Here is a 57671-nt window from a genome sequence, read left to right on the forward strand (position 1 = left end):
GATCTGACAACCATTCAAGTCAGCATGCGTACGCCGTTGCGCGAGCTGACCGCCCTGACGGCGCGCTGCCTCGGTCGGGCCGGCCGGCGGGAGCTGCTCCTCGGCCCGGACTTCTCGGTGCAGCTCCTGGACGGCGACAAGGTGACCGCCGCCGGCCCGGCCGAGGTCCGCCGCGCGCGCGTCTGCGTGGAGAGCGCGCGGCAGCAGCAGTTGCGGCCGTACGTGCCGCCGCCCACGCTGCTGTTCGTCACCGAGCCCGGCCAGGACGCCGCCCAGCCGGTGTTCGGCCTGTCCCGGGCCGGCGCGGTCCGGACGGCGGCGGTGAGCGCGGCGGTCCTGATCGTCGCGATCCTGGCGACCGTGCTGGTCGGGCGCCGTCTGGTCCGGCCGCTGCAGGCGCTCACCGAGGCGGCGCGGCGGCCGATCGACGAGCAGAGCCGGGCGCCGGTGACCACCCGCGACGAGGTCGGTCAGCTGGCCGCCGCGCTCAACGATCTCGCCGAACGCCGGGAGCGGGCCGAGCGTCAGCGTAAGGCGATGGTGGCCGACGTGGCGCACGAGCTGCGTACCCCGCTGACCAACATCCGCAGCTGGCTGGAGGCCGCGCAGGACGGGCTCGCGCCGGCCGACCCGGAGTTGTTCGACCTGCTCCTGGAGGAGGCCCTGCTGCTGCAGCACATCGTCGACGACCTGCGTGACCTGGCCGCCGCCGACGCCGGCACGCTGCGCGTGCACACCGAGAACGCCCGGATCGGCGACCTGCTCGCGCAGGTCGCCGAGTCGCACCGCAGCGCGGCGGAGGCGGCGGGCGTGGGGTTGCGCTGCGAGGTCCCGGACGGCCTGGAGGCGACGGTCGATCCGGTACGGCTGCGTCAGATGGCCGGCATCCTGGTGTCGAACGCGGTACGGCACACCCCGCCCGGCGGCACGGTCGTCGTGTCCGCGGCCGGGCGGGACGGGCTGGTGATCGCCGTACGCGACACCGGGTCGGGCATCTCCGCCACCGACCTGCCGAGGGTCTTCGACCGGTTCTGGCGCGCGGACACCTCCCGGGCGCGTGAGACCGGCGGCAGCGGGCTGGGCCTGGCGATCGCGCGCAGCCTGACCGAGGCCCACGGCGGCGAGATCACCGTCACCAGCGAGCTCGGCGCCGGGACCACGGTCACGATCAGCCTGCCTTCGCGTACTTCTTGAGGCTCGCCTTGAACGCGTCCTTCTCGCACGCCACCTGGTCGTCGTAGGCGCGGTTGGCGCTCGCGTTGCCGGCGTACCGGATCGACACCGGATCTCCGCCGACCGTGACGTCGTGGCCCTTGCCCTCGAGGCACCGCGCGGTGTCCCGCAGCCGGTCCTCGAACTCCGGATCGGTCCGGCGTTCCCGGTCCATCCAGGTCTCCGGGTAGAGGTGCTCGCACTTCTTCTTGGCCGCCTCTCCCTTCGGGCCCTCCGCAATCGACGGTTTCGCGCCGTCGGCCACGGCGACCCCGTTGTCCCGCAGGCAGTCGGCGTAGACGGCGACGTAGCGGTCGAACTCCTCCGCGCCCTCGTCCGGTCCCACCACCGGGCGTTCGCGCGGGGTCGCGGACGGCGCGGCCGACGGACCCGCGCTCTGCAGGGTCGCGACCTCCGGGTCCGGGGAAGGCCCGGAGGTCGCGCTGCAGCCGGAAAGCAGGATCACGCCGGCGACGACACTGATCGTTCTGATTCGCATGCGCCCACTGTTCGGCGGGCTTGTCAGGAAGACGTTAGACCGAAGGCCCGCGTGATCCGCTGGTCGACGGCGTTGCCCTTGGCGTCCCGCGCGGTGGTGCGGAGCGAGACGAACTGCGCGGAGGCCGGCGCTGCTAGGTGCGTACGCCAGCCGCGGTTTGCCTGTCGCAGTTGGGCAGGCTGCCACGTGGCGCCGTCGTCGTAGGAGACCTCGAGTCCCACCGTCCGGATCGCGCCCGCGTTGCCGGCGTTGGGGAGGGTGAGCGCGGAGATCGTCAGGGCGGCGTTGCGAGCCGCCTTGCCCGCGACGTCGGTGTCCACCGCATAGTCGAGCTGGATCAGCGCCGGGACCTGCACGGGAGCGCCCACGGCGACGCCGCTGGACGTGAACGACCACTCCGTGCGGGTGTCGACCGAGTAGGGCCCGGCCCAGGTGTCCCGCTTGTTCTCCGAGACCAGCCGGTACGGCAGACGTTCGTCGGGGAGCGGGCCGGCCACCAGCTGCGGGCTGTGGCGGTCGGTCTGGCTGACCAGCCGGTCGCCCTGGTAGAGCCGCAGGGTGTTGTCCGCGGCGAAGTTGTCGAACGTGCCGCCCTCGTGCGCCGCACCCGAGTCGCCCCAGCCCGGGACGAACGCGAAGAACCAGCCGCCCTCCTGCCGGAACACCGGCGTCGAGTCGTCGTCCTCGACCAGGCGAGGCCGTTGCACGGGACCGAACCAGCGCTCGGTCCGCACCGAACCGGCCGGGTACACAGCCGGGGCGTTGTGCTGGGACTGATCCCCGGGGATCTGGAGCTCGGTGAACCAGGGCACCCCGGCGGTCACCCAGTCGACCCGGTCCCCGATCGCCGGGCTCACGGCGTACTCCAGGGAGCCGTAGACGTCGGAGCGGCCCTCGATCACGTGTGCGGGGCGCCAGTTGCGGAACGACGTGTTGATCCGGGCCAGGTTCTGCGGGGTGGCCCGGTGGGTGAGGTCGGCCGGCATCCTGGCCGGGTAGTCGTGGACGAGGTCGTAGACGTACTCGGTGGCCGGGCGCGAGTTCAGGGCGAGCCGGACGCGCCGCTCCCGCTGGATCCGGCCGATCAGCCGTTCACCCTCGTCGCGGGTGAGCGTGGCCACGGTCACCGGCGGCGCATCGACCGGCGTCCACACCGAGCCCGGCCAGGGCTCGAGGCGGCCGGTGCCGTCGTTGACCACGAGCAGGAGACTCGCGCCGGAGGCGGCGGCCGCGGCTGCCTGCTCCTCGAGCGGAACCGTGTCGCTGCGGCGGACCACCAGGGCCTTGCCGCGGGCGTCCCCGCCGAGGACGGCGTCGAGCCGGCCGCGCCCGCGGGGGAGTGGCGTCCGAGCGCGTTGCACCCGCACGTCGTCGTACGCCTCGCCGCCGGACTCCACGGTCAGCGCGGGCTGGGTGAGACGCCACCGCGCCCCGAACGCGAAGGTGCCCTCCGCGACCTTCCGGGTGGTGGGCAGGACCCACACGCTGTCGTACTCCGCGCCCGGGTGCCAGGCGTCCGTCCACGAACCCTGACCGAAGTCGCGGACGACCTGGTAGCGCGACGCGGTCACGGCGGCCGGTTGCGGGGTGGTCGCGCCGGCGGGCTTGGCCTTGGCGGCGTCGAACACGACCGTGCGGTCCCGGTCGAGCTCGATCACCGGCACCGGCAGCAGGGCGAGACCGCGGGACGACGGGCCGTGCGCGCCCTCGACGTCGGTGCTGAGCCACGCCGTGTACTCACCGCCCGGCAGGCGCAGGTTCAGGGTTCCGCCGGCGTCGATCTGCTCGGTCCTGCTGGTGCCCTTGCCGAGCAGGACGAGCTGCCCACCGGTGGGTTTGCCGCTGCGGTCCTTGGCTTTCAAGGACAGGAGATGGCGTACGCCTTCGCGACCGACACCCAGTGACGTCCGGATGTCCTTGCGCCCCGCAGCGCTCGCGGTCACGAAGCCGGAGTGCAGCCGGTCGGCCGGCACCCGATCGAACTCGATGCTCGCGGTGACCGTGGCGACGCCGTTCGCGGGCACCGTGACCTGCTTCGCCGACAGCGCGACCACGTCGGTGCCCTCGATCGCGAGATCGAGCGTGACGGCCTCGTCGCCGGTGTTCGTGTAGCGGATCTCCCGGTCGACCGGGCCGTCCGGCGCGGTCGGGTAGGCCGGGTAGCCGAAGTTGACGACGCCGGTGCCGAACACGGTCGCGGCGGCCGCGGCGGCGACGTCCAGCCGGCCGCTGCCGCCCTCGTAGGGGGTCACGTCCGGGGTGGGCTTGGTGGTGCTCACCAGGGCGTCCTTGAGCTGCGGGCCGGTCAGTCCCGGGTGCTGGGCGGCCAGCAGCGCCGCCGCGCCGGCGACGTGCGGTGCGGCCATCGAGGTGCCGCTCATCGTCAGGTACGGGCCCTCGCCCTCCGGGGCGTACTGCGAGCGGGCGGCCAGGATGTTCGCGCCCGGCGCGGTGAGCTCGGGCTTGACGGCCCGGTCGCCGGCCCGCGGACCCTGGCTGGAGAAGAACGTGAGCAGGTCGTCGGGGCCGACCGCGCCGACGGTCAGCGCGGCGTCGGCGGCGCCCGGGGTGCCCACGGTGTACGCGGCCGGGCCGGAGTTGCCGGCGGAGATCACGAACAGCGCGCCGGTCTCCGCGCTGAGCCGGTTGACGGCCAGGCTCATCGGGTCGGTGCCGTCGGTCGGGTCCGCGCCGAGGCTCAGGTTGACGATGCGGGCGTGCTGGTCACGCGTCGCCCACTCCATGCCGCTGATGATCCAGGACTCCTGGCCGAAGCCGTCGTCGGCGAGGACCTTGCCGATGTGCAGCCGCGCCCCGGGCGCGACGCCCCGCTCCCTGCCGTCGGACGCCGCGCCCGTGCCGGCGATCGTGGACGCCACATGGGTGCCGTGCCCGGCTCCGTCCTCCACCGAGGCTCCGGGCACGAAGGACTCGGTCGCCGCGATCTGGCCGGCGACGTCCGGGTGGGCGGTGTCGATGCCGGTGTCCAGCACCGCGACGTCGACGCCGGCGCCGGTGTTGCCGGTCTTCCACACCTCGGGGGCGCCGATCTGCGCGGTGCTCTCGGCCAGGCTGACCTCGGCCTTGCCGTCCAGCCAGATCTTGGCGATGCCACTGCCGCTCCCGGCGATGCCACTGCCGCTCCTGGCGCTCCCGGCGGTGGCCGATGTGGTGACCGACGACCAGAACGCGCCCGTGCGGTCCGCGCTCAACGCCGCACCCTGAATGCTGTCCAGCGGCCGGACGCCGGTGGCGCCTCGCGGGGCGGCGGCGGTGCGCTGCCTGGCCGCCGCGGTGTAGGTGACGATCAGCGGCAGCCGGGCACTGTGCTTGTCGTCGTACCCGTCCTCCACCAGCGTGTCGATGTTGAACAGTTCCTTGTCGACCAGGCCGGACGCCAGATAGGGCAGCGCGTCGTGCGGGTAGACGTACGTGTCATCGCCGTCCCGATGCTGGAGGAAGCCGGTCGGCCGGCCCCGCGCGTCGCGGACCTCCGGGTTTCGCAGGCCGGCGGCGGTCGGCGTCGCGGTGACCTTGTCGCCGGTGATGAGGGTGACGGTGGCGGGTGGCCCGGTCGCCGGCGTCGCGGTGGCGGCGACCGGTGCGGCCGAGGCGGATCCCGGCGCGACAGCGACCTGGGCGACGATGATCGCGACCAGGCCGAGTCCGCGGAGGCGGAGGAGCGACAACGAGAACCTCGCATACATCGATGGGTGGGAGCGTTCCCAGGATGATCATCAATTGTTTCGAGGACAAGGTGCCGGGTCATACTACGGTTGCCGATATATAACGGCGGCTGTACTGTGTCGGGCATGCAGGAGCCCACCTACCTCATCCTCACCGCGCTCGCGGCCCGGCCGCTGCACGGTTACGGGATCGTCCAGTCCGTCACCGACCTCTCCGACGGGGAGGTGAAGCTGCGGCCCGGCACGCTCTACGGCGCGCTCGACCGGCTCGACCAGCAGGGCCTGATCGCCGTCGACCGGGAGGAGCCCGTCGACGGCCGGCTGCGCCGCTACTACCGGCTGAGTGAGACCGGCGCCGCCGCCCTCGCGGAGCAGGTGGAACGGCTGAGCCGCCGGGCCGCCGCCGGCGCCGAGCAGCTCCGTCTCCGTCCCGCCGCCGGCGCCGAGCTCCGTCTCCGTCCCGCCGCCGGAGGTGCCGCGTGAGCCGCCTCCTGCTGTCGGCGTACCCGGCGCGCCTGCGTCGCACGTACGGTCCCGAACTGATCGCGACCATGGCCGAGATGGCCGGCCCCGACGGCCGGCCGACCAGCGCCGACCGGCTGCGGCTGGTGCTCGACGGCCTGCGCGAGCGGTTCCGCCCACCCGTACGCCGGCCCTTCGCCCTGGTGGCGGCCGTGCTGGCACTGCTGATCGGCGGTGCCCTGGGCGCCGCCGCGGGCTCCTGGCTGGGCGCTCGCGCCTACCCGGCCCTGCCGGACGCGGCCTCGCTCGCGCACCGGGTGTTCCCGGCGACGGGAGACATCCGGCCCAGCAGCGGGCCCCACTATCTCTCGGCGGGAGAAGGCCTGCCCGACGGGACGGACGTCGGCCAGGTCGTGGCGGAGAGCCACCGGAAACTGGCCGCCGAGGGCTGGCAGACGACCGCCATCAGGCACGGCGGCATCGTGACCGGCTACACCTACACGGCCACCAGGGACGGCGTGCGGCTCGACGTCACCTCCGCCTCCGACCGGAATCAAGGGGCACTGTGGATCGGCATGAGCGGCCAGCCGGACCGGCCCGCCGTCTACCTGCCCCTCACGGTCGCCGGCGCGCTGCTGGGACTGCTGGCCGGCTGGCTGACCGGCGTGTCCCTGTCCCACCGCATCCGCGTGTCGCGGCGCCCGGTGACGAACGCCGTCGTCGCGGCGACCGGCCTGGTGCTGGCGGTCCCGTCCGCGGCGGGTTTCGTCGCCTCGCTGCTGAGCTACCTGACCTCCGAGCGGCCGGCACCCACCGGCGGCACGCTCATCCACGAGCAGGGCTTCGCCTTCGGGCCCACCGCCGAGACCGTGCTCGCGCTGCGCCTGAACCTGCCGGACGACTGGTCCGTCGGCGACATCCAGCAGCTGGCCCTGGGCCTGCAGCAGATGTGGGTCTGGGGTTTCGCGCTCGTCGCCGTGGCCGCCGTGCTGGCCCGCCGGAGCACCGGCGCTCCGACGCGGGACGCCCGCGCCGCCTAGATCACCATCTCGCGGACGAGGCGGGTGTCACACGCCCCATCTTGACCGGATGACCCAGAATGGGGGTTCGGCCGGAGCAGGCACCGCGAGGGAAGGCGACGCATGATCGCGAAACGGATCGCCGCGGTGGTGGCAGCTCTGCTGGCGGGCGCCGGGGTCGGCGCCTGCGGCAGCGCCACCGGCACCGAGTCCCGGCGCACCGAGCCGGCCGCGATCGCCCCGGCGTCCGGCAGCCGGCCCGCCACCCAGGAGCTCCGGGCGGTGACCCGGGCCGGCGCCGTCGTCCGGAACGTGCCGTCCGCCTTCCGGCTCCCGTCCGGCAGCCGGGTGGCCGACCTCTCGGACCCCAGGTCCGGCGCCTCGTTCACGCTGACCGCGCCGGACCCGGCGGCCGTGCTGTCGTTCTACCGCAGTGAGCTGCCGCGAGCCGCGTTCACGATCCTGTCCGACCGTGCCGAGGACGGCGCGACCAGCCTGGCCTTCCGCGACGCGGACGGGTGGGCGGGCGCCATCTTCGCCACCGCGCACCGGGTGACGGTCGCCGTCAAGCGTTCCTGACCGGCGCCGTTCCTGGCCGCCGCCAAGCCTGGGTGGCGCCGCTCCTGGGTGGCGTTGTTCCTGGGCGGCGCCGCCGGTTTCGGCGGGACAACGACAGCGTTCTATGTGGATTAGCCTGGCGGTCTGTCGTTGACGTCGGGGGGAATCACGAATGCGGCTTCGAAAGATCACACATACGGTCCTGTCGGCGGTGCTGGTGACGGCCGTCGTCCTCACGGGTGCGGAGTCGGCCGCCGCGGCCGCCGTCGTGGGCGACACGGCCACGCCGGTCGCGCTGCCGGGCCACACCGATCTGCTCGTCAACCACGTCCGCGGTGAGCTCTATCTGGCCGGCGGCGACCAGATCGTCGTCGCCAACGGCGCCGGCATCCCGGTGCGGACGATCAGCCGTCAGACCGGCGTCTCCGGCCTGGCGCTCAGCGGCAACGGCAGGCGCCTGTACGCCGCGTTGAGCGGCGCCGGCGCGATCTCGGTGATCAACACCGTCACCCGCAGGGAGATCCGGCGGTACCCGGTCGGCACGGCGTGCCCGGGCGACGTCGCGCTCGCCGTGGACAGGCTGTGGTTCTCCGCCTCGTGCTCGCCGGGCTCGGACGGCACTGTCGGCGCGGTGGACCTGGCGACCGGCGCGATCACCACGTACGTCACCGGGCTGCCCACCGCCCAGGGCGCACCGCTGCTGGCGGTCGCCGACCGCGAGGGCTGGGGTGTCCGCCTGGTGGCTGCCGCCCGCGACCTGAGCGGGTCGCAGCTGCGGGTCCTCGACATCACCAGCGGCGAGCCGGACCCGGTCTGCTGGGGTCCCGGCCCGTGCGACGCCAGGATCCGCGGGATCGTGCAGGATCTGGCGGTGACCGCGAGCGGCGCCGACCTCGTCCTGGCCACCGGCGCGCAGTTCCACCCGGTGCTGTCGGTCGTCGGCCTGGCCGAGGTTCACACCTATCCCACAGGCCCGTACCCGACGGCGGTCGCGGTGGCCGCCGACGGCCGTCTGGCGCTGGGTTCGGAGAGTCCCCGCGGCGCCGACACCGACCTCTTCGGCTTCGACGAGCGCGCCGGCGAGCCGTCGTGGACCTACGAGTTCGGCACCCGGGAGACCGCCGCCAACGACGTCGCGCCGCGCGGGCTGGGCTGGTCGGCCGACGGCAGCCGGCTCTACACCGTGGTCACGGACCGAGAAGGGGCGAGCCCGGTGCTGCACACGCTGCTCATCGAGCCCTGACCGAGCCCGCAGCCGGGCGCGTCCTCTGACGGGCGCGCCCGAAGCTGGATCCGCCGAAGCTGGATCTGGCCGCAGCCGGGCCCGCCGCGCCGGGCGCGTCCTCTTCGGGGCGCGCCCTCTGCCCGGCATGATCGTTGAACGCGGTAGGTACCGCAGGTCAACGCTCAGGAGTCAGATCAGAGATGCTCTCGCGTCGCATCCTCCAGCTCGTCGTCGCCGGCGCGGCCCTTGTCGCCGGACTCGGGCACGCCGTCCCGGCCGCCGCCTCGGTGCGGTACGACCCCGCGGCGAAGTCCGGTTTCGCGGGAGCCGCGGACGTGCGGACCGCGTTCGGGTGGAGCGACGCGACGCTCGCGGCGCGGGCCGGCGGGCTGGTCTTCAACCATGACTTCTGGACGGCGGACAAGTACTCGGTCCAGTGCGGCAAGGGACCGTTCCTGGTGGAGCACCAGCGGGACTTCGGCCGGTTCGAGCTGACCGCCGTCGTGGTCCGCGAGCCACGCCGCGGCACGCCCATCCGGTGCGGCGAGCGCCCCGGCCTGCTGGGCTTCCGGATCATCGGCCCGTACGCGGGAATCTCCGGCACCTCGGTGGCGCCGGCGGTCGGTCAGCCCTGCCCGGAGCCCCGCGGCCCCCGGATCACCAGGGCCGACCTGGTCTCCACGACCACCGGCTGGTCGTTCACCGTCAGCTCCGGCGAGGTCAGCAGGACCCTCCGAACCGGACGGTGACGCCGCCGCGCCGGCCTCGGCGCGGCGGCGGCCCGGAGCGGATAGCCGGCAGCCTTCGAGCCGTGGCTGGCGCGCGTGCCGCCGGGGCGCCGTGCCGTGGGGGCGCCGTGCCGTCTGGCCGCCGCGTCGCAGGTGCCGGCGGTCTCGCAGATCACCCCAGTGCGACCCGACCCGCTGCTGGAGCACCGATGCCCGCCCGACGTACAGGGTGCGGCCCCGCTCGTCCCGGAACCGGTAGACGCCGGGCGACGTGGGCCCGCGCGACGACCGCCCCGAGCACCGACCTCATCAGGCGATCATAAGCGGCCCGGCGATTCCGGTGAGGACGATCGGCTTTGTGACGTTTAGTCACCGACGGTTATCGAACTGTTACATGTTGAACTCTTGCCCGACACGTGGGCCACCACCGAAGTTTGTACAGGAAATAAACAAATCTCGATGCGGAGCCCGGATCGGGCGACCAATGTCCACCCAGGACGAGGAGATCACGTGCTCCGTCGACGCCTCTACCAGCCCGGACGCGGCCCGCTCACGGCCGCCCTGCTGTCGCTCACCCTCCTCGCGACCGTCCTGATCGCCGGGCCGGCCGCCGCGCGACCCGCGGCCGCCAAGGCCCCGGCCGCCGCGGAGCCGTTCTCAGTGCTCGTCTTCTCCAAGACCGCCGCCTTCCGGCACGACTCCATCCCGGCCGGGATCGCCGCCATCCGGCAGCTCGGGACCGACAACGGGTTCACCGTCGACGCCACCGAGGACGGTGCCGCCTTCACCGACGCCAACCTCGCCAAGTACCGGGCGGTCGTCTGGCTCTCCACCACCGGAGACGTCCTCGACCCCGGCCAGCAGGCGGCGTTCGAGCGCTACATCCGGGCCGGCGGCGGGTACGCCGGCATCCACGCCGCCTCCGACACCGAGTACAGCTGGCCCTGGTACGGCGAACTGGTCGGCGCCTACTTCGCCAGCCACCCGGCCAACCAGCAGGCCACGGTGAAGGTCGAGGACCACGCCCACCCGTCCACGGCCGACCTGCCGGAACGCTGGTCCCGCTTCGACGAGTGGTACAACTTCCAGACCAACCCGCGCGGCGACGTCCACGTGCTGGCCAGCCTGGACGAGACCAGTTACACCCCGGGCGCCGGCGCGATGGGCGCCGACCACCCGACCGCCTGGTGCCGGGACTACGACGGCGGACGGACCTGGTACACCGGTGGCGGCCACACGAACGAGTCGTACGCCGACCCGCAGTTCCTCGCGCACCTGCTCGGCGGCATCCGGACCGCCGCCGGGGTGCTGGACGCCGACTGTGGCGCCTCGCTGACCGAGAGCTTCGAGAAGGTCACCCTGGACGCCAACACCAGCAACCCGATGGAGCTGGACATCGCCGGGGACGGCCGGGTGTTCTATGTGGAGCGCGACGGCCGGGTGCAGATCGTCAAGCCGGACACCGGGCGTACGGTGACAGCGGTTGACCTTGATGTTTTCACCGGCAACGAGGACGGCCTGATCGGTCTGCGGCTCGACCCCGGCTTCGACGCCAACGGCTGGGTCTATCTCTACTACGCCCGCAACGACGGGGTGGCCCGCAACCTGCTGTCCCGGTTCACGGTCACCGGCGACCGGATCGACCCGGCGAGCGAGAAGGTCGTCCTGCAGGTCGACACCCAGCGCAACACCTGCTGCCACGCCGGCGGCAGCATGACCTTCGACCGCGACGGCAACCTCTATCTCGCCACCGGTGACAACACCAACCCGTTCGAGTCGGACGCGTTCACCCCGATCGACGAGCGGCCCGGCCGGCAGGACTACGACGCCCAGCGGACCTCCGGCAACACCAACGACCTGCGCGGCAAGGTGCTGCGGATCCACCCGCGGGACGACGGCACCTACACCGTCCCGGCGGGCAACCTCTTCGCGCCGGGCACCGCGCGTACCCGCCCGGAGATCTTCGCGATGGGCTTCCGCAACCCGTTCCGCATCGGCACCGACCCGGCCACCGGCGCCCTCTACGTCGGCGACTACGGGCCGGACGCCGGCGCGCCCAACCCCAACCGCGGTCCCGAGGGCACGGTGGAATGGAACATCGTCGGTGCCGCCGGCAACTACGGCTGGCCGTACTGCACCGGCGCGAACTACGCGTACAACGACTACCAGTTCCCGTCCGGGCCGAGCGGTGCGAAATTCGACTGCGCGGCGCCGGTGAACAACTCGCCCAACAACACCGGTCTGACCGCCCTGCCGCCGGTCGTCAGCGCGACCGTGGACTACGACTACGGCGGCAACCCCCGCTTCCCGGAGATCGGCGGCGGCGGCGCCCCGATGGGCGGGCCGGTGTACCGCTACGACGCCGGGCTGACCTCCGACCGCAAGTGGCCGGCGTACTTCGACGGCAAGGCCATGTTCGGCGAGTGGAACCAGTCGAAGATGTACACGATGCAGGTCACCGGCGACGGCCGGTCCCTGGTCGACATCAACCAGCTGCTGCCGGGGATGGGTTTCGTCCGCCCGATGGACTTCGAGTTCGGCCCGGACGGCGCCCTCTACATGATCGAGTGGGGTAGCGGTTTCGGCGGCGACAACGACGACTCCGGGATCTACCGGATCGACTACATCGCCGGTGACCGGGCGCCGATCGCGGCGGCCAGTGCCACCCCGACCTCCGGGCCGGTGCCGCTCACCGCGCGGTTCTCCAGCGCGGGCTCCCGCGACCCGGACGGCGGCGCCCTGACGTACGCCTGGGCCTTCGGCGACGGCGGGACCTCGGCCGAGGCCAACCCTTCCCACACCTACACCGAGGCGGGCAACTACACCGCGCAGCTCACCGTCACCAACCCCAAGGGGCGCACCGCGGTGGCGAACGTGCCGGTGACGGTCGGCAACACCGCGCCGACGGTGGCCATCGAGTTCCCGCCGGCCGGCGGCTTCTTCGAGTGGGGCGACCAGGTCAGGTACACGGTCAAGGTGACCGATCCGGAGGACGGCGAGATCGACTGCGATCGGGTACGCCTGCAGGTGCTGCTCGGCCATGACGAGCACGCGCATCCGCTGGAGCAGCACACCGGCTGCACGGGCACCGTGCAGACCGCCCTCGCCTCCGGGCACGGCGCCGAGGCGAACGTCTTCGCCCTGTTCGAGGCGACCTACACCGACGACGGCGGCGTCGGCGGCGCCGAGCCGCTCACCGGGCGCGCGATCGAGAAGTTGCAGCCCAAGCGGAAGCAGGCCGAGTACTTCACGTCCACCGGGCGGGTGGCGGGCGCCACCGGCGGCGGTGACCCGGGTGTGCAGCGCGAGACCACCAGCGACCCGGCCGGCGGCGGCCAGAACATCGGCTTCATCGAGGACGGGGACTGGTGGTCGCTCGCCCCGGCCAGCCTGACCGGCATCGAGTCGATCCGCTTCCGGGTCGCCTCGGACGTCGCCGGCGGCCGGATCGAGGTCCGTGCCGGCGCCGCCGACGGCCCCCTGGTCGGAACGGCCACCGTGCCCGGCACCGGCGGATGGCAGAACTGGGCCGACGTCACGACGCCGGTCACCGCCACCGACGCGTCGTCGCTGTTCTTCGTCGTCCGTGACCCGGCCGGCGGTGCGGGGTCGCTGCTCAACGTGAACTGGATGGACTTCCTCGGCCGGGGCGTCACCGAGAACGCGCCACCGAGGGTCAGCGCCGTCGCCACACCGGCCGCCGGCACCACGCCGCTCACCGTCGCGTTCGACGGCACGGCCACCGACGAGGAGGGCGACACCCCGCTGACGTACGCCTGGGACTTCGGCGACGGCGGCACGGCGGACACTCTGGACGCCAGTCACACGTACCGGACGCCCGGCACCGTGACCGCGACCCTGACCGTGACCGACAGCCGCGGCGCCAAGTCGTACGCCAACGTGCAGGTCAAGGTGGACGCGCCGAACACCGCCTGCTTCGGGGCGCGCTCGGACGACTTCCTCGGCAGCGCGCTGAACCGTGGCCGCTGGTCGGTGGTCCGGGAGAACCAGACCTTCTCGGTCGCCGACGGGGCGCTGCGGCTGCCCACCGCCGTGGGTGACCTCTACGGCTCCCGCAACGACGCCACCAACCTGGTCCTGCAGCCCGCTCCCGGCGGGACCTGGCAGGCCACCACGAAGGTCACCGTGCCGGCGACCGCGACCTATCAGCAGGCCGGCCTGATCGTGTACGGCGACGACGACAACTACGCCAAGCTGGACCTGCTCTTCAACGGCTCGCGGACGGCGGAGTTCATCCGGGAGACCGCCGCAACGCCGCGCAACGAGAGCGTCGACAGCACCGCGGCGCCCGCCGGTGAGGCCGTGTACCTGCGGCTGACCAGCGACGGGACGAACCTGACCGCGGAGGCTTCGGCCGACGGGCAGACCTTCACCCCGGTCGGCCGCCCGGCCGCGCTGGCCGGCATCGCGAACCCGCGCGTCGGGGTCTTCGCGCTCAACGGCGGCACCACCGCGCCGGTGGTGGACGCGGCGTTCGACTGGTTCCAGCTCACTCCGGACGCACCGGCGGAACCGGTCGTGCCGTCGGACGAGTTCACCGGCGACACGCTGGACAAGTGCCGGTGGGGCGCGATCGTCCGGGAGGACCCGGCGACCTACCGGGTCACCGGTGGCGCGTTGCGGATCGACGTGCCCAACGGCGACATCTACGGCACCGGCAACACCGGGCCGGCGAACTTCATCCTCCAGGCCGCGCCGTCCGGCGACTGGACCCTGGAGACGAAAGTCGACGGCAGCCTGCTGAACGAGCAGTACCAGCAGGCGGGGCTGCTGGTGTACGGCGACGACGACAACTACGTCAAGCTCGACCTCGTCGCCGACAACACCGCGGGCCAGCCGGTCAGCCGGCGGCTCGAGTTCCGCAGCGAGATCGGCGGGGCGGTCCAGGATCCGCAGCCGCAGGCCGGCAACCTGACGTCGGCGGTGTGGCACCTGAGGCTGGCCAGGGCCGGTACCACCTACACGGCCGCGTACTCGGCCGACGGCGCCGAGTGGACGTCGCTCGGGTCGCTGGCCAACGCCGCGGTCGGCACGACCCCGAAGGTGGGGCTGTTCACGCTCGGCGCGGCACAGACCGCCTCGAAGACCGCGGCGTTCGACTACTTCCGGGTCAGCACCGGGAACGCCGACACCACCGCGCCGGTCACCCGTGCCGAGGTGTCCGGGACGCCGTCCGAAGGCTGGTACACCGGACCCGTCACGGTCACCCTGACCTCGGACGACCCGTCGGCGAGCATCGAGTATCAGCTGGACGGCGCGACGGCCTGGACCCCGTACACGGCTCCGATCGCGGTCGGCGGGGACGGCGACCACGAGGTGCGGTTCCGCTCGACCGACGCGGCCGGGAACGTCGAGGTGGCGAAGTCGGTCACCGTCAAGATCGACGGCAGCAAGCCGACCCTGCTGGTCTCCGGTGTGGCCGACGGCCGGCTCTACGGCGACGGTCAGGACGTCCGGATCTCGTGGCAGGCCGTCGACCCGACCTCCGGCATCGCGACGACCTCGGCAACCCTGGACGGACGGGCGTACACCAACGGCGCTCTTCTGGCCCTGTACGAACTGCCGCTCGGCCTGCACGAGCTGACCGTGACCGCCACCGACAAGGCGGGCAACAGCACCTCGACGACGGTCCGGTTCTTCAACGCCACCTCGTTCCGGGACATGCAGAATCTGCTGGACCGCTTCAAGGCGACCGGGCGGCTCTCCACGAAGGCGCACAAGCAGTTGTCCGCCAAACTGGACGCGGTGCGCGCCTCGGAGGCTGCGGGCAACGACAAGCGGGCCGTCCAGCAGCTGACCGCCTTCAAGGGGCTCGCCGAGGACACCGCCCTGGTCACCGACGCCGACGTCCGGGACACGCTGGTCCGCGACGCCGACGCGATGATCGTCCGGCTCGGCACGACAGGCAAGGCGGGGGTACGGATGGGCCGGCTCGCCGGGGATCCCACCCGGATCGTCCCGTGACGATGTCGACGCGCGGCGCCGCGGCCGTCCTGGCCGGCCTGCTGCTGGCGATCCTGCCGGCGGCGGGCCCGGCCTGGGCGCACAACGGAAAGCTCCAGCTGGAGGTGGCCGGCGACGGCGCCACCGGCGTGACCGTGCAGGCCCGCCACGCCGACGGGCACCGGCTGGACACGATGGTCCGGCTGGTGCTCAGCGCCACCGCCGAGGGCGGGCGGACCGTCGGACCGGTGCAACTCGAGCCGGCGGGGGAGGGGCAGGGCTTCTACACCAGCGGCCCGGTCCTGGCACCCGGCACCTGGAAGGTGACCGTCACCGCCCCGGCGCCGTACGCCACCAAGGCGACCGTCGAGGTACGCGCGAAGGTGGCGCAGGCGGCCCCGCCACCGGTGGCCGAGGCGGCCGGACCCGCCGCGGACGCGCAGGTGTGGCGGTGGTGGCCGCTCATCCTCGGCGTCCTCGGCGTCCTCGCCGGTGTGGCGATCATCGCGTCGGTGGTGCGTCGGCGCACGCTTCGGGTCTGATCGGACACGTATCCGACGTCGGGTTTCCAACGTGGAATAACATCTACGGCGATCGATCTTTCGGCGTACACGAAGGACTGACTGATGCGGATCGCCGTTGTCGGGGCCGGGATCACCGGGCTCAGTGCCGCGTGGATGCTCGACGGTTCGGATCACGAGGTCGTCCTCTTCGAGGAGAGTGACGTCGCCGGGGGACACGCGCACACCCTGACCGTCCGGCGCGACGGTGTGGACGTCCACGTGGACACCGCCTTCTCGAACCTCACCAGTGCGACCCATCCCACCTTCAAGGCGTTCCTCGAACGCCTCGGCATCGGGTGCGAGCGTTCCGTGGCCACGTTCGCGCTCTCCTCGCGGCCCCGGCGCAGGAATCTCATGGTGGTCCCGTCGGCCCGGCCCGCGCACCTCGCTTCCGCGGCGCGCCCCACGGTCCTGCGGAACCTGGTGGCGTTCGGCCGGGCCATCGACGCCGCCGTCCCGCTCGAGGTGAACGGCGACTGGACCCTGTCGGTGCGGGACTACCTCGCCCGGCTCCCGCCCGCCTTCGTGTCGAAGGTGATGGGGCCGACCCTGGCCGCGATCGTCGGGACCTCCGCCGAGGAGGCGCTGGACTTCTCGGCGCGGGCGGCCATGAAGTTCCTGGTCTGTCCCCGCATCGAGGGCACGCGCGCGTCCCTGGAGGCATTGAAGGTCGAGGGCGGCGTCAGCTCGTATGTGCGGGCTCTGCTCGGGTCGCTCAAGACCGTGACGGTCCGGCTGAACGCCGAGATCGTCGCGGTCCGGAAGGAGGCGGACGGCTTCGTCCTGGTGACGCGGACCGGCGAGGAGCACACCTTCGATCAGGTGGTGCTGGCCACACCGGCCTACAAGACCGCCGAGATGCTCGCGCCGCTGCCCGGCGCCGAGCCGCTGCGCCGGCTCCTCGAGCGGATCGAGTACTACGAGACGGCCATCGCGGTCCACGCCGACCCTTCCTACATGCCGGCGTCGCGCGGCGCCTGGTCCTACGTCAACATGCTCCTCGACGACCGCGGCGAGTGCGAGAAGACCTTCTGGAGCGGCATGGGAGAGGGCGTGGACGTCTTCCGCAGCTGGGTGACCCTCGGTTCGAGCGTCCCCCGGGACCGGTACGCGATGTACCGCTACCAGCACCCGCGGATGACGCCCGAGTACTACCGGATCCAGGCCCGGCTCGCGGCGCTCGATCCCGGCTCGGGCGGCCTGTGGCTGGCGGGCAGCTATCTGGACGACGTGGACACGCACGAGAGCGGGCTCCGATCGGCGATGGAGGTCGTCCGCCGCCTCCACCCGGAGTCGGAGAACCTGAACGCCCTGACGGTTCCGGCATGATCGACACGCCCGAGTACGAGTCCCGCGCCGCCGAGGAGAAGCAGACGATCCTCTGGCGGGAGGTCCTCGGCTCCCGGTACGCCGACCTGCCCGCCCTGCGCCGGTCGGCGGGCCCGCTCCAGGCGCTCCGGCTGGTCGGCGGCCTCCTGCGTCGCGGGCGGCGGACGTACTCGAGCCGAACCGACGTCCTCGAGCCGCGCACCAAGCTCTCCCACCCGTTCGGCGTGGTCGCGGCCGCGGAGTTCCGCGCCGGCCCGGACCCGCGGGCCGGGGGAGTCCTCGACGGCGCCCCCGCCCTCGTCCGGCTCTCCATCAGCGGCCACCCGGAGGAGGGCGGCTACTCGCCCTCCATGACCCTCAAGTTCCTGATCGACGGCTTCCCGTCCGTCAACCTGCACCTGATGACCTCGATCGACGGCCAGCAGGGCGAGTACGACTTCTTCCGGGATCCGCTGACCAACATCCTGCCCGTGCCGGCCTCGCCCGCGGGAAAGCTCTCCGCCCCGTTGCTCGCCCGGATCATCGGCCAGGAGAACCCGTTCCGGATGGACGTCGACCACCTCGCCTTCCGGGACCGCACGGGCGCGATCTGCTACGACCCGAAGCCACCCCACCAGGTCGTCTTCCGTCCGAAGCTCAGCCTGCCCCGGACGGCCGGCGACTTCCGGGAGGCGCTGTCGACGATCCCGCCCGCCACCGAGCTGTACGAGGCCTGGGTGCGCTACTCCGCCGACGGCGACCTGACCCGCGCCGGCACCGTGGTCACCTCCACGGAGTTCGTCGCATCGGACTTCGGCGACCGCGTCCTGCACTTCCACCACCGGCGGTGGGGCGTCGACTGACACCCCGGGGACCGTTCGCGGTGAAGGCCTGATCGGTCGTCCTTTCTGGTGCGCGGCGTTGTTGCCGCCGCTCGCGCCTAGTGTTGGGTTTCGCTCGTGTATGCCAGGCCCCCGGGTGCCTGCTCACCGTCTCTGCCGCCGCTCGCGGTGGTAGCCGGGCGCGAGAGTGGTCGGTCAAGGCGGCATCTGCGGCGCCGACGGCCGGCCCGACCGTTGCTCGCCGCCCACACCGGGCGGCCGGTGGTAGGACCGGGCGCTATCCGGCACCGATTGACCGCTCCCGGCTACCACGCGCGCGGACCGTGGTAGCAGGGAGCGGCATTTCGGCCCGGATACCGCGCTGGCCCACCATCGCGTGCCTGGTCTACCACTCGCGCCTGCTCCTACCACCCCGCCCGGCCACGGCCGTGAGTGGCGGCAGCGACGGTGAGCGGGCACCCGGGGGCCTGGCATACCCGAGCGGAACCCAACGCTGGGCGCGAGCGGCGGCAGAGACGGTAAGCAGGCACCCGGGGCGCCTGGCATACCCGTCCCGACCCCACACCCAGCGGAAACCCCGGCAGCAACGCTGGACCAGACCTTCACCCGAAAGGTGGCTAGCGCCGGGTGAAGACGAACGAGGTCTCCTCGGCGTACGCGGCGCCGGGATCTTGAGGGTCCAGCCCCAGCGGCCCGCCGCTCGCGCGCACGAACCGGGCGGGGAAGTTGAAGGAGGCGAGCCGGACGCTGCCGGGCGAGACACCGGGCTGGGGGCAGAACGTGGCGTCCATCTGGAACAACGGCAGGCCGTCGTCCGCGCCGAGCACCAAGCGGAAGGACGAGTGCCGGACGTACCGGCCGTCGGTGACGCGCATCGACACGCAGGCCGCGTCGAAAAGTCCCGGTACCACCGTGACGGCCAGGCCCGGAACGCCGGCCGCCTCGGCCAGCTGGTCGCCGTCGAACGCCACGACGGCGTCCGCCCGGGCCGCCGGTCTGAGCACGGCCGGGCCGAGGGGGAGGAGCCGCGCCGGGTCGAGGGGGAGGGGCCGCGCCGGGCCGAGGGGGAGCGCCGGGCCCGGCCGGATCGCCGCCGGCTCTGACGGCGTGCCGGGGTTCGGACGTGTCGATCGGGTCGTGGGTGTCGGTGCGGGCGTGGGCGCCGACGACGAGGCGGCGGCGTACGGCCTGCGCGGCTGGTCGTCGGGCAGGGCCAGGTAGACGCCGCTGGAGACGGTCGCGCCCAGCAGCAGCGCGGCGGCGACCTTGGCGCCGGCCAGCTGTGCCAGCCATCCGGCGGCGCCGGCGCCACCGCCGACGAGCTCGGTGACCGCGCCGGCCGGTGCGGACACGGAGGCCGCGCCGGCCAGCAGCCGTTCCAGCGGAACGAATCCGGACCGGACCGCGCCGCACCGGTCGCACCGGCGCAGATGCCGGGCGAAGCGTTTGCGCCAGCGTGGCCCGGGCGTGCCGTCCCAGTGCCGGGCGACCGCCTCCAGGCCGGGGCAGCGTTCATCGGCCTGGAGCGCGGTCACCAGGAAACGGCTCAGCTCGAGCTGGCGGCGCATGCGCTGGATCCGGACGCGGGCGTGCGCGGAGCTGACGCCCAGGGCGGCGACCACGTCGGCGCGGCTGAGGTCGCCGCCGACCTCGCGCCACCAGAGCGGCAGCAGGTCCTGGTCGTCGGGGTCGAGCCAGCGGGAGGCCTCGGCGATCCGCCGGCGCTGGGTGGACAGGCCGAGCCGCAGGTGGGTGGCGTCGGCGAACTCCGCCCCCGGGTCGGGGACGCGCGCCGCCTCGTCCAGCGATGTCACCCGGTCACGTTCCAGCCGCCGGGCTTGCTGCCGGTTGCTGATCTGGTGCATCGCGATGGCGACGAGCCAGGACCGGAACCGCTCGGGCGTACGCAGGCCGGGTAGGTCCCGGTGTGCCCGGAGGACGGTCTCCTGCACGACGTCGTCGACATCGGCGTGATCGTCGAGGGCCTCGCCGACGATGCGGTACAGCAGGGGCATCGACGTGGCGATCAGTCGTTCCGCCGCCTGCCGGTCACCCGCGCGGGCGGCGTCCGCCAGGTCGGTCCAGCCACTGACCTCCACCACATGCTCCTTTCGCCGCCGTGGCCGGAAAGTGTTACGCGGACCGCCCGAAACCGGCCGTCTTGAGGGCGTGGAAACATTCTGGCAACATCGGCCTCGTTCGATGGGAGCGTTCCCACGGCTGTGCGCCATATGCACGGCGAGCTGCCCGGTCACGCATGTTAGCGATAACACTCTGGGGAGAACCATGTCCGTGAAGACCCGTTTCCTGGCGGCGGCCACCACGGTGCTGACCGTGCTGGCCGGCGGCATCCTGGCGGTGCTGCCCGCCTCATCCGCGGCGGCCGCGACCGTCGACCCGACGGCCTGGTATGTGCTGGTGAACCGCACCAGCGGCAAGGCCCTCGACGTGTACAACCTGTCGATGGCCGACGGTGGCCGGATCACGCAGTGGTCGCGCAACGACGGCAATCAGCAGCAATGGCAGTTCGTCGAGTCGGGCGACGGCTGGTACCGGGTGAAGTCTCGGCATTCCGGCAAGGTGCTGGACGTCTACAACTTCTCCATGGCCAACGGCGGCGCCATCGTGCAGTGGGCCGACGGTAACGGGCAGAACCAGCAGTTCCGGCTGGCCGACTCCGCCGACGGCTACGTCCGGCTGATCGGCCGGCAGAGCGGGAAGGCGGTCGAGGTCCAGGGTGCGTCCACGGCCGACGGCGCGAATGTGGTCCAGTACGACGACTGGGGCGGCGGTAATCAGCAGTGGCAGCTCGTCCGCGTCGGCGACGGCAGCACCCCGCCACCCGAGGGGTGCGCCCTTCCGTCCAGCTACCGCTGGTCGTCGAGCGGCTCGTTGGCGACGCCGAGGTCGGGCTGGGTCTCGCTCAAGGACTTCACCACCGTGCCCTACAACGGCCGGCAGCTGGTCTACGCCACGACCCACGACACGGGTACGACGTGGGGCTCGATGAACTTCAACCTGTTCACCAACTGGTCCGACATGGCCTCGGCCGGCCAGAACGCGATGTCGTCGGCCACCGTCGCGCCGTCGTTGTTCTACTTCGCCCCGCGCAGCATCTGGGTCCTCGCCTACCAGTGGGGCGGGCCCGCCTTCTCCTACCGGACCTCGAGCGACCCCACCAACCCGAACGGCTGGTCGGCGCCGCAGACGTTGTTCTCCGGCAGCATCTCCGGCTCCGGTACCGGGCCCATCGACCAGGCGCTGATCGGTGACGGCACGAACATGTACCTGTTCTTCGCCGGGGACAACGGCAAGATCTACCGGGCGAGCATGCCGATCGGGAACTTCCCCGGCAGCTTCGGCTCCTCCTCGACCATCGTGATGAGCGATTCGACGAACAACCTGTTCGAGGCGCCCCAGGTCTACAAGCTGCAGGGCCGGAACCAGTATCTGATGATCGTGGAGGCGATCGGCGCGAACGGACGCTACTTCCGGTCGTTCACCGCGTCGAGTCTGGGCGGTTCCTGGACGCCGCAGGCCGCGACCGAGGGCAACCCGTTCGCCGGCAAGGCCAACAGCGGCGCCACGTGGACCAACGACATCAGCCACGGCGAGCTGATCCGGGTCAGCGCCGACCAGACCATGACCGTCGACCCCTGCAACCTGCGACTGCTCTACCAGGGGCGCTCGCCCAGTTCGGGTGGCGACTACGGACTCCTGCCCTACCGGCCGGGACTACTAACCCTGCAGCGCTGAAGGTCGTAACTACTCTGCGTGAACTAACTCCGCCGTCCGGGCAGTCAGGGTCGGTCATTCGGCCCCGGCTGCCCGGACGAGTTTCGGTGACCGAACGGACGGCGTCGCCGGCGCTTCCGCACAGCGCTGCGAAACGACCAGAAGGACTTGAACGCCGCGGACGGGCACGCTTCTCGCGACAGCTCGACCCGAGTGGCCGCGACCCCGGTACCAACGGCCGATGCGGTCGCTGGTCACGCTCCGGAGTCGCATTTCCGATCACGCGGAGTAATTCAACAGGTTGTCCGGAGTGTGACTAGTGAGGTTTGACGGGTCGATCCGCATATGTCGACTGGGTATTCAAATCTCCGTTTCCGTCACCTAGCGTCTCCCTCCTGAACGGCGCGACAGACACCTCGGGAGGGAACATGGTGCGCTCCCTGCGCTCCACATTGATCACGGCGGTCGCGACAGCCGCGACGGCCGGTCTGGTCGTCACGCCGGCCTTCGCGGCCGCACCGGCCGGCAGCCGGATCGAGCTGAAGGTGCTCGTCGTCACCGACGGCGGGCCGGCCACCTCGGCGATCGCGGCCGAGCTCACGTCGGAGGGTGTGCCGTACCGCGAGGTCGACCTCCGCGACGCCGCCCGGCCCACGATCGACGCGGCGTTCCTGGCCGACACGGTCACCGGCGCCGGGAAACTGATCGACCGGGCGCACTACCAGGCCGTCGTGATGCCGGGACCGGACCCGTTCGGCAACGCCACCGAGCTGGCCGCGCTCACCGCGTACCAGCGGAAGTTCGACATCCCGCAGGTGAACGCCTACGTCTACCCCGGCGCCGGAGTGGGGATGGGCACCCCCACCTGGGCCGGGTCGCTGGACGGCGTGAACGCCACCCTGACCACGGCCGGCAAGAGCGTCTTCGGCTACCTCAACGGCTCGGTGCCGTTCGAGGACAACTCGCCGGCGGTCGCCGAGTCGTACGGCTACCTCGCGTCCCCCGCCGACGCCGCCACCACGCCGCTGCTGACCGCCGCCGCGCCGGACGGCTCCGCCGGCAACACCCTGGTCGCCGAGTACCGGGCGGACAACCGGCGGCAGATGTCACTGAGCTTCGTCTACAACAGCGCCCAGCAGCAGTTCCGGCTGCTCGCCCCGGGCATCGTCAACTGGATGACCGGCGGGGTGCACCTCGGCCTCAGCCGCAACTTCCTGTCGGTGCAGGTGGACGACGTCTTCATGGGTGACGCCCGGTGGAGCACCACCGGCAACTGCACCCCCGGTGAGGACTGCAGGACGGGCATCACCACCAAGGACATCCGGATGAGCGCCGCCGACGTGTCGGCCGTGTCGTCCTGGCAGACCAGCCGCAAGTTCACCTTCGACATGGTGTTCAACGGCAACGGCAGTGCCGAGGCCGCGTCGACCGCCTTCCTGCGCCTGGACCCCCTGACCGTGGCGTTCGTGCTGCAGAAGGGGAACTTCCGGTGGACCAACCACACCTGGAACCACGAATACCTGGGCTGCGTACGGGACACCACGGTGATCCCGTGGCGGTGCTCAACGACGACCAGCGGTTCCGCGACCTGGGCCTCCCAGGCGCTCATCACCTCGGAGATCAGCAAGAACGTCACGTGGGCCGGCAACGCCCTGCGCAAACTGCCGATCGACCGGACCGAGCTGGTCACCGGTGAGCACTCCGGGCTCTACCTCCTGCCGCAGCAGCCGCAGACCAACCCGTACCTGGCCCCGGCGCTGACCGGCCAGGGCATCAGGTGGCTCGCCGCGGACAACTCCCGGATGCCGGACCAGATCCAGGTCGGCTCGGCGCTGACCGTGCCGCGGTACCCGATGACCGTGTACTTCAACGTCGGCAAGCGCACCGAGATGGCCGACGAGTACAACTGGATCTACACGTCCCGGGCCGACGGCGGCAGCGGCATCTGCGAGGACAACCCGGCCACCAGCACGTGCATCGCGCCGCTGAACACCACGACCGGCTTCCAGAGCTACATCGTGCCGCTGGAGACCCGCCTGGCGCTCGGCCGGATGCTGAACAACGATCCGCGCCCCTACTACGCGCACCAGGGCAACCTGGCCGAGGACCGGATCCTGCTCACCATGGTGGACAGCATCCTCACCCGGTACCACTCGCTGGTGGCCGACAACGCGCCGTTCATCAACCCGCGGATGAGCGCGGCGGGCCTCGAACTGCAGCGGCAGAACGCCTGGCGCGCCGCCGTCGCCAACGGCACCGTCAGCGGGTACGTCCAGGACAAGGCGGTGCACGTCGAGGCGCCGGCGTCGGTCGCGGTGCCGATCACGGCGACGACCGGGACCAAGCGGGGTACGGCCGCCTTCGGTGACGCGTACGCCGGCCTGCGCTCGGCCTGGACCGCCACCGCGGCCAACGGCACCGTGGACCTGGTGCTTCCGTGAAGATCGCCATGCTCACCGAGGGCACCTACCCGCAGGCGTTCGGCGGGGTCAGCGTCTGGTGTGACCAGCTGGTGCGTGGCCTGAAAGACCATGACTTCGACGTGTACGCCATCCAGGCCGCCGGCACCGAGCCGGCCGCCTGGGAGCTGCCGCCGAACGTCACCGTCCACGGCATCGCGCTGTGGCCGCCCTTCGCCGGGCGGCCACGGCCCGCCCGGCCCCGGAACACGGATCGGCTCGTCCCGGCGTACCGCAGAATGATCTTGGCTCTGCTGAACAAGGGATCGGACGCGGAGGAGTTCGAGGCAGCGCTCCGCGAGATGGTCGAGTGTGCGGCCGCCGATCCGGAGGGCGCCGGCCTCGCACCCTACGGCGAGGAGGCGGCCGGCTGGCTGATGGACGCGTGGCCGGCCAACACCGCGCTCCGTCAGGTCGCCGCGCCGTCGGTGCTGGACGCGCTGACCGCGGTGGACGTCATCGAGCGTTCGCTGCGGCCGCTGCTGCACCCGGCGCCGCGGGCCGACCTCACCCACGCGGTGACCAACGGCCTGGCCACCCTGCCCGGGCTCGCCGCGAAGTGGCTGCACGGCACGCCGATGCTGCTCACCGAGCACGGCGTCTACCTCCGGGAGCGCTACCTCGGGCTGCGTGCCGCCGGGTACAACTGGCCGATCAAGGCGACCCTCGCCGCGTTCCTCCGGCTGGTCTGCGTGACGGGATACCGCAACGCGGATCTGGTCGCCCCCGGCAACCGGTACAACCGCCGCTGGGAGACCAGGCTCGGCGCCGACCCGTCGCGGATCGAGACCGTCTACAACGGTGTCGCCCCGGAGGACTTCCCGGCGGCCGGTGCGGAGCCGGCGACGCCGACGGTCAGCTGGGCCGGCCGGATCGACCCGATCAAGGACCTGGAGACCCTGATCCGCAGCTTCGCCCTGGTCCGGGCGGAGCTGCCGGACGCCCGGCTGCGCATCTTCGGCGGCACCCCGGCCGGTGGCGAGGCGTACCGGGAGACCTGCGAGGCGCTGGTCGCCGGGCTGGGACTGTCCGGTGCGGTCACCTTCGAGGGCCGGGTGGCGGAGATCCGCGACGCGTACGCGGCCGGGAACGTGGTCGCGCTGTCGAGCATCTCCGAGGGCTTCCCGTACACCCTGATCGAGGCGATGACCTCGGGACGGGCGACGGTCTCCACCGACGTCGGCGGGGTCCGCGAGGCGGTGGCCGACACCGGCGTGGTGGTGCCGCCGCGCGAGCCCGAGGCGATGGCCGCGGCCTGCCTGGAACTGCTGCGCGACGAGGCCCGGCGGCACGACCTGGGCCGGCGGGCGCGCGAGCGGGCGCTGGCGAACTTCACCGTGGACAAGGCGGTGGACAGCTACGACGCGATCTACCACGACCTGGTCTTCCGGATGTCCCGCGAGGCGACCCCCGAGATCCTCGACCACGAGTCGGCGGAGGTCCGATGAGCAGCGCCTACGCCGAGGCGGCGGTCGACCGGTACGAGGTGGCCGCGGCGCTCGAAGCCGACGGCATCACCGACGCGACGGCTCGCGACCACCACGCCGCCGACGATGTCTTCGACCTGGCCGACCGGCTGTTCCGGGAGGCGCCGCGGGAGCCGCAGCCGAACCGGCCGGCCGAGAGCCCGTGGCGGGCCACCCCGGTCACCCACGTGCTGCGGGGCGTCCTGTTCGGGCTCCCGGCCCTGGCCTACCTGAGCGTCGCCGACCGGCTCTCCGGCCCGCGCTCCGCGGTGCTGCTGGTCGTGTCGGTGCTGCTGTCCTGGGCGACCGGGCAGGGGCTGGCCCACCTGGGCCAGTTGCGGCGCAGCCAGTCCGGTCACGCCGGCGCCGCCGGCGTGCTGGGCGGCGCGGCCCTGGCCGCCGGGCTGCCCGCGGTGGCGATCGTGGCCGGGCTCGGGTTCGCCCTCGGCGTCCCGCTCGTGGTCACCCTGATCGCCGCCGGCCAGCTGGCCTACGTCCTGGCCGCCACCGTGGCGCTGGTCCTCGGCCGGGAGTGGTGGCTGCTCGCGGCGCTCGCCGCCGGCCTGGTCACTCCCATCGCCGGTGTCGCCGCCGCGATCGTCGTCGCCTGCTGGTCGATGCGGGGCGTCCGCCCTCAGTTGCCCACCCGGGCCGAGCTGACAGCCGCGTTACCGGCCGGCACGTTCGGCGTCCTCGTCGGCGCGCTGCTGATCTTCACTCCGGCGCTCCGGGCGCTGGACCCGCAGCCGGGCCACGGCACCGGCGTCGCGGTGGCCCTGGCCGTCCTGCTGCCGCTGTCGGTGAGCATGGGCGCCGCCGAGTGGCTGCTCTTCCGCTACCGCGCGGCGACCCACCGCGCGATGGCCGAAAGCCGCAACTTCCGGTCCTTCGGCCGCCGCGCGTCCACCGCCCTGTTCCGGGCGACCGCCGGCTATGTGGCGGTCCTGGTCGCCCTGCTCGTAGCCGGGATCGTTCTTACCGGAGAGCTGCCCCACCTCGAGCCGGTGCTGATCGGGCCGGCGCTGTTCCTGGCGCTGCTGCTGATGTCCTTCGACATCCGCCGCCCCGTCGTGCTGGCCTGCCTGGCCGCCCTCACCACGAACCTCGCACTGATCCCCCTGCACGCACCCGAGACCGTCCAGGCCGGCACCGCCGCCGGCCTGCTGGTCGCCCTGTACGTGTACGCCGCCCGCACGTTGCGGCGAGCTCAGTTCCACCTCTGATTCCCCGAAATCGAGATCCCCTGAGGAGAAACATCGTGTCGACGGTCGCAGTAACCGGTGCCGACGGCTTCATCGGCTCCCACCTGGTCGAGAATCTGGTCGCCCGGGGTCACCACGTGCGCGCCATGGCCCAGTACAACTCGCTCGGCACGTGGGGCTGGCTGGACACGCTCAGCCCCGACGTGATGGCGAACGTGGAGGTCGTCTCGGGCGACGTCACCGACGAGGCCACCGTGCGCGACCTGATCACCGGCGCGGGCACGGTCTACCACCTGGCCGCGCTGATCGCGATCCCGCACTCCTATCGGGCGCCCCGGTCGTACGTGAACACCAACGTGATCGGCACACTGAACGTGCTGGAGGCCGTACGGGATCAGGGTTGTGACCGGCTGGTGCACACCTCCACCAGCGAGACCTACGGCACCGCCCGGACCGTGCCGATCAGCGAGACCCACCCGGTGCAGGCGCAGTCGCCGTACGCGGCCAGCAAGGCCGGCGCCGACAAGCTGGTGGACAGCTACCACGCCAGCTTCGGCATCCCCGCGGTGATCATGCGGCCGTTCAACACGTTCGGGCCCCGGCAGTCCGCCCGCGCGGTCATCCCCACCGTGATCAGCCAGCTCGCCGCCGGCGCGGGGGAGATCCGGCTGGGCGCGCTCGACCCGACCCGCGACTTCCTGTTCGTGCAGGACACCGCCGAGGCGTTCGCGACCGTCGGCACGGCGCCCGCCGAGCAGGTGGTGGGGGAGTCGTTCAACGCCGGCACCGGTGACGAGATCTCGATCGGCGCCCTGGCCGAGACGATCGGCGCGCTGATGGGCCGCCCGGTGCCGGTACGCCTGGAGAACGAGCGCCTGCGCCCGGCCAACTCCGAGGTGATGCGGCTGGTCTGCGACAACACCAAGTTGCGTACGGCCACCGGCTGGGCGCCCGGCCACGACCTGAGCTCCGGGCTGAAGCTGACCATCGACTGGTTCCTGGATCCGGCGAACCTCGCCAAGTACCGCCCCGGCACCTACGCGCGTTGAGGAGACGACCGATGCACGCAGTCATTCTGGCCGGTGGCAAAGGGGTGCGGCTGCGGCCGTACACGACGGCTCTGCCGAAGCCCCTGGTGCCGATCGGCGACCAGTACTCGATCCTGGAAATCATCATGCGTCAGCTGTCGCAGTGCGGTTTCCGCTCGGTGACGCTGGCCATCGGCCACCTCGGGCACCTGATCCGGGCGTACGTCGGCGACGGCAGCCAGTGGGGCATGGAGCAGGTCGACTTCGCGACCGAGGAGTCGCCGCTGGGTACCATCGGGCCGCTGCTGCAGATGCGGGACCGGTTGCCCGAGCACTTCGTGGTGATGAACGGCGACATCCTGACCGACCTGGACTACGCCGATCTGCTGAACCGGCACCGGGCCGGCGGGTCCGACCTGACCGTGGCGACCTACGCCCGCCAGGTGAAGATCGACTTCGGGGTGCTGACCTCGGTCGGTGGCCGGATCGTCGACTTCACCGAGAAGCCCACCATGGACTACCGGGTGAGCATGGGCGTGTACGGGATGTCGGCCCGTGCGCTGCGCCCGTACACCCCTGGTCTGCCTCTGGGTTTTGACGAGCTCGTGCTGGACATGCTGGCTCAGGGCAGCGGCCCGGCCGAGTACGAGTTCGACGGCAACTGGCTGGACATCGGCCGGCCGGACGACTACGACCGCGCCAACGCCGAGTTCGGCGTGCTCGGCCCGATGCTGCTGCGTCAGCGTCTGCCCGAGGCGGCCTGATGCGCTGTCTGCTGATCGGCGCCTCGGGGTTCATCGGTGGGCAGGTGCGGGCGCGCCTGGCCGCCGACCCCGCGGTGACCGTGATTCCGGCCGGTCGGTCCGGGCCGATGCGGCTGGACCTGACCGAGGGCCCGCTGGTCGCCCGGCTGCGCGAGGCGGCCCCGGACGTGATCGTCAACTGTGCCGGGACGATCGACGGTTCGCCCTCCGAGCTGGCTCTCGGCAACGTGGTCGCGGTGGCTCGGCTGCTGTCGGCGATGTCGGCGGCCGGTCTGTCCAGCCGGCTCGTCCACCTCGGCTCGGCGGCGGAATACGGCGCGGTGCCGGCCGGCATGTCGGTTGCGGAGAGTTCAACACCACAACCCGTTTCGGCGTACGGGATGAGCAAGCTGGCCGGGACCGAGCTGGTCCTCGCCGCCCGCCGCGACGGCCTGACCGCCACCGTGCTGAGGGTCTTCAACCCGATCGGCCCGGGTACGCCGTCGACGCTGCTGCCGGGACGGCTGGCGGCGGCGCTGCGGGATCCGGCGATCCGGCTCGGTCGCCTCGACGGGCACCGCGACTTCGTGGATGTCCGGGACGTCGCGGCCGCGGTCGAGGTCGCCTGCTGGGTCACGGGCGCGTTGCCCGGCATCGTGAACATCGGCAGCGGCCGCGCCACCGCGCTGCGGGACCTGACGGCGCTCGCGGCCGGGATGGCCGGGGTGCCCCAGCCGATCGAGGAGAGCACCGGATCGGCACGCTCGGCCGCGGTCAGCTGGCTGCGGGCCGACATCACGGTGGCCGCGGCGACGCTCGGTTTCCGGCCGGCGTACTCCCTCTCGGATTCCCTGCGCTCCCTCGTGGCGGCTTGATGAACTCTCTGGTCGTACCCGCGTATTTCCATCCCGCCGTGGCCGGCCCCGACTGGGAGGCCTTGGCCGCGCACGGGTCAGCGGTCCGTGCGGTCGTCCTCAACTCGTTCAACGGACCCGGGCCGGCGCCCGAGCGTTCGCTGATCGCGGCCGCGGTGGCGACCGGGCGGCCGCTGCTCGGCTACGTCGACACCGACTACGGGCGGCGTGACCCGGACGAGGTGCTCGCCGACGTGGACCGCTGGCACGACTGGTACCCGACCGCCGGCCTGTTCCTCGACCGCGTCGCCACCGGTTCGGACCTGCTGATCTGGTACGACGTGGTGATGACGGAGATCCGTCACCGGACCGCCGGCACGGTGGTGTTCAACCACGGCGCCCACCCGCATCCCCGGTACGCGGAGCTCGCCGACGCGCTGGTGACCTTCGAGGGGCCGTACGCCTGGCATCAGGAGATCGAGGTGCCCACGTGGGTCTGGTCGGTGCCGGCCGAACGCATCTGGCACCTGGTCTACGACACACCCGCGGCGCTGTTGCCGTCGGCTCTGAAACGGGCCGCCGAGGGCAGGGCCGGCGTCGTCTACGTGACCGACCGGGCCGGGGCGAACCCGTGGGACGGCATGCCCTCCTACCTGTCCGCTCTCGCCCGATGACCGCGCGGCGCCTCCTCGTCCCGCTGGCCGCGTCGCTGATGCTGCTGGCGGCCTGCGGAACAGCCCCGCAACCGGTCGTTGTCGCGTCTCCTTCTCCCTCGGCCGTCATTTCCCCGTCGCCGCCCGCTCCCTCGGCCTCCCCCTCACCCACGCCCACCGTGCGGCCCTCTCGTTCTCCTTCCGCCTCGCCTTCGCGGAAGCCGGCCGAGCGCTGGGTGCCCAAGCCCGGCATTACCTGGCAGTGGCAGCTCACCACGCCGGTCGACCTGAGTGTGGACGCCGAGGTCTACGACATCGACGGTTTCCTCAACGACGCCGACGTCGTCGCCGAACTACACCGCCGTGGCCGGAAGGCGATCTGCTACGTGGAGGTCGGCGCCGCCGAGAACTTCCGCCCCGACTACCCGGACTGGCCGCGGGAGCTGCTCGGCGGCTCCAACGGCTGGCCCGGCGAGCGGTGGCTCGACATCCGCGACCCGGCGAAGCTGAAACCGGTGCTGGCCAAGCGATTCGCCATGTGCGCGAAGAAGGGCTTCGACGCGGTCGAGCCGGATCTGATGGACGCCTACGAGTCCGAGACCGGCTTCCCGATCACCGCGGCCCACCAGCTCCGGTTCAACCGTTTCGTCGCCCGGCTGGCCCACGAGCACGGCCTGTCGGTGGCGCTGAAGAACGACGTGGACCAGGCCGCCGAGCTGGTCGGCGACTTCGACTTCACGGTCAACGAGGAATGCGCCGCCTTCGACGAGTGCGCGAGCCTGAAGCCGTTCCTCGAGGCGGGCAAGGCGGTGCTGCACGCCGAGTACGACCTGGCGCCGGCCGAGTACTGCGCCGAGTCCCGCCGCCTGAACCTCAGCTCCCTGCACAAGTCCCGCGACCTGGACGCCGCCGCCACCCCCTGCCCGTGAGCCCGGGTGGTCAGCGCGTCCGCTCCCAGAGCGGCAGGCGGAAAGTCGCGTAGGTGAACTTGCCGGAGATCTGACCGGCGTCGTCGAAGTGGAAGACGTCCAGGCCGTGCCACTGCATCCGGCCGCCGTAGCGGAGGCGGGCCAGCAACCGGACCGGCAGCATGGCGCGCCGGCCGTTGGCGCCGGTCAGGTCCAGTTTGCAGGCCCACCGGATGGTCGCCCGGCGGCGGGATTCGTCGATCACCTGGTCGTACACGTCGAAGGTCATCGCGCCGTAACGCCCGGCGAACTGGGGTGCGAACTCCGCCCGGATCGCTGCGAGGCCGTGTAGTTCGGGGCCGTGGCCGGGCAGGTACCGGGCGTCCTCGGCGAAGTAGGACATGACCCGGTCCAGGTCGGGCTCGGGCTCGTTGAACGCGGCCACGAAGGCGTCGATGGTCTGGCCGAGGTCGGTGCCGCTGGTGGTCATGAGCCTGCTTCCGGTACGTGAGGTCAGCCGGCCGTGACCCTATCCGCCCCTCGCCACCTCCTTCCCTCGGCACCGCCTTCCCTCGCCACCGCCTTGCAGAAGTTCCTGCCGTGAACTACTTTAGTTCACGGCAGGAACTATCGAGGAGTGGAGACGGAATCATGAATACGATCGCTGTTTTCGGGGGGACCGGTAAGCAAGGTGGGTCGGTCATCGACGCGCTGCTGTCCCGCGGTGCGCACGTCCGCGCCCTGGTCCGCAGCCCCGAGTCCGACCGGGCCCGGGCGCTGGCCGGCCGGGGGGTCGAGCTCGCGCGGGTCGAGATCGACGACGCCACGTCGCTGTCGGCCGCCCTGCGGGGAGCCGAGGCCTTCTTCCTGATGACCACCCCCGCGGGTCACACCCTGGCCGACGCCGAGGGCGAGACACGGCAGGGCGTCGCCCTGGTCGATGCGGCGGTCGCGGCCGCCGTGCCGCACGTCGTGTTCAGCTCCGTCGGAGGCGCCGAGCGCGACTCGGGGGTGCCGCACTTCGAGTCGAAGCGTCGCGTGGAGGAGCACCTGGAGCGGTCCGGCCCGCGGGCGACCATCGTCCGCCCGGTCGCCTTCATGGAGAACTTCGCGTTCCTGGCGCCGACCGTGGAGGACGGCGTCCTCGTGCTGCGCATGCCGCTGCCCGATCACATCCCGCTGCAGCTGATCGCCGTGCGGGACATCGGGCGGATCAGCGCCGCCTTCCTGCTCGACGCGGCAAAGGCGCCGGACGGCGCCGTCGAGATCGCCGGGGACGAGCGCACCGGCAGCCAGATGGCCGCCGCGTTCGGCGCGCACGCCGGGCTGCCGGCACGCTACGAGGCTCTGCCCCTGGAGGTCCTCGGCGACAACGCGGACGGCCGGGCGATGTTCCGCTGGTTCGCGGAGACGCCCGCCTACCGGGCCGACCTCGCGGCGGTGCGGGCGATCGAGCCGGCCGTGCAGGACCTGCCCGCGTGGATCCGTACGAGCGGATGGACGCTCGACGCGCGGGTAGGCTGACCACGGAATACCGTGGCGAGGGGGAACGGCGTGGCGCGCGAGGCGTACGGGGACAAGCTGGTCTGGCTGTCCACCCTGATCCAGCGCCGGTACGCACAGATCTGCGCCGAGCACGACCTGACCCCGGCCCAGGCGACGCTGTTGTGCGCGGTCAAGGACGGCCCGGAGCGCATGGGTGGCCTCGCCGCCTCGCTCGGCATGACCAAGAACGCCCTCAGCCAGCTGGTCGACCGCACCGAGCAGCGTGGCCTGGTCCACCGCGGCAGCCCCGAGCCCGACCGGCGGGTCATCACCCTCAGCGTCACCGCCGCCGGGAAGGAACTCGCCGAGGCCGTCTACGCGGAGGTGACCAGGCGCGTGCCCGACATCGCCGTCGGCCTCAGCCCCGACGACCAGGGCCACCTCGAACGCATCGCCACCACCATCGTGGACGGATGAGTCGGCAGGGCACGCCCTGAACCCTGTCTCTGGACCCGCCTCGCACTTGGGTGATCCACGAGACAGGACTCAGACGCGCAACTGTTCGGCCAGCTTGTCGTACTCGGCGGTCGCCGCCGCGGGCGTGGCGCTGTCGAGCCCGCTGTTGGCGACCGTCGAGCTTCGCAGGAAACGTCGCAGCACGGCGACGAGCAGCCCTTCCGGCAGGGTTTGCAGCGCGGCGAACCCGCGGGGGACCGGGGGAGTGGGCATGGCGGCCAAGTTCCGCCGCATGCCGCGGAGCATGTGGCGGACGGCGTCCGGGTCGTCGGCCAGCACCACCGGGCCGCCCGCCTCGTCCACCGCCCGCCCGAGGGCCACCTCGAACGCGGCGTGCGTCCTGAGCCAGGCGTCCATCCGCGGCTCGTTCTTGGCGTTGATCCCGGCGGTGCGGAGCGTACGGACGATCCGTTCCACTCGCGGGGTGCTGCGGCCGCCGGGTTCGCCGATCGGCATCGGGAGCAGGCGGTTCATCAGGGTGCTCGCGCGGTGACGGACCACGTCGCCGTCCATCTTGCCGCCGGCCGTGGGGAAACCGAGCAGCACCCGCTCGTGACCGATCACCGCGCCGAGCGGCTCCGCACCGGCTGCCCAGTTGAGCAGGAACAACACGTCGCCCTCGAGGCCGGCGAGGGACTCCAGCACCGCGTCCACCTGGTGGGTGCGGACCAGGACGGCGGTCAGGTCGTACCCGCCGGCCGGGTGGTCGACGATCGGCACCGCCACCCGCCGGACGTCCGGGCTGTCTCCCTCGGCGAGCAGCACGCCGTGCCGGCGCAGGGCGGCGAGGCGGTCGCCGCGGGCGAGGAGCGAGACGTCGTGCCCGGCTTCGTGCAGGCGGGCGGAGAACAGGCTGCCGAGAACTCCGGCGCCGTACACGAGCATTTTCATCGGTGGCCCTTCAATCATACGTTTGTTTGAATCGAACGTTTGTATAGTATGCACCCATGCCGCCACCCAGCACCCGTGTCCAGCTCCTCGACGCGGCCGAGCACCTCTTCGCCGAGCGCGGCTTCCGCGGCACCTCGGTCCGGGCGATCACCGACCGCGCCGGGGCCAACCTGGCCGCCGTCGGTTACCACTTCGGCTCGAAGGCGGAGCTCCTGGCCGCGGTCATCCGCCGGGTGGTCGAGCCGATCAACGCCGCGCAGAACGCCGGGCTCGATCGACTGCTCGCCCGGACGCCGGACCCGTCGGTCACCGACCTGGTGGAGGCGTTCGCGGGGCCGCTGTTCGACGAGATGCCGGTCGGTGACGAGGGCGGCGCCCGGACGTCCCGGCTGATCGTGACGATCCTCGGCGACCCGGCGGAGGAGATGCGCGCCTGGACCGGCCCGGCCGAGGACACGATCCGCGATCGCTTCCTGGCGGCCTTCGGACGCGCGCTGCCCGGCCTCTCCCCGGAGGAGTTGTGGTTCCGGGTGCGGGGGATCCTCGCGGTGACGGCCGTTGACCGCGTCCAGGCCTACCAGCAGGACGCCCCGTCCGGCCTGTCCCCGGTGGCGGGCGACGCGGCCCGGCAGTGGGCGATCACCTTTCTGGCGGCGGCGCTGAGCGCGCCACCGACCGGGTCGCGCTCTTGACTGTGGCCCGGGGCACAGTGTCGACCCGCGCGTCTGGTCGGCCTTCCTTCAGGGAATCGTCGAGCTGTACAACCCCGCCCAGATCGACGTCCTGCAGCGCGCCAGCGTCATCCTCGACGCGTCGTGAGGTGCGATCGGCTGAACTGCCGGCGGGCCGCTCGGCGATCTCCCCCGGAGCCGGTTCGGGAGCCTTCGCCACCGGACGACCGATCATGTGCTAGCCTGATCAAGTTGCAGTTTTGATTTCCAAAGACGTTACCTGGCGCTGACAGGGTGTCCAAAGCCCATTTAAGCGCCGTTCGTTTGTCGTGTCGTTTATTTCGATGCGGGTGATCAACGCGGCGGCGTAAGGGCTCGCACAGTGCGGTCCCTAGCCTACGAAAGAGCAGACATGACTACAGGTACCGTGAAGTGGTTCAACGCCGACAAGGGCTTTGGTTTCATCAGCCCGGACGATGGCGGCGCTGACGTCTTCGCCCACTTCTCCGCGATCTCGGCGAGTGGCTTCCGCAGCCTCGACGAGAACCAGAAGGTGGAGTTCGACATCACCCAGGGTCAGAAGGGCCCGCAGGCGGAGAACATCCGTCCGCTCTGATCTACGCTTTCGAACGGCGGTCCGGCTTCCACAGCGGGCCGTCGTTCGGCGTTTGCTGCTCCTTTTTTACCGCCTAGGTTCCTAGGATACCCACGGCTTGTGCCCGCAAGCACGGGACGACAGGTCCGCCACGGGTCACGAGCTGACGGGTTCCAGAGCCGCGCGGGTCTTGGGCTGGCGGGTTCAGAGCCGCGCGGGTCTTGGGCTGACGGGTTTCGAACCCGCGCGGGTCTTGGGCGTCACATCTGCGCGAGCGTGCCCTCATACATCCGGTCGATCTCGCCGGCGAAGTTCGCCTCCGTGGTGCGTCGCTTGATCTTGAGTGAGGGCGTCAGCTCGCCGCCCTCGATGCTCAGGTCGCGGGGGAGGATGGCGAAGTCCTTGATCGTCTCCCAGCGGTTGAGCTTGGCGTTGAGCTGGTCGATGTAGCCGGCGATCAGGGCGCGCGCCTGCTCCGAGGCGACCGCCTCGCCGTACGGCCTGCCCTCGAGTGGCCCGCCGGCCGTCCAGCCGGCGACGGCGTCCGGGTCGAGCGAGACGAGCATCGTGCAGTAGTTGCGGGACTGGCCGATGACGACCGCCTGCGAGGCGTACGGGCACAGCGACTTGAACATGCCCTCGATGTACGACGGTGCGATGTACTTGCCGCCGGACGTCTTGACCAGGTCCTTCTTCCGGTCGGTGATCTTCAGGTAGCCGTCGGCGGACAGCTCGCCGATGTCGCCGGTCCGGAAGAAGCCGTCCTCGGTGAACACGGCTGCCGTCTCCTCCGGCAGGTTGTGGTAGCCCCGCATCACGGGCGCGCCGCGCAGCAGGATCTCGCCGTCGGAGTCGATGCGGCACTCCACGTCGCCCAGCGCCGTGCCGCAGGTGCCGACACGGACCGCGCCGGGACGGTTGACGAAGACACCCGCGCTCGTCTCGGTCAGCCCGTACCCCTCGCTGATCGGCAGGCCCGCCGCCGCGAAGAACTCGCCGAGCGGCACGGAGACCGCCGCCGCGCCGGCGACCAGCATCCGGATCCGGCCGCCGAGCCGGGCGTGCAGCTTGGCGAAGACCAGCTTGTGCGCGATCGCGTAGGGCACCTTCAGGGCGAGGCCGTCCCGCGCGACCTTCTTCTTTCCGGTACGCACGGCCCAGGCGAAGATCCTGGCCTTGGCGCCACCGGCGTCCTGCGCGGTGATGACGACCCTGTTGTAGACCTTCTCGAACACCCGGGGCGGCGCGCACAGGATCGTCGGCCGGACGACGGCGAGGTTGTCGATCAGTTTGTCGACGCGCCCGTCCACGTAGGTGGGCAGCCCGACGTGGATGACGCCGCACAGCAGCGACTTGCCGAACGAGTGCGACAGGGGCAGCCACAGGTACTGCAGGTCCTCGGGCACCAGCATGCCGAGCTCGCTCTGCGCGACGGCCTCCCAGCACCAGCCGCGGTGCAGCAGCTCCACGCCCTTGGGACGGCCGGTGGTGCCGGACGTGTAGATCACGGTCGCGAGGTCGTCCGGCCCGATGGCCGCGACGACCTTGTCGATCAGGTCCGGCTCGGCGGCGAGGGCCGCGACGCCGCGCGCCTCGAGTTCGCCGAGGGTCAGCTGCGGCGGCGTGGCCTGCGGGTCCGCCGTGCCGTCCATCAGCACGACGTGGGTGACCGCGGGCAGGGCGGCGCCGGCGAGCTTCCCGGCCTGCTCCGGGTTCTCGGCGATGACGACCCGGGAACCGGAGTCGCCGATGATGAAGGCCGCGTCCGCCGCCTCGGTCGTCGGATACACCGTGGTGGTGGCCGCGCCGGCGCACATCACCCCGAGGTCGGCGATGACCCAGTCGAGCCGGGTGCCGGCCAGGATCGCCACCCGGTCCTCGGCCTCGACGCCCAGGCCGCGCAGACCGGCGGCGATCGCGGTGGCCCGCTCGCCGACCTGGGCCCAGGTCAGCCAGACCGGCCCCGAGCCGTCGGCGGCCGGGTGGGCGAACGCCGGCCGGTCCGGCGTCGCCGCGACGCGCTGGAGGAACATGTCGGGAATCGAGCGGTACGGGATTTCCAGGGTCATCTCGGCGCCGCCTCCGCTGGACAGACTGTCAAGGGGCTCTCGCAGGGTGTCACCGAAGGATAGGGACAGTCCGGCGCCTCGACCAGCCCCGCCGGATGTGCGCGGCGGGCGCTATGAGCCGTCTGCGCGTCACCGGATCATCCGAGGCAACGATGGATGCCAGGTCGCGCAACGCACCCGGGACAGGGCATAGTGTCCCGCGGCGTCATCGAGAGGTGTCGCTGCCGCGACGAAGGGGTGGGACGTGACGACGCGCTTGGGTGCCCGGTGGGCCGGAGCCGCTGGGTTGATCGCGCTGGCCGGGGCGACGCTCGCGGTGTCCGCGACGCCGGTGGCGGCCGCCCCTCCGGCCATCCGCATCGAGAGTGTGTCGTCGGACAACGTGAAGTCCGGCGGTACGGTGCGCGTGCGGTTCCGGGTCACGAACAACGAGCGTGGGACCGAGCGGGCCTTCGTGGCCGTCTCCGGTGGCCTGCGATGCACCAAGGGATGTTCCGCGACCAAGGACCTCGGGCCGGGCGAGAGCGCGTCCTTCGACGCCACGGTCGTCGCGCCGAAGGTGAGCGCCGGCGAGGAGTCCGGCCTCAACCTCGCGGTCACCGTGCGGATCGGCCTGCAGACCGGGTTCGCCCACAAGATGATCCTCGTACGCGGCTCGGAGGCGCCGTCGTCCGCGGTGACCCAGGTCTCCGGCCGGGTCCGCGACGCCGACGGGAAGGCGGTCGGCAACGCGACCGTGGCCGTGCGGGACAGCGCCGGGCACTCCTACCAGGCGACCAGCGACGGCAGCGGCAAGTTCTCGATCAGGTCGAGCGACAGCAAGCCGATCGCTCCCGGCTCCATCACGGTCGCCGCGGGCAAGGACGGCTATCGGACAGCTCGGGTGACCGCTCGAGGCGTCGCCGGCAGCGCCGCGACCGTGCGGCTGATCCTGGCCCCGGTGGCCACCCCCTCCACGACACCGCCGTCGCCCACCGCCGAGGCGAGTTCCCCCGTGGTGGCGGAGGAGGAGCCGGTGGCGGAGGACAGCCTCGCCGGGGTGGCGCCGCCGGCAACCGTCAAGACCGCCGGGGATGAGGGCGGCGGTCTGCTGCTGGCCACCATCGTGGGCGGGCTGCTGGTCGCCGCGGGTCTGGGCGCGCTCGCGCTGGTGCTGATCCGCCGCAGGAAAAGCCCGGTCGTGCCGGTCGCGCCCGTCTCCCCGGGCGGTGGCCGCTTCGCCGACGCCCCGACCGCGTTGCTGCGCACCGTGCCGCCGGACGGCCGACCAACCCGCTAGGCGATCGCCTGACCTCGAGGGACGGCCCGTCTCGACCTCGCCCCAAGGGAGGTCGAGACTGTCCGGCATGCCGTCGAAGTTGTTGCGAGCCTCGCCGAGGCCGGCGTGACCTGGTGGATGGAGTCGCTGATCCACTTCGACCCGCTGGAGCTGACCACGCATGTCGTGGACAGGGGTCCGCCCCGGCTCTGAACCCGGTGCGGGCCCGGGCCCGAAACGTGCATCGTGAATTGTGCGTTTGCCCTGGTCAGGGCTTAGAGGCATAGTCGCAGGATGCCGACCATCAGGCGTGTCGCCGTCATCGTCACCGTCGCTGCCGTCGTTCTTGGACTGTCGGTCACCGGGGCGGAGGCGAAAGGCGGCTCGGCGTTGTACGTGTCACCTCACGGATCCGACACCGCTGAGGGAACGGCGCGTCATCCGTTGCGTACGCCTCAGCTTGCCGTTGATCGTCTCGGTAGCCGCGGCGGAACCGTGCGGCTGCTGGGCGGCAGATATGCCCGTCAGCGGATCGTCATCGAGGACCGCGCACACATCACGGTGCGGGCCGCGGCCGGAGCGGTTCCGGTTCTCGACGGAGCGGGTCTGGCGCCGGCCGACGGGCAGAGCGGCATGATCGAGGTCCGCGACAGCTCGGACATCACGGTCTCGGGTCTCACGGTCACCGGCTATCGCACCAGCCTCGTGTCGGCCGTGCCGATCGGCATCCTGGTGATCGGCTCCGGCCGCTCGATCCGGCTCAGCGGCAACCACGTCCACCACCTCGGCAACGACAACGGCACCCTGGGCAGCTTCGACATGAACGCCCACGGCATCGCCGTCTTCGGCACGAGGGCGGCCCGGCCGCTCACCGGCATCAGCATCACCGGCAACGAGCTGGACCACCTCGTGCTCGGCGCCAGCGAGACCCTGGTGCTCAACGGGAACGTCGACGGGTGGGCGGTCACCCACAACGACATCCACGACAACAACAACATCGGCATCGACGCGATCGGGTTCGAGCCGACCATCGGCGGGGCGGCCCGGTTCACCGAGGTCAACCGCGCGCGTAACGGGCTCATCGCGCACAACCGGGTGTCGCGCATCATCAGCGAGGGCAATCCGGCGTACTGGGAGGACGGCTCCTGGTGCAACTGCGCCGACGGGATCTACGTCGACGGCGGCACCGCCATCACCATCGCCGACAACCGGGTGGACGCCTCGGACATCGGCATCGAGGTCGCGTCGGAATGGCGTCAGGGGCGTACGAACGCCATCGCGGTCACGAACAACACCGTGACCGGGAGCCGCTACACCGGCCTGGCCATCGGCGGCTACGACCAGGACCGGGGCGAGGCGTACGACGTCGTCGTCACCGGCAACCTCCTGCGCGGCAACAACACCTTGAACGACGGCTCGCCGGAGATGCTCCTGCAGTACTACGTCCACGACACCACGATCCGGCACAACACCGTCATCTCGGCGAACGCGGACCAGGCCGTCCTGGTGTACCGCAACGCGCCGGTCGGAGGCGCGGCCAAGAACGCCCACCTGGTCCTGGACGACAACACGTACCGCGGACCGGTGCCCGCGGGTCAGGAGTCGTACTTCTGGAACGGCGTCGAGCAGCGGGGACTCCCGGCGTACCGGGCGGTCAGCGGCCAGGACAGGAGAAGCACCTACAACGGACGCCGCTGAGGCCGATGGCCATTGACAACGTTGAATTCCTGGAGCGAGGATGGCAACGTTGTCAGAGGTTCCCGGGCCGGATCGGAGCAGCCACGTGCGACTACTTGCCGGCGCCGCCCTCAGCGCAGTGATGATCATGTTGCCCTCGCCGGTGGTGGCAGCACCGGACCACCACGAATCGCGCGCGACGGCCGCCTACTCGGCCCTGGACAGGTACTTCGGCACCCGAGACGGTTCCGGGCTCTACCGCGAGCAGTATCCGTCGGCCGCCGACGACAACCCGTACTCCTACGAGTGGCCGTACTCGCAGATCCACATCGCCGCGCTGGACCTGACGGTGGTCAATCCGCGGAGCGAACCCGCCTACGCCGCCCGGGCCGCGGGCCAGGAACGCTACTGGAACGCCACCGGCGGGACGACCGGCCTGCCCGGCTACGACTCCTATCCGGTCGCGCCCTACGGCGCCGGCGGCGACATGTTCTACGACGACAACGAATGGGTCGGCCTGGCCAAGGTCCAGCGGTACCTGCAGACCAGGGACCGCGCGGCGCTGGCGCGCGCGGAGGAGATCTTCGCCCTGGTCGAGTCCGGCTGGGACACCGACAGCAGCCACAGCGCCCCGGGCGGCGTGTTCTGGACCCAGGCCACCTGGAGCATCGACCGGAACACGGTGTCGAACATGCCGGCGGCCCAGCTCGGCGTCCGGCTCTACCAGATCACCGGCAAGCGCCGTTACCTCCAATCCGCGCTGCGGTTCTACAACTGGACGAACACCTATCTGCAAAGCCCCAGCGGCTTGTACTGGGACCATCTCGACCTTCAGGGCACGGTGGAGAAGACGATCTGGTCGTACAACCAGGGCGTACCGGTCGGTGTGAATGTCCTGCTCTATCAAGTGACCCACGACCGTGAATACCTCCGGCGCGCGAAGCGGATCGCCGACGCCGCCTACACCTATTACGTCACTCAGGGCCGCCTCTACGCCCAGCCGATCTTCTTCAACTCGATCTTCTTCAAGAATCTGCTGCTGCTGGAATCGGTGACCGGAGACAGGAGATACCGGCAGGCGATGGCCCGGTACGCCGACCGGGTGTGGTCGACCTCGCGCGACCCGAAGACCGGCCTCGTGCATTTCAACGCCGACGGCGGCACCGAGGCGATCCAGCAGGCCGCGCTCGTCCAGATCTACGCGGTGCTCGCCTGGCCGCCCGCCAGGTGGTCGATCCTGTACTGATCGCGGCGGACCTGCTCATGGGAGCGCCCAACCTGCCGATGGGGGACAGCGAGTGTGGTGACACGCGGCTGATCGGGAGGAGACAGCCCCTTGGACGACGCCCATGCGGTGGCGATCGAGCAGGCTTACCACCTGATCGGCCTGGCCCAGGGGCAGAACGTCGACACCGAGATCGACCTGGCCGAGGCCGACGCCGCCGCGAACGGCTGGACCGACGTCCGGCTGCTGCTCAAGTGGGCCCGCACGATGGCCGCGCGCGAGACCGGGCTCGACAACGCCGAATATCTGCGGGCCATGCTCGACCTGGCCGAGACCACCGGTGAGACGTCGCTGCTGGCCCTCGCGCTGGCCACGGCCGCCGCCCGGCGCAACAACCTCGAGCGTGCCCTCGACGTGACCGAGTCCACGGCCATCCCGCTGGTGCGTGCCGTGGCGCTGCTCGACGAGGAGAGCGGTCTGGTGGTGCACCGCGCGGCCGCCCTGATCGAGGTCGCCGTCGCCGCGCAGGAGCTGGGCTTCTGGGAACTGGCCGTCGAGTACTACGACCGGGCCGAACAGTATCTGGACGGCGCCGACGATCCACGCCTGGCCGAGACGATCCTGCTGCAGCGCCGCGTGCTCAGCTACAACCGGGCCGAGGTGGTGCTCGACTGGTCGAGTGCCCAGGCCATGATCGGCGGCTGGGACTTGGCCGCACTGCACGCCGCGGCGGCGCTGCCCGGCGGCCTCGCCGCCATCGACGGGGACTGGCCGCCCAGCTGGGAGCTGGAGCACCGCGCCCACCTGCACCTGCTCGCCGCCATCGCCGGGAGGTCCGCGGCCGATTTCGCCCTCCCGGCCGGCGAGTCCAGCACGGGTGTCTCGCGGGAGGCCGTTGTCGCGCTCGGCGAGGCCATCGCCGCCGCCCGCACCGCCGACCACGAGGGCGGGGCCCGGCTCGCCGTCGGCCTGGCCGACCGGCTCGGCTGGGCAACGCCCCAGGGCACCCGGCTGCTGTGCATGAGCATCGCCGCCCGGCAACCGGGCACACCGGCCGCGGTGGCCGCGTACGCCGATGAGCTGGCACTCCTGCGCTGGAACGCGCGGCTCGACCAGGTGGCCGGCCTGCGGGACGCGATCGATGTCGAACGTCAGCGCCGCGACCACGAGCAGCTGCGCCGGCAGGTGCTGGTCGACGAGCTGACCGGGCTGGCGAACCGGCGGGGCTACCGCGCCTACCTCAACGGGCTGCTGGTGCCCGGGGCCACCGCGGAGGAGCCACGGGAGTACGCCGTCATGATGGTCGACGTCGATCACTTCAAACGGGTGAACGACAGATTCGGCCACGACGTCGGTGACCTGGTCCTGGCCCGGATCTCCCGGATCCTCGCCGAGCACGTACGGCCCGTGGATCTGGCCGCGCGGCTCGGCGGCGACGAGTTCGTCGTGGTCCTCGCGGGCGTCGGGCCGGACCACCCGGAGAAGCGGGCGCAGGAGATCATCGACGCGGTCCGCGAGCAGGCCTGGGACGAGCTGGCCCCCGGCCTCACCGTGTCGATCAGCATCGGCGTGCACCGCGGCGGCGTCCAGGAGCTGCCGACCCTGCTGACCGACGCCGACCGCAACCTCTACCACGCCAAACACAGCGGTCGCGGCCGCCTCGCAGCGACCAGCCCCTATCCTTAGCCCTGATCATGGGTTCGTCCCCGGTTGGAAAGGCACACTCATGCCAGGCGCGTCGGAGTCCGTCACGTACCTCATCGTCGACGGGGAGAACATCGATGCCACCCTCGGCAACAGCGTCCTGGACCGCAGGCCGGCCCCCGCCGAGCGACCCCGATGGGAACGACTCCGGGAGTTCGCGCAGGAGACGTGGAAGCAGCCGGTCAAGGGACTCTTCTTCCTCAACGCCTCGGGCGGCGTGCTGCCGATGCCTTTCATCCGGGCGCTGCTGAGCATGGAGTACCGGCCGATCCCGCTCGCCGGATCGTCGGATCAGAAGGTGGTGGACATCGGCATCAAGCGCACGCTGGAGGCCATCGCCCAGCGCGCGGGAAATGTGCTGCTCGCCAGCCACGACGGCGATTTTCTGCCGCAGATCGAGCAGCTTCTCGGCACTGATCGTCAGGTCGGGGTCGTCGGGTTCAGGGAGTTCTTCAACGCGGGTTTCGCCGACCTGGCGGGCCTGCAGGTGTTCGACATCGAAGAGGACGCGGGCTGCTTCAACAGCGTCCTTCCCCGGGTTCGCATCATCGATCTCGACAGTTTCGACCCCGAACGCTTCCTGTAAACGGGTCGACACCGGCGCTGCCCGGGTGCCGCTCATTGATAGTGTTCGACATCATGACCGACGCCTTTCTCACGGAGTTGCGTCAGCTGCGGGACAGGTCGGGGCGTCCCTCTTTCCGCAAGCTCAGCAGTCTCGCCGAGCAGCGGATCGCGGCCGCACCGCGGGAGGAGCAGCCGGAACCACTGCCGCCCAGCACCATCTCGGAGGTCCTGGCCGGCAAACGGTCGCCACGGTTGCCGCGCTGGGGGTTCGTCGAGGCGTACGTGGTGGCCTGCCTGCGGGCGGACGGCGCGGATCCGGCCATGGTCGCGGCCGAGACCGCCCGGTGGCGCGAGCGGTGGGAAGCGCTGGCCGTCGAGGAGCTGCCCGAGGTTCCCGAGCGGCGCAAGCAGCCGTCGTGGCGGTGGGCGGTCGCGGTGCTGGCGGTCGTGTTCCTGCTGGGCGTGGGCACCGGCGTCCTGGGAACGGTGCGATGGACCGGGCGGACGCCGGCGCCGGTCGCCGATCCCGCGCAGGCCGCGACGTCGGATACCTGCGGGGCGGCGTCGCGACCGGCCGGAAAGGATCTCCTGCTCCCCGGGCGAGGCGCCGCGACGGCGCGTGGCGGCTGGTGGGTCGACGACCCCGGCAAGGCGACTCTGAGAACCCGGGGCCGGGACTTCGACGTCTCCGTGCCCGGCGGCACCACCCGCCCCGCCGACGTGCTGGTGATCATGAGCGATGTGACTCTTGTGGCAGGTCACACCTACGAGCTGGCCTTCACCGCGACCGCCGACCGGGAGGCGACCGTCCGGGTCCGGGTCCAGGACAGCCGGCCACCGGACTATCTGCCGTCGGTGTCCCGCGATTTCCGCGTGGGGCCGGCCGCCTGCCGTCGTGCCTACCGGTTTCCCGGCGCGGTGAGCAGCCCGCATTCGGAGCTCACCTTTCAGCTCGGCGGACAGACGGACAGCTTCCAGCTGACGGTGTCCGACGTCGTCCTGGTGGAGGCTAGGGCGTGACCTCGAGGCCGATCCAGGCGAGGGTTCCGCGCATCTGGAACTCGAGGAACTCCCTGCGGGCCTCGACGGTGTTCTGGAGCTGACCGAAGAGCTCCGCGCTGATCGCGCCGCAGAGCTGGAGCCATCCGCCCAGCGCGCGGAAGGCGACCTGCGGTGGCAGGCCGGGGGCCAGGACGTCGGCGACGCTCCGGGCCTCCGGTGCGAGCGGTTCGGCGAGGGGTTCACCGTCGGGCAGCGCGCCGGCCGCATGGGCCTCGGCGACGATGCCGCCCAGCGCGAGGATGACCCGGATCGCCGAGGTGACCGTGTCACGTGGCGCCGCGTACCCCGGGACCGGGCTGCCGTAGATCAGGGCCCATTCGTGCGGCCGGGCCAGCGCCCACTCCCGTACGGCGTGCCCGGTGTCGATCCAGCGCCGCGCGAAGGCGTCGCCCCCGGCGGCGGCCGACTCGGCGGCGGCGCCGAGGCTGTCGTACGCGTCGATGATCAACGCCGTGAGCAGCTCGTCCCGGCTGGCGAAGTAGCGGTAGACCGCGGACGAGGCCATGCCGATGTCCCGGGCGACCGCGCGCAGCGACAGGTTCGCGCCCTCCTCGGCCAGGTGGCGCTTGGCCACGGTCTTGATCTCTTCGGTCATCTCGGCGCGGACGCGCGCCCGGAGCGAGGCGGCCTTCATGGGGGACAGTGTGCCACACCGAGAGCACTGCTCTTGACGGCGAGCGGGTTCACTGCAAACATTGCTCCGGTACGAGAGCACTGATCTCACTAAGGAGCGGTTGTCATGGCTGAGAACCTCGTCGTCGGATCCGGGTCCATCGGCACCAACGTCGCCCGGCGTCTCGTCGAGCGCGGCGAGAGCGTCCGGATGGTCACCCGCAGCGGCTCGGGCCCCGAGCACCCGCGGATCGAGCGGGTCGCCGCCGATGCCACCGACGCGGCCCGCCTGACCGACCTGGCCCGCGGCGCCGCGGTGATCTACAACTGCTCCAACCCGCCCAACTACACGATGTGGGAGCGCATGCTGCCGCCGATGAACACGGCGATGATCGCCGCCGCCAAGGCGAACGACGCGGTCCTGGCGATGACCGGCAGCCTCTACGCGTACGGCGAGCAGCCCGGCGGCCGGATGAACGAGCACACCCCGATGACCGCCACCGGCCACAAGGGACGCCTGCGCAAGCGGATGTGGGAGCAGGCGCTGTCCGCCGGCATCCGCACGGTCGAGGTCCGCGGCTCGGACTACATCGGCAAGAACGCGGTCGGCATCTACTCCACGGTCCTCGGGCCGGCCCTGGAGAAGGGCCGCACCGCCTGGGTTCCCGGCCGCCTGGACATGCCGCACACCTTCACCTACACCGGCGACATGGCCCAGGCGCTGGTCACGCTGGCGCCGGACGCGCGGTCGTGGGGCCGGGCCTGGCACGTGCCGTCCGCGCCGGCCATCACGCTGCGCGAGATCGCGCAGCGGTACGCCGCCGCGGCCGGGAAGCCGCCGGTCCGGCTGATCCCGATGCCGCGCTTCGTCATGCACGTGGCCGGGGTGTTCGTGCCGATCGCCCGCGAGTTCGCCGAGATGGACTACCAGTTCTACGGCCCGTTCCACCTGGACGCGACCGAGACGGCCGACACCTTCGGCCTGACGGCGACCGACCTCGACGTCGCCATCCGCGAACAGGTCGGCCCGTGAACTTTCAGCCCACGGGAACAGGTGGCGCCGGCGCGGCGGCCTTGGTGCCCGGCCGCCACCAGTTCCATCGTCCGAGCAGCGACATCGTGGCCGGCAGCAGCAGGCCGCGAACCACCGTGACGTCCAGCAGGACCGCCACGGCCATGCCGACGCCGATCTCCTTCACCGCGACCAGGCCGCCGAGGACGAAACCGAGGAAGACGATGCCGATCGCCAGGGCGGCCGTGGTCACCACCGAACCGGTGGCGGTGATCCCGGCCAGGACGGCGCGATCGCTGGCCGCGCGATCCGTGGACGTCCGCCGGTCCCACTCCTCCTTGATCCGGGCCAGCAGGAACACCTCGTAGTCCATCGAGAGACCGAAGGCGAAGACGAACAGCAGCAGCGGCGTGGTCAGGTCGAGCGCCCCCCACGGTTCGAAGCCCAGCACGCCGGCGCCCCAGCCCCACTGGAAGACCGCGACCAGCACACCCATGGTCGCCAGCAGCGTCAGGATGTTCATCGCGACGGCCTTGACCGGTACGACCACCGAGCGGGTGAGTGCGAACAGCAGCGCCCCGGTGGCCACCACGATGATCGCCAGGGCGATGGGCAGCCGGTCGGCCACCGACCGTTTCTCGTCGACCAGTTCCGCGGCGGGACCGGCCACCAGCACGGGGGAGGGTGCGTCGAGGGCCCGCAGGTCGGCCACCAGTTGCTGGGCCTGTTCGCCGTCGGCGGTTCCGCGCGGCACCACGTCGGCGACGCTCACGCCGGGCGGCAGCTCGTCGCGCTCCCACACATCGGACACGCCCGGCATGCGCTCGATGGTGTCGTACAGCGCGCCGAGCTGGGCCGGATCCGCCTCGACCACCACGGTCAGCGGCGCCTTCGGAGGGTCGGCGAACCTGCCCTGCACCGCCTCGTACGTCTGTCGTGCCTCGCTGGTCCCCGGCAGCGCGCGGACGTCGGAGTTGGCGAACTCCACGAAGAACAGCGGAGCGCTCAACGCCAGCAGACCGGCCGCCGCGGCCAGGGCCACGAGGCCGGGCCGGCGCTGAGCGAACGTGGCCTGACGCCGGAGGAGACCGAAGCTTCGCCCCCGGCCGGTCGCCGGGATGCGCCGGTGGGCGATCGAGAGCAACGCGGGTACGAGCGTCAGCCCGGTCGCGGTCGCCAGCGCGACCACGAGCGCCCCGCCCATCGCCATCGCGGCCAGCAGCGGGTCACCGAAGGCGAACAAACCCACCAGGGCCACGGTGACGGCCGAGCCGGACACCAGCACCGCCCGGCCCGCGGTGCCCACCGTCCGGGCCATCAGCTCGACCGGCGGCGCGCCCGGATCGGCGGCCCGCTCCTCCCGGAACCGGGCGATCATCAGCAGGCTGTAGTCGATCGCCAGCCCGATGCCGAGCAGCGTGACCACATTGACCGCGTACTCGCTGACCGGCAGCAGGCGGGCCAGTCCGGTCAGCGCCAGCAGCGTGGCGGTGATCGCGCCCACGGCGGCCGCCAGCGGCAGCAGGCCGGCCACCAGGCCGCCCAGCACGAGGATCAGCAGGATCCCGACGCAGACCAGAGCGACGGACTCGCCGACGGCCGCGTCCCGGACGGCCTGGTCGGCGAACTCCTGTTCGGCCAGCAGCTCGCCGCCGATCAGGACCTCCGGGGCGTCGATCCGGAGCAGGGCGGCGCTCACCTGGCCGGCGACCCGCAACGCCTCGTCGTCGCTCAGACCAGGATCCAGCTCGACCGTGACCAGGGAGCTGCGGTTGTCGGTGGAGATCTTCCGCATCGGCGTGGTGTAGGCGTCCTCGACGTCGGCCACCCCCGGCATGGCGCGGATCTGGTAGATGATCTCGGTGACGCTGTTGATCAGGTCGATGGATCCGACGTCGAGCCCGGAGATCACGGCGACCAGCCGTTCGCCCTCGGGCGACACCGCGTCCAGACGGTCCTGGGCGGCGGTGGCCGGGGCGCCGGCGGGCAGGGGGTCGATCGACCGCGTGTGGTCGTAGATGGAGCCCCCGAACACCGCACCGGCCAACGCGACCACCGTCCACACCGCGACGATCGTGAGGCGCCGGCGGTACACCGTGCGACCTAGCGCAGTAAGCATGACGGCCTCCTGACCGGCGTCAGAGGGACAGCCGCGGATCATGCAACCACCGTCGGCCGCGGTGCGCAACCGCCGGCCGCCCGCCTGGCAGGATGGGCTCATGACGTACCAGGTGCGGCCGCTCGGGCCGGGGGAGCAGCAGCTCGCGTGGGACCTCGGGAGCCTCGCGTTCGGCTACCACGAGCAGCCCATGCCGGAGGGCTGGGCCTCGGACTCCCCGAGCCGGCGCACCCTCGGCGTCTTCGACCCGGCCGGGCGGCTGGTGGCGAAGGCGGTGGATCGCGAGCAGGGCCAGTGGTTCGGCGGCCGGATCGTGCCGGTCGGCGGCGTCGCCGGTGTGGCGACCGCGGCCGAGCTGCGCGGGCACGGCCTGGGCCGGCTCGTGCTGACCGAGCTGCTGGGGGGCGCCCGGGAGCGGGGCGCGGTGATCAGCACCCTGTTCGACACCATCCCGGCGCCGTACCGGGCCCTGGGCTGGGAAGAGGTCGGCGCGCTGGTCTACCAGCGAGTGCCGGCCCGGGTGCTGGCCGAGATCCGGCCCGATGCCACGACCACGTTGCGGCCGGCGACCGAGGCCGACATCCCCGCCGTTCAGGAGATCTACCGCGAGGTGGCGCGGGCGGGCACCGGCATGATGGAGCGTTCCGGGCCGGCCTTCGCGGCGTCCCCCACGCAGGTGCTGGCCGACCACCACGGCCTCACGGTCGCCGTCGACAAGACCGGCGACATCGTCGGGTACGCCAGCTGGGACCGCGGCCCCGGGTACGACGCGAACGGCAAGCTCACCGTGGACGACCTGATCGGACTGACGCCCGAGGCGACGCGCACCCTGCTGGCGATGTTCGGGGGCTGGGCCAGCGTCGCGCCGACCGTGCTGATCCGGCTGGGCGCCGCCGATCCGGTCTGGTCGCTGCTGGCACGGCGTGACGCCACACCCGAGTCCTCGCAGCCGTGGATGCTGCGCGTCGTCGACGCGCCCGCGGCGGTCGCCGCCCGTGGCTGGCCACGGCACCTGACCGGCGAGGTCGACCTCGAGCTGGCCGACGACGTCTGCCCGTGGCAGCAGGGCCCGCACCGGCTGGTGCTCTCCGGCGGCGACGGCCGGCTGGAGCCGGGCGGCGCGGGCACCGTGCGGCTGACCCCGCGCGGGCTGGCCTCCTGGTATGCGGGCGCGGCCACCCCGCAGCAACTGCGCCGCAGCGGTTTCCTGACCGGTGGGGACGCCGGCACCGACGAACTCCTGCGGACCGCGACCGCCGGTCCCGCACCGACTCTGCACGACTATTTCTGATTGCCTAGGTGTCGTGCTTCAGAGCCCGCCTGGTCGGGTTCTGAAGCACGACCTAAGATCGCTGTCTGACGGTCGGCCTCTGCGAAGGGTATTCCTCATGATCGATCCCAAGATCGACGTAACCCGGCCGAGCAGCGCCCGGGTGTGGAACTACCTCCTGGGCGGCAAGGACAACTTCGCCGTCGACCGGGAGCTGGGCGACGCGCTCCGCACGGCGAACCCGGGAATCGTGGGGGTCGCCCAGGCCCAGCGCAGGTTCCTCATCGAGGCGGTCACGCTGTTCGCCGGTGAGGCGGGCATCCGGCAGTTCCTCGACATCGGCACCGGTCTGCCGACGGCCAACAACACCCACGAGGTCGCGCAGCGCGTGGCGCCCGAGTCGCGGATCGTCTACGTCGACAATGACCCGCTCGTGCTGGCGCATGCCCGCGCGCTGCTGACGAGTTCGTCCTCGGGGACGACCGCCTACGTCGACTCCCACGTGGAGGACCCGGAGCGGATCCTGAGCGAGGCCGCCGAGACACTCGACTTCAGCAAGCCCGTCGCGCTGACCATGATCGGCATCCTGGGGAACGTCGCCGACTACGCCCAGGCTCGCTCCATCGTCGAGCGGCTGCTCGCGGCGGTGCCGTCGGGCAGTTTCCTGGCGGTGAGCGACGGCACCAGCACCAGCGCTGAGAGCGTGGAGAGCCAGCGGGTCGCCAAAGGCGGCGGCCACCCGTACAACCTGCGCACGCCCGAGGAGATCGGCGGCTACTTCGAGGGCCTGGAGCTGCTCGAGCCCGGCGTGGTGCCGACCTCGCAGTGGCGGCCGCAGCCGGGAACGGAACCGGCCGCCCTCGACGTCTACTGCGCGGTGGGCCGCAAGCCCTGACGCGTCGTGACGGACGAGGGTGACCGGTTCCGCCCTGAGTCCTAGCTCTTCCAGTCGTGGATGACGTGCAGCTCCGGGGCGCCGCCGGTCGGCGGGAGCGTCACCGCGTACAGGTGCTCCATGTCGTCGGACCAGGTGAGGCCGCGCGGCGCGAGCACGTCCTCGCTGATGTCGATGCGCTTCTCGGGGGCGACGCCGCCGGTCTCGTAGAGGTAGATGTCGTCGCCGGTCGAGCGGACGCCGCTGACGACGTAGCAGTCGTCGGGCGCGGCCGCGACGGCCAGCGGGTGGTAGCCGGTGTAGTACGAGCCGCGGCCGGACAGGTTGCTGGTCGCGTACGCCTGGGTGGCGTTGCGGCCGCCGGCGCCGGTCAGCAGCGTCTCGCCGTACTTGTCGAGGCCGATGTCGAACAGGTTGCTGCCCGGCGCGGTGGACGACGCGCGGGTGCTCAGGCCGTTGTCCTCGGTGATGTCGTAGACGTAGACGGTCGAGAGGCTCAGGTTGAGCTGGGCGGCGACCAGCGTGCCGGCCTGGTAGGGCTCGCCCTCCTCCACCTCCTCGAAATGCGCGGCGAGCAGCGGCGCTCGCTGGAACCGCAGGTCGCCCTGCACGTTCAGCTGGTAGACCGGCTCGGGATCGGGGTCCTCCTCGGTCGGTTCGGGCCAGGTGATCCGGCCGATGCCGCCGTTCCAGTTGCCGTCGCAGCCGTGGCCGAACCACAGCACGTCGCCGGCGTAGACGAGGTGGGTCGGGCACGTGTTCGCGGGGAGCTGGATCTTGTCGCTCTCCTCGAGGGTGTGCACGTCGATCTCGGTGATCGCGTCGCCCGAGGTCAGCGCGGCGTAGATCCACTCGGTGTCGTCGTCCTGGGCCAGGCCGGTGGCGCCGTACTGGTTCTTGATCTGCTTGACGACCTCGCCGTCGAGGTCGGTGACCGTGATGCCGTTGGACGCCGGGCCGCCGCTGATGAAGACCCGGTTGTGCTCGTCGTTGGCGACGAGGTCGCCGTAGCCGGGCAGTCCCAGGTCGGTGTCGGCCAGCGCCGGCGCCGCGGCCGCGAAAACCCCTAGTGATGTCGTCAATACGACGGCTGACGCCGCCGCGAGCGCACGATTGATGTGCAGCCTCATTTGTCTTCCCCCCGTGGGCACAAAAGCTTGGCGGAGGAAGGCTAACCGCAGCATTGATGATCGCGCGGGACCGTCCGAATGCGATTGTCGGCTTCCGGGTAAACGGACAATCCGCCGCACGCAACGGCACTGACCATTGAGGATGGTCGTTGCCATTGTCGTGTGGCGCTGCTAGGTTCACGAGCAGTTGCCTCATAGCAACGACGCACTTCGCAATAGCGGGTCACTGGTGCCGGCGTACCCGTTCGACTATTTCTTCATACGGGTCCTGTCCCGCCAGTATTCGCCCGTCTCCTCGCCGTGGTAATACTCGGCCGTGACCGCATCCGGCGAGTGCGCCGCCCTCGCCATGTCCGCCGACCAGAACGCCGCCGGCGCCTTCGGCGGCGCCGCCTCGGTGGACTGAGCCTGGCAAGAACCGGTCGGACCATGGCATTTTGGCCACTTCTCGGTGCCGGGAGAGCCGCCTACGGTCGACGGTTGTGAACCAAGTTCTCCGCATCGCCGTCAACGGGACGCTCCGCGAGGTCGATGCCGGAGGTTTCGAGCACCTCCTCGAGCTGCTTCGCGAGGAACTCGGGCTGACCGGCACCAAGTCCGGCTGCGAGTCGCGGAGCTGCGGGGCCTGCACGATCCTGCTCGACGACAGCACCGCCTTGGCGTGCGCGATCCGGCCCGAGTCCGTCGGCGGCGGCCGGGTGCTGACGATCGAGGGACTGGCGGACGGCCCGGACGTGCTGCACGCCGTCCAGCAGGCGTTTCTCGACGAGCAGGTGGGCCAGTGCGGGTGGTGTACGCCGGCGCAGGTGCTGACCGCGGTCGCCCTGCTGCGGGAGGTCACCGACCCCGGTCCCGATCTCATCCGCCGGCGTCTGTCGGCGGTGCTGTGCCGCTGTGGCACCTACGAGCGGGCGGTCGCCGCCGTTGCCCGGGCCGCCGCGACGGCATCCGCGCGAAGCGGCGCCGAGTGAAGTCCGGCCGGCCCCGGCGCGGGGGAGCGGCGCTGCCGAATGTGCTCCGGCGCCTGCTGACCGACCAGGGTCTGCCGGGCGGAACCCCGCCGTTCAAGGGCCGGGCGCCGGCACCCGCAACCTGGTGTGACGTCGATCCGGACGGCACCGTGCACTTCTACCTGCCGAAGGCCGAGCTGGGCCAGGGCTCCCAGACCGTGCTGGCGCAGATCCTCGCCGGCGAGCTCGGCGCCGATCTCGACAAGGTTGTTCTCCACCACCCGGACACCGAGCGCGGCTTTCCGCTCGGCTGGATGACGGTGGTCGGCGGCAGCACGGCCGAACTGATGCGGGTGCCCGCGCTCCGGGCAGCGGCCCGGTTGAACGCGCGGCGCCGCGGCCAGGCCGGCGGCACCCCTGGATCCGGTGGGCTGCTCGGCGTTTCGGTGCCGCGGATCGACCTGCCGTCGAAGGTGACCGGCGCGGCGGTCTTCACCTCGGACGTACGTCTGCCCGGCATGCTCTACGGCGCGCTGCTGCTGCCGCCACGGCACGGCGCGTCCTTGGAGAGTGTCTCCGGTGTCGAGGAGGCACGCCGGGCGCCCGGCGTCGTACACGTCATCGTAGACCCCACCACCGGCCTGATCGCCGCTGCGGCCGGGCGCACCCACCAGGCGCGCGCCGCACTTTCCCTGCTGCGGCCGCGCTGGCAGGGCGGATCCGACGCCGGCCAGGACACCATCGAAGCCGCGGTCGATGTCCGGCGCACACCGGCACACCGCATCCAGAACGTCGGCGACGTGGCAAAGCCGGCTCCACGGCCGGCGCGCCGGTTGGTCGCCGAGTACCGGACGTCGATGGTGGTGGCCGCGCCGCCCGAGCCCCCGGTGGCCGTCGCCGAGATCACCGGCGACCGGGCGACGGTGTACTCGTCCACCCAGAACCCGGCGCTGGTCCAGGACGCGGTGGCCAGGGCTCTGGGCCGCTGGCGCCGCGAGATACGCGTCGTCGTTCCGTACGTCGGAGGCTCCTTCGGCCGCAAGCACGGCTATCTGGGCGATCCCGCCGCGGCGGCGGCTCTGCTGGCCGCGGCGACCGGTCGTCCCGTGCATCTGGCCTGGACCCGGCACCAGGATCAGCTCAACGGCCCGAAGCGACCGCCGAGCCATCACGTCATGGAGGCGGGCATCGGCGACGGCGGGGATCTGCTGGCCCTGCGGCACCGGTTCGCCGTCGGCGACGCCAGCGGCGGCTGGCCCAGTTCCAGCCGGGCCGCACGGGCAACCGACGTCGACCTCTTCTCGGTCTTCGGAGCCCACCTGCTCTACCGGGGCATCCCGAACCTGCGGGTCGACTACGGCCGGGTGCCGTTGCCCTCGACGGTCGAGCTCGCGCCGATGCGTTCCCTCAGCACACACACCAACCTCTTCGCGATCGAGAGCTTCCTTGACGAGGTCGCGTTCGACCTCGGCGTCGATCCCCTCGAACTCCGTCTCCGGCACCTGTCGGACGACGAACACGGGCGCCGTCTGCGCCGCGTCCTGGAAACGGTGGCCGCCGAGGCGAACTGGGGTTCGCCGGCGCCGGGCACCGGCCGGGGCATCGCCTGCTGCGCCTACGGCAAGACCGTCACCGCCCAGGTCGTCCAGGTCAGAGCCGACGACACGGGTACGGGTACGGCGCCGATCGTGATCGACGAGGTGGTCGCGGCCGCCGACGGCCGTACGGTGAACCCGGCGATCACCCGCTCCCAGGTGGAGGGCGCCGTCGTCATGGGCCTGAGCTGGGCGCTCGGGGAACGCGTCACTCTTCGCCGGGGGCAGGTCGTCGAGAGCGACCTCGACCGGTACACGATCCTCAGGGCGGACGCCTCACCGCGCGTGCGAACCGTTCTCGTCGACGGCGACCACTGGGGCGGCGGCGTCAACGAGGCCGGCGCCGGCCCGGCCGCGGCCGCGCTCGCCAACGCCGTACACGCCCTCACCGGCACCCGGATCCGGACGTTGCCGCTGTTCCCGCCGCCGAACACATCGGAGGCATCACCATGAGCGGGCTCACCACCACGATCGCGGCCGCTGACGGCACGAAGCTCGCCACAAGAGCCTTCGCCGGACGCGACAGCTACCTGAAGCTGCTGCTCTCCGTCGTGTGAGTCCACGCGCCGAACTGCGCGGGGCCGACGATCTGGCTGCCCTGTTCGTCGAGGGCCGCGCCGAGCCGGTCACCCAGTGAGTCGTCGTAGGACAGCCCGGCCGGCAGCGTCAGGCCGGTGGCGGTCAGCGCGGGTTCCAGGCTCAGCAAGGACATCGCCAGCCAGTCCACGATCATCGACTCGGAGCCCGCGCCGACCGGGGTGAACGACTGAATCTCCGGAGCCGGCAGTCCCGCGTCGACGAACGTCGGATGGAGCCGCCTCCCGAAACCCGGCTGAGCGCCGCCGGCCCGGAACACCTCGGCCACCAGCCGATAGCTGTCATCCCACACGTCACACGCCGGCCAGGTCGGTTGCGCTTCGGTCATGTCGATCTCGTGAAAGATCACCACTCCTCCGGTACGGAGCAGCCGGGTCAACCGGCGCAGTGTTTTCCCGGGATCGGGCAGGTAGAGCAGGATGTACCGGCCGACGATCGCATCGAACCGGGTGTCGGCGTCGAAGTCGTCCAACGCCGCCGTCCGGAACTCGACGCGTCCGGAGTAGCCGGCCTCCTGGGCGCGCCTGGTCGCCCGTTCGACGGACCGTGCGTCGCGGTCAACGCCGACCACGTGTCCAGCGGCGCCCACGATGTCGGCGGCCGCCATCGACACGTCACCCGCCCCGGCGCCGAGATCGAGAACCGTCATCCCCTCGCGCAGGCCGCCGGAGCGGAAGAAGCTCTCCGTCCACGGTTGCAGCAGGCGCGCCTGGGCCCGCAGGCGTCGATGTTCCGCTTCCGAATAGCCCAGGACATAGCCGTCGTCGCTCATCCGATCCTCCTTCGATATCGGTCAGGTGACCCGGTGACGAGAACCGTCCTGCCGATGCGGCCGAGGTCGGCGAACGCCTGATCGACGACCGTACGCAGGGCGCTCGTGCCGGTGACGTCCAGGGAGGCGCGCCACAACCGGTCGGCGTGACGGAGAGCCAGGTCGTCGAGGGTTTCCGGTCATTGCCCGGAGCGCTGTTTGACCCGGCGGCCGGTCTGCCAGACCTCGCGAACCCGGCCGGGATCGGCGAGCACGGCGATGTCGTCGAGCGGGTTGTCGTCGAGGATCAGCAGGTCCGCGTCGTAACCGGTGGCGAGCTGCCCGGACCGCGGTCCCTGAGGTCCGAGCGTGGCCGGGCCGTTCGCGGTCGCCGCCTCGATCGCCTCCAGCGGACTGAACCCGGCCTCGACCAGCAGCGTCAGCTCCTCGCCGTGCCGGCCCCAGTCGCCGGCGCCGATGTCGGTTCCCATCGCGACGGTGACACCGCTCCGATGCGCCAGCGCGACCGCCTCGGCATGCCGTTCCGCCACCGCGAGCATCTTCGGCCGGGCGTACGGCGGAAGCCGGCTCGGATCCGACACCGCGGACGCGACGATCAACCGGGTGGGCACCAGGATCGCGCCCGTCTCGCGCATCGCGGCCGCGCATTCCTCGTCGAGGTAGGTGCCGTGCTCGATCGTGCGTACCCCGGCCTCCAAGGCGGCGATCATGCCGGGCTTGCCGTGGCAGTGCGCGGCCACCACCCGCTCGGCGAGGCCGGCCACCTCGACCATGATGCGCAGCTCGGCGGCGGTGAACTGCTGATGGATCGGATCGTCCACCTCGGACATGACACCGCCGGAGGCACACACCTTGATCACCTTGGCGTTGCGTCGCAGCTGCTCGCGGACCACCCGCGCGCACTCGGCCTCGCCGTCGGCGACCCGGAGCTCGCCCGAGTGCGCTCCGAAGTCGTGCACCCATGGCAGCGGAAAGCTGTGCAGGTCGACGTGGCCGCCGGTGGGTGAGATGACGGCGCCTGCCGCGTGGATCGCCGGGCCGGGAATCGTCCCGTCGGCCACCGCCGGCGCGATGTCGACGCCGAGGCCGCCCAGCTCCCGGATGCTCGTCACCCCGGCGTCCAGCGCGGCCCGCAGGCCGGCGACGCCTCGGGCGGCACGCAGGGCGATCGGCTCGCGCGGCAGCATCGCCAGGTCCGGCACGATCTGCCCGAGCAGGTGCGCGTGACAGTCCCACATCCCGGGCATGACGACGGGCGCCCGGACCACGTCCGCGTCCGGAGTTGACGGAGCCTCCACGGCCGGGCCGGCGTAGGTGATCGTCGGGCCGTCGAGCACGACGACGGCATCGGTGACCGGGGCGCCACGTCCCGGAATCATCAGATCGGCTTCGATGCGCTGCACGAGAACACTCTAGGACCCGGATTGTTCGCCCACGACGGCGGTGGCAAGATTGCCGACGAGCGACTGTTTTCTGCCGTACGAGGATGGAGGTCGAAGCCGTGCACACCGTGGTCGTCCTCGCCCTCCCCGGCACGATCGCCTTCGACCTCGCCACCCCGATCGAGGTGCTCGGACGAGTGCCGCTGCCCGGCGGGAAGTCGGGCTACGAGGTGCTGGTCTGCGGCAGCGAGCCGATCATCGACGCCGGCCCGCTGCGGCTGGCGGTCGACCACGGCCTCGACGCGCTGCGAACCGCCGACACGATCATCGTGCCCGGTCGCCGGGACCCCACCGCGCCGCTGCCCACCGCCGCGCTGGCGGCGCTGCGGGCCGCTGCCGACGCGGGAACCCGCATGGCTTCGATCTGCGTCGGCACCTTCACCCTGGCGGCGGCCGGCCTGCTCGACGACCGGCGAGCGACGACGCACTGGGCGGCAGCCGAT

At 71.6% G+C, this 57671-nt stretch carries 46 protein-coding genes and 1 pseudogene (2 of these 47 cut by a window edge); 35 read left to right on the plus strand and 12 right to left on the minus strand.

Going from position 1 to position 57671, the window contains the following annotated elements:
- Positions 1–1194, plus strand: partial view of a sensor histidine kinase gene (locus QSK31_RS05405; RefSeq protein ID WP_285681601.1) — the 3' portion only. Its footprint begins 570 nt before the window's first position; the window shows 1194 of its 1764 coding nt (coding positions 571–1764); its start codon lies beyond the left edge, outside the window; it ends in the stop codon at positions 1192–1194.
- Here the strand turns inward: QSK31_RS05405 and QSK31_RS05410 are convergent.
- Both QSK31_RS05410 and QSK31_RS05415 read right to left on the minus strand, forming a co-directional pair.
- On the minus strand, positions 1169–1711 hold the full coding sequence (locus QSK31_RS05410) for a hypothetical protein (RefSeq protein WP_285681603.1): 543 nt from the start codon (positions 1709–1711) through the stop codon (positions 1169–1171). The genes QSK31_RS05405 and QSK31_RS05410 overlap by 26 nt on opposite strands.
- A 23-nt stretch (positions 1712–1734) precedes the next feature.
- Positions 1735–5400 carry a S8 family serine peptidase gene (locus tag QSK31_RS05415; protein WP_285681605.1) on the minus strand — a complete coding sequence of 1222 codons (3666 nt, stop codon included), beginning with the start codon at positions 5398–5400 and terminating at the stop codon, positions 1735–1737.
- A gap of 123 nt (positions 5401–5523) precedes the next feature.
- Here QSK31_RS05415 and QSK31_RS05420 point away from each other — a divergent pair, with 123 nt between their 5' ends.
- From QSK31_RS05420 to QSK31_RS05440, 5 genes are all read left to right on the plus strand, one after another.
- Entirely contained in the window at positions 5524–5880 is a 357-nt protein-coding gene (locus tag QSK31_RS05420; RefSeq protein WP_285681607.1) for a PadR family transcriptional regulator, read from the plus strand.
- On the plus strand, positions 5877–6899 hold the full coding sequence (locus tag QSK31_RS05425; RefSeq protein ID WP_285681608.1) for a hypothetical protein: 1023 nt from the start codon (positions 5877–5879) through the stop codon (positions 6897–6899). The genes QSK31_RS05420 and QSK31_RS05425 overlap by 4 nt, the downstream gene beginning before the upstream one ends.
- A 102-nt stretch (positions 6900–7001) precedes the next feature.
- The gene (locus tag QSK31_RS05430) at positions 7002–7457 is read left to right on the plus strand and encodes a hypothetical protein (RefSeq protein WP_285681610.1); all 456 of its coding nucleotides are present in this window, start codon (positions 7002–7004) and stop codon (positions 7455–7457) included.
- A 151-nt stretch (positions 7458–7608) separates the two neighbouring features.
- On the plus strand, positions 7609–8679 hold the full coding sequence (locus QSK31_RS05435) for an NHL repeat-containing protein (protein WP_285681612.1): 1071 nt from the start codon (positions 7609–7611) through the stop codon (positions 8677–8679).
- A 182-nt stretch (positions 8680–8861) separates the two neighbouring features.
- Positions 8862–9410, plus strand: coding sequence for a hypothetical protein (locus QSK31_RS05440; protein WP_285681614.1), 549 nt, complete (start codon positions 8862–8864; stop codon positions 9408–9410).
- Positions 9411–9566: 156 nt separating this feature from the next.
- On the opposite strand, the pseudogene QSK31_RS49190 reads toward QSK31_RS05440, so the two are convergent.
- A pseudogene (locus tag QSK31_RS49190) lies at positions 9567–9647 on the minus strand (hypothetical protein); the annotation flags it as partial.
- Positions 9648–9899: 252 nt separating this feature from the next.
- On the opposite strand from QSK31_RS49190, the gene QSK31_RS05445 reads away from it, so the two are divergent.
- The 4 genes from QSK31_RS05445 (at position 9900) to QSK31_RS05460 (ending at position 18087) form a co-directional block, all read left to right on the plus strand.
- Positions 9900–15374, plus strand: coding sequence for a ThuA domain-containing protein (locus tag QSK31_RS05445; RefSeq protein ID WP_285681617.1), 5475 nt, complete (start codon positions 9900–9902; stop codon positions 15372–15374).
- Positions 15375–15376: 2 nt separating this feature from the next.
- Complete coding sequence (locus QSK31_RS05450; protein ID WP_285682042.1) at positions 15377–15895, plus strand: hypothetical protein; 519 nt, start codon at positions 15377–15379, stop codon at positions 15893–15895.
- A gap of 84 nt (positions 15896–15979) precedes the next feature.
- A complete protein-coding gene (locus QSK31_RS05455; protein ID WP_285681619.1) occupies positions 15980–17245 on the plus strand; it encodes an FAD-dependent oxidoreductase in 1266 nt (421 codons plus the stop codon).
- Positions 17242–18087 carry a hypothetical protein gene (locus QSK31_RS05460; RefSeq protein WP_285681620.1) on the plus strand — a complete coding sequence of 282 codons (846 nt, stop codon included), beginning with the start codon at positions 17242–17244 and terminating at the stop codon, positions 18085–18087. The genes QSK31_RS05455 and QSK31_RS05460 overlap by 4 nt, the downstream gene beginning before the upstream one ends.
- A gap of 596 nt (positions 18088–18683) precedes the next feature.
- Here QSK31_RS05460 and QSK31_RS05465 read toward each other — a convergent pair.
- Complete coding sequence (locus QSK31_RS05465) at positions 18684–20165, minus strand: sigma-70 family RNA polymerase sigma factor (RefSeq protein ID WP_285681621.1); 1482 nt, start codon at positions 20163–20165, stop codon at positions 18684–18686.
- Between the two features lie 187 nt (positions 20166–20352).
- Between QSK31_RS05465 and QSK31_RS05470 the strand changes: the two genes are divergently transcribed.
- The 9 genes from QSK31_RS05470 to QSK31_RS05510 all read left to right on the plus strand — a co-directional run bounded on the left by QSK31_RS05470 (position 20353) and on the right by QSK31_RS05510 (position 31135).
- Entirely contained in the window at positions 20353–21822 is a 1470-nt protein-coding gene (locus QSK31_RS05470; RefSeq protein ID WP_285681623.1) for a non-reducing end alpha-L-arabinofuranosidase family hydrolase, read from the plus strand.
- Positions 21823–22229: 407 nt separating this feature from the next.
- On the plus strand, positions 22230–24242 hold the full coding sequence (locus QSK31_RS05475; RefSeq protein WP_285681625.1) for a hypothetical protein: 2013 nt from the start codon (positions 22230–22232) through the stop codon (positions 24240–24242).
- The gene (pelF, locus tag QSK31_RS05480) at positions 24239–25708 is read left to right on the plus strand and encodes a GT4 family glycosyltransferase PelF (protein ID WP_285681627.1); all 1470 of its coding nucleotides are present in this window, start codon (positions 24239–24241) and stop codon (positions 25706–25708) included. Before QSK31_RS05475 ends, pelF begins: the two co-directional genes overlap by 4 nt.
- Positions 25705–26949 carry a hypothetical protein gene (locus QSK31_RS05485; RefSeq protein ID WP_285681629.1) on the plus strand — a complete coding sequence of 415 codons (1245 nt, stop codon included), beginning with the start codon at positions 25705–25707 and terminating at the stop codon, positions 26947–26949. Before pelF ends, QSK31_RS05485 begins: the two co-directional genes overlap by 4 nt.
- Positions 26950–26984: 35 nt before the next feature.
- Positions 26985–27977, plus strand: coding sequence for an SDR family NAD(P)-dependent oxidoreductase (locus tag QSK31_RS05490; protein ID WP_285681631.1), 993 nt, complete (start codon positions 26985–26987; stop codon positions 27975–27977).
- 11 nt (positions 27978–27988) lie between these two features.
- Positions 27989–28720, plus strand: a complete 732-nt coding sequence (locus QSK31_RS05495; protein WP_285681634.1) for a sugar phosphate nucleotidyltransferase — start codon at positions 27989–27991, stop codon at positions 28718–28720.
- Positions 28720–29574, plus strand: coding sequence for an NAD-dependent epimerase/dehydratase family protein (locus tag QSK31_RS05500; protein WP_285681635.1), 855 nt, complete (start codon positions 28720–28722; stop codon positions 29572–29574). The genes QSK31_RS05495 and QSK31_RS05500 overlap by 1 nt, the downstream gene beginning before the upstream one ends.
- Complete coding sequence (locus tag QSK31_RS05505) at positions 29574–30227, plus strand: spherulation-specific family 4 protein (protein ID WP_285681637.1); 654 nt, start codon at positions 29574–29576, stop codon at positions 30225–30227. Before QSK31_RS05500 ends, QSK31_RS05505 begins: the two co-directional genes overlap by 1 nt.
- Complete coding sequence (locus tag QSK31_RS05510) at positions 30224–31135, plus strand: endo alpha-1,4 polygalactosaminidase (protein WP_285681639.1); 912 nt, start codon at positions 30224–30226, stop codon at positions 31133–31135. Before QSK31_RS05505 ends, QSK31_RS05510 begins: the two co-directional genes overlap by 4 nt.
- Positions 31136–31145: 10 nt before the next feature.
- On the opposite strand, the gene QSK31_RS05515 is transcribed toward QSK31_RS05510, so the two are convergent.
- A complete protein-coding gene (locus QSK31_RS05515; RefSeq protein WP_285681641.1) occupies positions 31146–31604 on the minus strand; it encodes a YybH family protein in 459 nt (152 codons plus the stop codon).
- Between the two features lie 161 nt (positions 31605–31765).
- Between QSK31_RS05515 and QSK31_RS05520 the strand changes: the two genes are divergently transcribed.
- On the plus strand, positions 31766–32638 hold the full coding sequence (locus QSK31_RS05520) for an NmrA/HSCARG family protein (protein ID WP_285681642.1): 873 nt from the start codon (positions 31766–31768) through the stop codon (positions 32636–32638).
- Between the two features lie 12 nt (positions 32639–32650).
- Positions 32651–33076 (plus strand): MarR family winged helix-turn-helix transcriptional regulator, encoded by a 426-nt coding sequence (locus QSK31_RS05525; RefSeq protein ID WP_285681644.1) that lies wholly within the window; start codon positions 32651–32653, stop codon positions 33074–33076.
- 69 nt (positions 33077–33145) lie between these two features.
- Here the strand turns inward: QSK31_RS05525 and QSK31_RS05530 are convergent, their stop codons facing one another.
- Positions 33146–34006, minus strand: a complete 861-nt coding sequence (locus tag QSK31_RS05530) for a ketopantoate reductase family protein (protein WP_285681645.1) — start codon at positions 34004–34006, stop codon at positions 33146–33148.
- A gap of 56 nt (positions 34007–34062) precedes the next feature.
- On the opposite strand from QSK31_RS05530, the gene QSK31_RS05535 reads away from it, so the two are divergent.
- Positions 34063–34698: a TetR/AcrR family transcriptional regulator gene (locus tag QSK31_RS05535; RefSeq protein WP_285681646.1), complete on the plus strand. Its 636-nt coding sequence runs from the start codon at positions 34063–34065 to the stop codon at positions 34696–34698.
- A 391-nt stretch (positions 34699–35089) separates the two neighbouring features.
- Positions 35090–35293: a transcription antiterminator/RNA stability regulator CspE gene (cspE, locus tag QSK31_RS05540; protein WP_013283833.1), complete on the plus strand. Its 204-nt coding sequence runs from the start codon at positions 35090–35092 to the stop codon at positions 35291–35293.
- 239 nt (positions 35294–35532) lie between these two features.
- Here the strand turns inward: cspE and QSK31_RS05545 are convergent, their stop codons facing one another.
- The gene (locus QSK31_RS05545) at positions 35533–37341 is read right to left on the minus strand and encodes an AMP-dependent synthetase/ligase (RefSeq protein WP_285681651.1); all 1809 of its coding nucleotides are present in this window, start codon (positions 37339–37341) and stop codon (positions 35533–35535) included.
- Positions 37342–37585: 244 nt separating this feature from the next.
- Here QSK31_RS05545 and QSK31_RS05550 point away from each other — a divergent pair, with 244 nt between their 5' ends.
- From QSK31_RS05550 to QSK31_RS05575, 6 genes are all read left to right on the plus strand, one after another.
- Positions 37586–38620, plus strand: a complete 1035-nt coding sequence (locus QSK31_RS05550) for a carboxypeptidase-like regulatory domain-containing protein (RefSeq protein WP_285681654.1) — start codon at positions 37586–37588, stop codon at positions 38618–38620.
- 273 nt (positions 38621–38893) lie between these two features.
- Positions 38894–40297 carry a right-handed parallel beta-helix repeat-containing protein gene (locus QSK31_RS05555; RefSeq protein WP_285681656.1) on the plus strand — a complete coding sequence of 468 codons (1404 nt, stop codon included), beginning with the start codon at positions 38894–38896 and terminating at the stop codon, positions 40295–40297.
- Positions 40298–40337: 40 nt separating this feature from the next.
- A complete protein-coding gene (locus QSK31_RS05560; protein ID WP_285681658.1) occupies positions 40338–41522 on the plus strand; it encodes a glycoside hydrolase family 76 protein in 1185 nt (394 codons plus the stop codon).
- A 90-nt stretch (positions 41523–41612) separates the two neighbouring features.
- Positions 41613–43187 carry a GGDEF domain-containing protein gene (locus QSK31_RS05565; protein WP_285681660.1) on the plus strand — a complete coding sequence of 525 codons (1575 nt, stop codon included), beginning with the start codon at positions 41613–41615 and terminating at the stop codon, positions 43185–43187.
- A gap of 40 nt (positions 43188–43227) precedes the next feature.
- Entirely contained in the window at positions 43228–43791 is a 564-nt protein-coding gene (locus QSK31_RS05570; protein ID WP_285681662.1) for an NYN domain-containing protein, read from the plus strand.
- A gap of 53 nt (positions 43792–43844) precedes the next feature.
- Complete coding sequence (locus tag QSK31_RS05575; protein WP_285681664.1) at positions 43845–44792, plus strand: hypothetical protein; 948 nt, start codon at positions 43845–43847, stop codon at positions 44790–44792.
- Here the strand turns inward: QSK31_RS05575 and QSK31_RS05580 are convergent.
- A complete protein-coding gene (locus tag QSK31_RS05580; protein ID WP_285681665.1) occupies positions 44782–45468 on the minus strand; it encodes a TetR/AcrR family transcriptional regulator in 687 nt (228 codons plus the stop codon). The genes QSK31_RS05575 and QSK31_RS05580 overlap by 11 nt on opposite strands.
- 105 nt (positions 45469–45573) lie before the next feature.
- Between QSK31_RS05580 and QSK31_RS05585 the strand changes: the two genes are divergently transcribed.
- Entirely contained in the window at positions 45574–46479 is a 906-nt protein-coding gene (locus tag QSK31_RS05585; protein ID WP_285681667.1) for an NAD-dependent epimerase/dehydratase family protein, read from the plus strand.
- Between the two features lie 4 nt (positions 46480–46483).
- On the opposite strand, the gene QSK31_RS05590 is transcribed toward QSK31_RS05585, so the two are convergent.
- A complete protein-coding gene (locus QSK31_RS05590; RefSeq protein ID WP_285681669.1) occupies positions 46484–48577 on the minus strand; it encodes an MMPL family transporter in 2094 nt (697 codons plus the stop codon).
- A gap of 100 nt (positions 48578–48677) precedes the next feature.
- Here QSK31_RS05590 and QSK31_RS05595 point away from each other — a divergent pair, with 100 nt between their 5' ends.
- The gene (locus QSK31_RS05595; protein WP_285681671.1) at positions 48678–49868 is read left to right on the plus strand and encodes a GNAT family N-acetyltransferase; all 1191 of its coding nucleotides are present in this window, start codon (positions 48678–48680) and stop codon (positions 49866–49868) included.
- A 97-nt stretch (positions 49869–49965) separates the two neighbouring features.
- Positions 49966–50742, plus strand: a complete 777-nt coding sequence (locus tag QSK31_RS05600) for an SAM-dependent methyltransferase (protein ID WP_285681672.1) — start codon at positions 49966–49968, stop codon at positions 50740–50742.
- A gap of 41 nt (positions 50743–50783) precedes the next feature.
- Here QSK31_RS05600 and QSK31_RS05605 read toward each other — a convergent pair whose 3' ends face one another.
- Positions 50784–51872 (minus strand): YncE family protein, encoded by a 1089-nt coding sequence (locus QSK31_RS05605; RefSeq protein ID WP_285681673.1) that lies wholly within the window; start codon positions 51870–51872, stop codon positions 50784–50786.
- A gap of 482 nt (positions 51873–52354) precedes the next feature.
- Here QSK31_RS05605 and QSK31_RS05610 point away from each other — a divergent pair, with 482 nt between their 5' ends.
- The gene (locus QSK31_RS05610; protein WP_285681674.1) at positions 52355–52843 is read left to right on the plus strand and encodes a (2Fe-2S)-binding protein; all 489 of its coding nucleotides are present in this window, start codon (positions 52355–52357) and stop codon (positions 52841–52843) included.
- A complete protein-coding gene (locus QSK31_RS05615; protein WP_285681675.1) occupies positions 52840–54870 on the plus strand; it encodes a xanthine dehydrogenase family protein molybdopterin-binding subunit in 2031 nt (676 codons plus the stop codon). Before QSK31_RS05610 ends, QSK31_RS05615 begins: the two co-directional genes overlap by 4 nt.
- Positions 54871–54943: 73 nt before the next feature.
- Here the strand turns inward: QSK31_RS05615 and QSK31_RS05620 are convergent, their stop codons facing one another.
- Positions 54944–55786: a class I SAM-dependent methyltransferase gene (locus tag QSK31_RS05620; RefSeq protein WP_285681676.1), complete on the minus strand. Its 843-nt coding sequence runs from the start codon at positions 55784–55786 to the stop codon at positions 54944–54946.
- A 179-nt stretch (positions 55787–55965) separates the two neighbouring features.
- The gene (locus QSK31_RS05625) at positions 55966–57165 is read right to left on the minus strand and encodes a metal-dependent hydrolase family protein (protein ID WP_285682044.1); all 1200 of its coding nucleotides are present in this window, start codon (positions 57163–57165) and stop codon (positions 55966–55968) included.
- Positions 57166–57272: 107 nt separating this feature from the next.
- Here QSK31_RS05625 and QSK31_RS05630 point away from each other — a divergent pair, with 107 nt between their 5' ends.
- Positions 57273–57671, plus strand: partial view of a GlxA family transcriptional regulator gene (locus QSK31_RS05630; RefSeq protein WP_285681677.1) — the beginning only. 597 nt of this gene lie beyond the right edge of the window; 399 of the gene's 996 nt are visible here — the first part of the coding sequence; the start codon lies at positions 57273–57275; the stop codon falls past the right edge of the window.

The organism is Actinoplanes sp. NBRC 103695 (genome assembly GCF_030269485.1).
GTDB lineage: Bacteria > Actinomycetota > Actinomycetes > Mycobacteriales > Micromonosporaceae > Actinoplanes.

What these genes read in the sequence shown, in the direction of transcription:
- QSK31_RS05410 (WP_285681603.1), bottom strand. Translation starts at nt 1,711, where the DNA reads ATGCGAATCAGAACGATCAGTGTCGTCGCCGGCGTGATCCTGCTTTCC.
- QSK31_RS05420 (WP_285681607.1), top strand. Translation starts at nt 5,524, where the DNA reads ATGCAGGAGCCCACCTACCTCATCCTCACCGCGCTCGCGGCCCGGCCG.
- QSK31_RS05430 (WP_285681610.1), top strand. Translation starts at nt 7,002, where the DNA reads ATGATCGCGAAACGGATCGCCGCGGTGGTGGCAGCTCTGCTGGCGGGC.
- QSK31_RS05435 (WP_285681612.1), top strand. Translation starts at nt 7,609, where the DNA reads ATGCGGCTTCGAAAGATCACACATACGGTCCTGTCGGCGGTGCTGGTG.
- QSK31_RS05440 (WP_285681614.1), top strand. Translation starts at nt 8,862, where the DNA reads ATGCTCTCGCGTCGCATCCTCCAGCTCGTCGTCGCCGGCGCGGCCCTT.
- QSK31_RS05450 (WP_285682042.1), top strand. Translation starts at nt 15,377, where the DNA reads ATGTCGACGCGCGGCGCCGCGGCCGTCCTGGCCGGCCTGCTGCTGGCG.
- QSK31_RS05455 (WP_285681619.1), top strand. Translation starts at nt 15,980, where the DNA reads ATGCGGATCGCCGTTGTCGGGGCCGGGATCACCGGGCTCAGTGCCGCG.
- QSK31_RS05460 (WP_285681620.1), top strand. Translation starts at nt 17,242, where the DNA reads ATGATCGACACGCCCGAGTACGAGTCCCGCGCCGCCGAGGAGAAGCAG.
- QSK31_RS05470 (WP_285681623.1), top strand. Translation starts at nt 20,353, where the DNA reads ATGTCCGTGAAGACCCGTTTCCTGGCGGCGGCCACCACGGTGCTGACC.
- QSK31_RS05475 (WP_285681625.1), top strand. Translation starts at nt 22,230, where the DNA reads ATGGTGCGCTCCCTGCGCTCCACATTGATCACGGCGGTCGCGACAGCC.
- QSK31_RS05485 (WP_285681629.1), top strand. Translation starts at nt 25,705, where the DNA reads ATGAGCAGCGCCTACGCCGAGGCGGCGGTCGACCGGTACGAGGTGGCC.
- QSK31_RS05495 (WP_285681634.1), top strand. Translation starts at nt 27,989, where the DNA reads ATGCACGCAGTCATTCTGGCCGGTGGCAAAGGGGTGCGGCTGCGGCCG.
- QSK31_RS05500 (WP_285681635.1), top strand. Translation starts at nt 28,720, where the DNA reads ATGCGCTGTCTGCTGATCGGCGCCTCGGGGTTCATCGGTGGGCAGGTG.
- QSK31_RS05505 (WP_285681637.1), top strand. Translation starts at nt 29,574, where the DNA reads ATGAACTCTCTGGTCGTACCCGCGTATTTCCATCCCGCCGTGGCCGGC.
- QSK31_RS05510 (WP_285681639.1), top strand. Translation starts at nt 30,224, where the DNA reads ATGACCGCGCGGCGCCTCCTCGTCCCGCTGGCCGCGTCGCTGATGCTG.
- QSK31_RS05515 (WP_285681641.1), bottom strand. Translation starts at nt 31,604, where the DNA reads ATGACCACCAGCGGCACCGACCTCGGCCAGACCATCGACGCCTTCGTG.
- QSK31_RS05520 (WP_285681642.1), top strand. Translation starts at nt 31,766, where the DNA reads ATGAATACGATCGCTGTTTTCGGGGGGACCGGTAAGCAAGGTGGGTCG.
- QSK31_RS05530 (WP_285681645.1), bottom strand. Translation starts at nt 34,006, where the DNA reads ATGAAAATGCTCGTGTACGGCGCCGGAGTTCTCGGCAGCCTGTTCTCC.
- QSK31_RS05535 (WP_285681646.1), top strand. Translation starts at nt 34,063, where the DNA reads ATGCCGCCACCCAGCACCCGTGTCCAGCTCCTCGACGCGGCCGAGCAC.
- cspE (WP_013283833.1), top strand. Translation starts at nt 35,090, where the DNA reads ATGACTACAGGTACCGTGAAGTGGTTCAACGCCGACAAGGGCTTTGGT.
- QSK31_RS05545 (WP_285681651.1), bottom strand. Translation starts at nt 37,341, where the DNA reads ATGACCCTGGAAATCCCGTACCGCTCGATTCCCGACATGTTCCTCCAG.
- QSK31_RS05555 (WP_285681656.1), top strand. Translation starts at nt 38,894, where the DNA reads ATGCCGACCATCAGGCGTGTCGCCGTCATCGTCACCGTCGCTGCCGTC.
- QSK31_RS05560 (WP_285681658.1), top strand. Translation starts at nt 40,338, where the DNA reads ATGGCAACGTTGTCAGAGGTTCCCGGGCCGGATCGGAGCAGCCACGTG.
- QSK31_RS05570 (WP_285681662.1), top strand. Translation starts at nt 43,228, where the DNA reads ATGCCAGGCGCGTCGGAGTCCGTCACGTACCTCATCGTCGACGGGGAG.
- QSK31_RS05575 (WP_285681664.1), top strand. Translation starts at nt 43,845, where the DNA reads ATGACCGACGCCTTTCTCACGGAGTTGCGTCAGCTGCGGGACAGGTCG.
- QSK31_RS05580 (WP_285681665.1), bottom strand. Translation starts at nt 45,468, where the DNA reads ATGAAGGCCGCCTCGCTCCGGGCGCGCGTCCGCGCCGAGATGACCGAA.
- QSK31_RS05585 (WP_285681667.1), top strand. Translation starts at nt 45,574, where the DNA reads ATGGCTGAGAACCTCGTCGTCGGATCCGGGTCCATCGGCACCAACGTC.
- QSK31_RS05590 (WP_285681669.1), bottom strand. Translation starts at nt 48,577, where the DNA reads ATGCTTACTGCGCTAGGTCGCACGGTGTACCGCCGGCGCCTCACGATC.
- QSK31_RS05595 (WP_285681671.1), top strand. Translation starts at nt 48,678, where the DNA reads ATGACGTACCAGGTGCGGCCGCTCGGGCCGGGGGAGCAGCAGCTCGCG.
- QSK31_RS05600 (WP_285681672.1), top strand. Translation starts at nt 49,966, where the DNA reads ATGATCGATCCCAAGATCGACGTAACCCGGCCGAGCAGCGCCCGGGTG.
- QSK31_RS05605 (WP_285681673.1), bottom strand. Translation starts at nt 51,872, where the DNA reads ATGAGGCTGCACATCAATCGTGCGCTCGCGGCGGCGTCAGCCGTCGTA.
- QSK31_RS05620 (WP_285681676.1), bottom strand. Translation starts at nt 55,786, where the DNA reads ATGAGCGACGACGGCTATGTCCTGGGCTATTCGGAAGCGGAACATCGA.
- QSK31_RS05625 (WP_285682044.1), bottom strand. Translation starts at nt 57,165, where the DNA reads ATGATTCCGGGACGTGGCGCCCCGGTCACCGATGCCGTCGTCGTGCTC.